Raw genomic sequence first — 55,733 nt, forward strand, 5'->3', positions numbered from 1 at the left:
TGAATGACCCGCTGGTCTGGAACGAGAACCACATCCTGACCTCCACCGCCGAGCGTGGCGCGCTGAACAAGCTGCTGCAGCTGGGCCTGCACGACGCCTTCCGCCTGCACAGCGAGGAAGAAGGCATTTTCAGCTGGTGGGACTACCGCGCCGCCGGTTTCCGCCGCAACCTGGGCCTGCGCATCGACCTCACCCTGGTCTCGGATGCGCTCAAGGCCCGCGCCATCGCCTCGGGCATCGACCGTGAGCCACGCACCTGGGACCGCCCCAGCGACCACGCGCCGGCCTGGGTGCAGCTGGGGTGACAGAAACGACAAGGCCCGGCAATGCCGGGCCCTGTCCTTGACTCCATCGCGCGTTGGTCAGCGGATGCTCTTGCGCGTAAACAGGTTCACGATGGCCAGCAGGATCACTGCGCCGATCAACGAGAACAGGAACGTGCGGATGGTGATCGCTTCGTTGATGCCACCGCCGAACAGGAAACCGGCGATCAGTGCACCGACGATGCCGACCACGATGTTGAGGATGATGCCTTGCTGCGCGTCGCGTCGCATGATGATGCTGGCAAGCCAGCCCACGATGCCACCAACGATCAACCAGATGATGATGCCCATAGTCTTGACTCCCAGGTGGTGTGAACGACGGCACCAGTTGACGGCAGCGCCCGTGAAATCACCGTGCAGCCGTCCTCACCGCGCGCACGCATGAGCACCGATAGCGGCCTCGGCGGTCCCTGGCGGTTCGGCCCGGTCACGGTCTGGTGCCTGCCGCACGTCAACGGCACCCGCGGCGAGCCGCAGGCGCGGGTGCTGCTGGCGGGGCAGCTCGGCACCGACCCGGACACCCTGCCGCTGCAGCGCGACCCGCGTGGCCGCCCGGAGCTGCACGCTGCGTTTGCGCACCTGGGCACCGGCTGGAGCCACAGCCACGGCCGGTTGCTGGTCGCGCTGGGCGAGGGCGTGCGCCTGGGCGTGGACCTGGAGCCGCTGCGGCCGCGGCCGCGCATGCGCGAGATCATCGAGCGTTTCTTCCACCCTGGTGAGGTCGACTGGCTGCTTGGGCTGGACGAAGACGCCCGCCAGCGCTGGTTCTTCCGGGTCTGGTGCGCCAAGGAGGCCATCCTCAAGGCACAGGGGCAGGGCATTTCCTTCGGCCTGCACCGCCTGCAGTTGGCGCCAGCCCCCGACGCCGCCCTGCACCTGGCCTGGTGCGACCCCGAGCTGGGCGACGCCGCGCGCTGGCACCTGCACGAATGGGCCGCGGCCGATGATTTCCGCGCCGCGTTGGCCTGGCACGCCGTCTGAGCGAAAGGCCTGCCGTGCGATGGCCTGCTGAAGGCGCCGATCATTGCCGCGCTGCGCGCGGCCAGCCGAGCGTGGCTTGGCTCTACCAAGGCCAGCCGAGCGTGGCTTGGCTCTACCTAAGGCCAGCCGAGCGTGGCTTGGCTCTACCAAGGCCAGCCGAGCGTGGCTTGGCTCTACCTAAGGCCAGCCGAGCGTGGCCTGGCTCTACCTAAGGCCAGCCGAGCATGGCTCGGCTCTACCGAGGCCAGCCGAGCGTGGCTTGGCTCTACCAAGGCCAGCCGAGCATGGCTCGGCTCTACCCGTGGGCGGGATCGACGCCCGCCCTCCGTGGGGGAATCCGTGTGCCGCCCTTGCCCTTGCCCCGCTGTCGACCTGCGATAATCGCCCCATGACCGAACACACACTCCCGGCCGGCGTGGCCGCAGCGCTTGAGCGTGGCCTGGCCGCGATGGACCTGGATGCCGCCCTGGCGCCGCCGTTGCTGACCTACCTGGCCCTGCTCGACCGCTGGAACCGCACCTACAACCTCACCGCCATCCGCGATCCGATGGAGATGGTCACCCGCCACCTGCTCGACTCGCTGGCGATGCAGCCGTTCCTGGAGAGCGGCACCTTGGCCGACCTCGGCACCGGCCCCGGGCTGCCCGGCATCCCGCTGGCGATCGCCCGCCCGCAGCTGCAGGTCACCCTGGTGGAAAGCAATGGCAAGAAGGCCCGCTTCATGCGCGAGGCCGTCCGCCAGCTGGGTTTGGGCAATGCCCGCGTCGCCGAATCACGCGCCGAGGCCCTGGCCGAACCCGGCGCCTACGACCACCTGACCGCGCGCGCCATGGATACCCTGGCCGGGATCATCCAGGTCGGCGGCCACCTGCTGCGGCCCGGCGGCCGCCTGCTGGCGATGAAGGGCGTGCACCCGCACGATGAAATCGCCCAGCTGCCCAGCGGCTGGCAGGTCGAGCAGGTACTGCCGCTGCACGTGCCCGGGCTCACCGGCGAGCGCCATCTGGTGGTCGTGGCCGGTCCTTGAGGCCACCGCCTGCGTGCCAGCGCCCTTGCCGGCACGCGGGCGGATATCGGCGGCAGCGCCCGTCACAGCAGCCGTTGCGCTGTCCACCGGGCGCATCCCTTGCGTCCCCGGCCGGTCGCGGGCGCGGCCCGGCGCGCATCTCACAGTGCATGACACGCCCCATATACGCATAATGACCAGTCCCACTCCCTGCCGATGAGGCTCACCCGCATGGCCCGCATCATCGCCATCGCCAACCAGAAAGGTGGCGTCGGCAAGACCACGACCGCCGTCAATCTGGCCGCCTCCCTGGCTGCTGCACCCAAGCGCGTGCTCCTTGTCGACCTCGATTCCCAGGGCAATGCGACCATGGGCAGCGGCGTGGACAAGCGTGAAGTGGCCGCCTCCACCTGCGACCTGCTGCTCGGCGAAGCCACCGCGGTCGAAGTGCGCGTGACCACCCCGGAAGGCTTCGACCTGCTACCGGGCAACATCGACCTGACCGCCGCCGAGATCCAGCTGATGGACCAGGGCGAACGCGAGCAGCGCCTCAAGCGCGCCCTGGCCCCGGTCCGCGACGAATACGACTTCATCCTGATCGATTGCCCGCCGGCGCTGTCGCTGCTCACCCTCAACGCGTTGGCCGCCGCCGATTCGGTGATCGTGCCGATGCAGTGCGAGTACTACGCGCTGGAAGGCCTGAGCGCGCTGGTGGAAACCATCGAAGCGCTGCGCGCCAACCTCAATCCCAGCCTGGAGATCGAGGGCGTGCTGCGCACCATGTTCGACGTGCGCAACAACCTGGCCAACGCGGTGTCGGCCGAACTCACCGACCACTTCGGCGACCGCGTGTTCCGCACCATCGTGCCGCGCAACGTGCGCCTGGCCGAAGCGCCCAGCCACGGGCAGAGCATCGTCGGTTACGACCGCGCCTCGCGCGGTGGCGTCGCCTACCTCGGCCTGGCCGGGGAAATCATCCGCCGCCACCAACAACGCAATAAGGCCGACAAGGCCCTGGAGACCGCCTGATGAGCACCAAGCCCGCCCTCGGCAAGAAACGCGGCCTCGGCCGCGGCCTCGATGCGCTGCTGGGGCCCAAGGGCGCGGTGACTCAGGTGCAGGCTGCCGCCGTGGTCGAGCCGCTGCCCGGTGAAGTGCTGCGCAAGCTGCCGGTGGGCCACCTGCAGCCGGGCAAGTACCAGCCACGCCGCGACATGGACGAAACCAAGCTCGCCGAGCTGGCCGAGTCGATCAAGGCGCAGGGCGTGATCCAGCCGATCCTGGTCCGCCAGCTCGGCCCGGACAGCTTCGAGATCGTCGCCGGCGAACGCCGCTGGCGCGCCTCCCAGCTGGCCGGCCTGGACGAAGTGCCGGTGGTGGTGCGCGAACTGGAAGACCGCACCGTCATCGCGATGGCGCTGATCGAGAACATCCAGCGCGAAGACCTCAACCCGCTTGAAGAAGCCGAGGCCCTGCAGCGCCTGATCAGCGAATTCGCGCTCACCCACGCCGAGGCCGCCCAGGCCGTCGGCCGCTCGCGCGCGGCGGTGTCCAACCTGCTGCGCCTGCTGGAGCTGCCGATCGCCATCCGCCTGCTGCTGGAAACCCGCCGGCTGGAAATGGGCCACGCGCGTGCGTTGCTCACCCTGGCCCCGGAACTGGCCAGCAAGCTCGCCCAGGAAGCGGCCGACCAGGGCTGGTCGGTGCGCGAAGTGGAGCACCGCGCGCAGCAGTTCGCCGCCGGCAAGGTGCCGGGAGCACTGCGCAAGAAGCCTACCGCCAGCGCGCCGCAGGCCGATATCGCGTCGCTGGAGACCGAACTGTCCGAGTCGCTGGGCGCACGCGTGGCGATCAACCACGGCCGTGGCGGCAAGGGCAAGCTGATCATCCATTACACCGACCTGGACACGCTGGATGGCGTGCTCGAACGACTCCGCGTACAGAAGGGCTGAGTCCCCCGCCTGCGCAAGAGGATTACCCCACCGTAATGAACCCCACCAAGGTCGACCGCAACCATCTGTTGCGTCTGACCGACCTGCCGAATGTCGGGCCGGCCTGTGAGAAAGATCTGCGTCTGATCGGCATCCGCGTCCCCGCGCACCTGCGCGGTCGCGATGCCTATGACATGTATGCGCAGCTGTGCCTGCGTACTGGCGTGATGCACGACCCGTGCGTGATCGACGTGTTCCTGTCGATCCTGCGCTTCATGCAGGGCGAAGCGCCGCGCCCCTGGTGGGATTTCAGCAAGGAACGCAAGGCCACGCTGGCCAAGGATGCACCGCTCACCTTGCGGTGATGCGTCCCTGGCAGGCGCTGGCCACCAACAAGGAGCCGTGCATGAGCACTCCCTACGATGACGTAAGCCCGGGCGGTAGTCCGATGCTGATGCACACCCGACCCAGCGACTTCGCGCCGGCTGCCGGTGATGCATGCATCGAACAGATCAGCGCGCATATCGAGCAGCATCTCGGCCCGATCGCCCACGTATTCCATGAAATCGTGTCCGACACCGTGCACATCGACGTGCATGTGGTGCCGGCCACGGAGGATTTCCCGCACCTGCGGCTGGTGACGTCGGGCATGAGCGATCTGCCGATGACCCTGTCGGCTGGCGCGGAAGGTTCGCCGCAGTACATGGAGTTGATGGTGACGCTGCCGGCCGACTGGCCGTTGCAGCAGGCCGACTTCGAGGACGAGCGCCACTACTGGCCGATCCGCCTGCTCAAGGTGCTGGCGCGCCTGCCGCACAAGTTCGATACCTGGCTGGGCTTCGGCCACACCGTGCCCAACGGCCACCCGGCCGAACCCTATGCGCCGGGCGTGGGCTTCGACGGCGCGATCGTGCTGCCGCCGGTCACCGCCCCCGAGGCGTTCGGCCATCTGGTCATCAACGATGAAAAAACCATCGTGTTCATGTCCATCGTGCCGCTGTATCCGGAAGAATTGGCCCTGAAACTGAAGAAGGGCAGCGACGCCCTGCTGGACCGCTTCGACGCCAAGGGCATCAGCGACATCATCGAACCTGGCCGGGTGAACGCCGCCAGGAAGCGCTTCGGGCTGTTCTGAGCCCGGCGCATCGGCGATATCCTGTCCACAGGAATTTCCAGGACCTCTGCCATGCCCCTTCTCGTCACCGGCGCTGCCGGCTTCATCGGCGCCAACACCGTCCGTGCCCTGCTCGACGCGGGTGAAACGGTGGTCGGGCTGGACAACTACAACGACTATTACGACCCGCAGATCAAGCGCGACCGCGTCGCCGCGCTGTGCCCGGACGCGGACATCCGCGTGCTCGACCTGACCGACCGCGACGGCCTGGCCGCGCTGTTCGACGAGGTAAAGCCGACCCGGGTGATCCACCTGGCCGCGCAGGCCGGGGTGCGCTACTCGCTGGAAAACCCGCACGCCTACGTGGACAGCAACCTGGTCGGCTTCGTCAACATGCTCGAACTGTGCCGGCACCGCGGCGTGGCCCACCTGGTCTATGCCTCCAGCAGCTCGGTGTATGGCGACTCGGCCACCCCGCCGTTCTCCGAAGACCAACGCATCGACAAGCCGCGCTCGCTGTATGCCGCCACCAAGGCCGCCAACGAGCTGATGGCGTATACCTACGCGCAGTTGTATGGTCTGCATGCCACCGGCCTGCGCTTTTTCACCGTGTACGGTCCCTGGGGCCGCCCGGACATGGCCCCGCTGCTGTTTTCGCGCGCGGTGCTGGCCGGCCGCCCGATCGACGTGTTCAACGACGGCAAAATGCAGCGCGACTTCACACATGTTTCCGACATCGTGGCCGGTATCCTCGGCGCGCTGGCGCATCCGTCCGGCGAGGACGTGCCGCACCGTGTGTTCAACCTCGGCAACCACACCCCGATCGAGCTGGAGCATTTCATCGGGGTCATCGAAGCCGCCGCCGGACGCCCGGCACGCAAGGTCTACAAGCCGATGCAGCCCGGCGACATGGTCCGCACCATGGCCGATACCACGCGCGCCCATGACGCCTTCGGCTACGATCCGGCCACGCCGATCGAGCGCGGCCTGCCGCCGGTGGTGGCCTGGTGCCGGGACTATTTCGGCGATCACGCCTGACACACGGCTCCGCATTCATCTTTGGATAACCCCGGGTGCGGACAATGCGCGCTCGTTTTCGATACTGGCCATTCGCAGAGCCCGACCATGAGCCACCCCCTGTTGTCGGTCGTCGTCCCGGTCTTCAATGAACGCGACAACGTCAAACCCCTGATCGACGAGATCACCGCGGCCCTGCGTGGCCAGCTCGCCTTCGAGATCGTCTACATCGACGACCACTCCCGCGACGACACCCTGGCCGTGCTGCAGGGGCTCAAGGCCGCCAACCCGGAGCTGCGGGTGCTGCACCACGTCAGCCAGAGCGGGCAGAGCACCGCCGTGCGTACCGGGGTCCGGCACGCACGCGCGCCCTGGATCGCCACCCTCGACGGGGACGGGCAGAACGATCCGGCCGACATCCCCAAGCTGCTGGCCGCGCGCGCGGCCGCCGCACCGGAGGTCAAGCTGTTCGCCGGCTGGCGGGTCAACCGCCAGGACTCGGGCAGCAAGCGCTGGGCCAGCAAGTGGGCCAACGCCATCCGCGCGCGCATGCTGCGCGATGACACCCCCGACACCGGCTGCGGCATCAAGCTGTTCGAGCGGGAGGCCTTCCTGGACCTGCCGTACTTCGACCACATGCACCGCTACCTGCCGGCGTTGATGCAGCGCGCCGGCTGGAAGACGGTCAGCGTGCCGGTCAACCACCGCCACCGCACCGCCGGGGTATCCAAGTACAACAACCTGGGCCGTGCCCTGGTCGGCATCCGCGACCTGCGCGGGGTGGCCTGGCTGATCACGCGCAGCAAGCGCACCGCCGTGGAAGAACGCTGATGGAGCTGCACTGGCTCGACCAACCGTTGACCTGGCTGTACTGGACCGGCCTGCACGTGACCGGCTGGAAGCTGATCGGCTATACCGGCGCGCTGATGTTCGGCGGCCGCTGGCTGGTGCAGTTCGTCGCCTCCAAGCGCGCCGGCAAGCCGGTGATCCCGCGCCTGTTCTGGTACATGAGCGTGGTCGGCAGCCTGATGACGCTGAGCTACTTCCTGTTCTCGGCCAAGCAGGACTCGGTCGGCGTGCTGCAGAACCTGTTCCCGGCGTTCACCGCGCTGTACAGCCTGAAGCTGGACATCCAGCACCGTGGGTGGAAGCGGGACAAGGCGTCGCATTAGGCAGGGGCATCCACGCATGGCGTGGATCTACGCGCGCCTGCGGCGCTTGGGTCCCGGCCGTTGGCCGGTCGCCGATCCTGCCCGCGTGGCGGGCAGGACCTTTGATCCATGCACAGGGCCTGCATCGGGTGCCATGATCGGGGTTTGCCGTCCCACGGGAACCCCTGATCGTGAAATCACCGCTCGTTGCTGCGTTGCTGCTCGCCCTGGCCCTTCCTGCCGGCGCTGCCTTGGCCGCCGCGCCGGCTGCCGCCCCGGCCAGCCTGGCCGCCGAAAGCCCCGCCGATGCGCAGTTCCGCGCGATCTACGAGAAGGAGTGGACGTGGCGCCAGGACGGCGGTGGTGCGGCCAGCGAGGACGACGACGGCCCGGCCAATGCCACCCGCATGCCCGACGTGGGCCCGGCTGCCCAGCAGGCGCGGCTGAAGGTCTGGGACGACGTGCTGGTCCAGCTCGACAAGGTCGACCGCACGGCGCTGTCGCCGGACAACCAGGTCAACTACGCCATCTACCGCGACCAGGTGTTCAACCTGGCCGCCGAGGTGCGCCTGGGCGGCTATGAAATGCCGTTCAACGCGGACTCCTCGTTCTGGTCGAACCTGTCCTTCATGGCCCGCCGCGAGATGAAGACCGCGCAGGACTATCGCAACTACATCGCCCGCCTCAACGATGTGCCGCGCTACTTCGACCAGCAGACCGGGAACATGCGTGCCGGGCTCAAGCGCGGTTTCAGCGTGCCGCGCGCGGTGCTGGACGGCCGCGAGGTCTCCATCGCCACCGTGTCCGAGCTGAAGGACCCGACCGCCTCTCCGCTATACGCACCGTTCAAGACGCTGCCGTCCAGCATCCCCGCCGCCGACCAGGCGCAGCTGCAGGCGCAGGCGCGGCAGGCCATCAGCGGCAGCGTGGTGCCGGCCTTCGCCAAACTGCGCACCTTCTTCGTGAGCGAGTACGTGCCGCAGGCGCGCACCACGCTGGCCGCCGAGGCGATGCCTGGTGGCGAGGCGTACTACAAGCAGCAGATCCACCAATACACCACGCTGGACCTCACCCCGCAGCAGATCCACGAGATCGGCCTGAAGGAAGTGGCGCGCATCCAGAAGGAAATGGACGCGGTCATCAAGCAGGTCGAGTTCAAGGGCAGCTTCGCGCAGTTCCTCACCTTCCTGCGCACCGACCCGCAGTTCTACGCCAAGACCCCGGACGAGCTGCTGCATCGCGCCGCGTGGATCTCCAAGCGGGTGGACGGGGTGATCGGCAAGTACATGACCCTGCCGCGCGCGCGCTTCACCATCGTGCCGGTGCCGCCGGACATCGCCCCGTTCTGGACCGCCGGCCGTGGCGGCATGGGCACCTACTGGCTCAACACCTACAACCTGCCGGCGCGCCCGCTGTACAACCTGCCGGCGCTGACCCTGCACGAGTCCGACCCGGGCCACGCGCTGCAGGGTGCCCTGGCCGCCGAGCAGGGCCAGCTGCCGGAGTTCCGCCGCAATGCCTACATCTCCGCCTACGGCGAGGGCTGGGGCCTGTACTGCGAGAAGCTCGGCGTGGAGATGGGCATCTACGAAACCCCGTACGAGGATTTCGGCCGCCTCACCTACGAGATGTGGCGCGCCGCGCGCCTGGTCATCGACACCGGCGTGCACCACAAGGGCTGGACCCGCGAACAGGCCATCGCCTACCTGCGCGACCACACCGCGTTGAGCGAGCATGAAGTGACCACCGAGGTGGACCGCTACATCTCCTGGCCGGGCCAGGCGTTGAGCTACAAGCTGGGTGAGATCGCGATCGTGCGCCTGCGCGCGCAGGCGGAAAAGGCGCTGGGCGACCGCTTCGACGTGAAGGGCTTCCACGACGCCGTGCTCAAGCAGGGCTCGGTGCCGCTGCCGGTGCTGGAGCAGCAGATCCAGGCCTACATCGCCCAGCGCAAGGCCGCGGGCTGATCCATGCGGGATCGGTCGCCGCATGGCCGATCCCGCCTTCGTGAACCGCGGCCCGCGCCTGCGATTGTGTAACGGGCGAGCCGCCGGCTACCCTGCCGGCATGCTCCGCCATGCCCGCCCGCGTCCGTCCCTGCTGCTGCGCCTGCTGATGCTGGTCGCGGTCGGCCTGGGCGTATTCGGCACGGCCACCGCGTCGGCGCTGGCCGACATCCACATCAGCCTGCATGCCGATGCCGCGCATGGGGCCGATGACGTCGCCGGCGAAGCGCCCGACGCCGACCCCGATGCTGGCGACCTGCTGCACACCCTGGTGCATTGCGGCCATTGCCATGGCCACGGCGGCGTGCTGCCGATGGCGTCGTTGCCCTGGGTGCTGCCGGCAGCCCCCGCGCATGCGGTACCGACCAGCCTGGCCGCGCAACTGCGTACCCAGCCGCCCGAGAGCCTGCTGCGCCCCCCGATAGCGTCCTGATGCCACGCGGCCGCGCGCCGCCGTTGTCCATCTGAACCGTTATCTGGAGATTCCCCATGTGGATGCGCCTGGCAGCCTTGGCTGTCGTCGCGTTCGTGCCGTGCGTGCATGCGCAGGGTACGAAGACGCCTGACCCGTTGACCCTCGACGACGCCATCGCGCGCGTCGCCCAGTACCACCCCGGCCTGCGCCTGGCCGATGCGCAGCGCCCGATCTGGGACGCCCGCCGCGATGCGGCAGCGCTGGCGCCGCCGCTCACCGTCGGCGTGGAGCTTGAAAACGCGCTCGGCACCGGCGATGCCAGCGGCTTCCGCAGCGCCGAGCTGACCGTCACCCTGGCCGGCGTGCTGGAACGCGGCGGCAAGCTGGACGCGCGCCGTGCCGTGGCCCAGGCCAACATCGACAGCCTGGCCCCGCAGCGCGAAACCGCCCGCCTGGATCTGCTGGCCGAGGTCGCCCGCCGCTATCTCGCCATCACCGAGGCGCGCCAGCGACTGGGCATCGCCAGCACCGACATCGAGCAGCGCAGGCGCGCGGTCGCCGCCGCGCGGCTGCGCCTGCAGGCCGGCGCCTCGCCCGAATCGGTGCTGCTGACCGCGCAGGCGATGCTGGCCCAGGCCGAACTGGACCGGGATCGCGCGCGCCAGGCCGACCAGTCCGCGCGCGCCGCGTTGTCCGCGCTCTGGCGGCAGCGTGATCCGGGCTTCGACGTGGTCACCGGTGACCCCCTGCAACTGCCCGCGCTGCAGGACTTTGCGGTGTTGGCCGAGGAACTGCAGCGCACCCCGGAACTGGCCCTGCTCGCCGGTGAGCGCCGTATCCGCGAGGCGCAGGTGCAACTGGCGCGCACCGCCGCGCGACCCGATCTCAGTTGGCAGGTCGGCGTCCGCAACAACCGCGACAGCCGCGACACCGCCTTCGTGGCCGGTTTCAGCCTGCCGCTTGGCAGCGTCGCCCGCGCCGCGCCGGAGATCCGTGCCGCCGAGGCCGAGCTGGCGCTCAACAGCGTCGAACGCGACGCGCGCGCGCTGCAGCTGTACGCCACGCTGGCCGAGGCGCACGGGCGCTACCTGACCGCGCAGCTGGAGGTCACGCGCATGGCGCGCGATGTGCTGCCGCAGCTCAAGCGCGCCGAGAACGCCGCCGAGAAGGCCTGGCGTGCCGGTGCCATCAGCTACATGGAATGGGCGCAGCTGCAGGCCATGCGCATCGACGCGCGCCAACGCCAGCTCGATGCCGCCATCGCCGCACAGACCGCATTGATCGAAATCCAGCGCCTGACCGGCCAAAGCATGGTCGCCGCCAGCGACACCCCCACGCCCCACGTGTCCACGGAGGACCGCCGATGAACCGTTCCGCACATCGCATCGCGCTGGCCGCCACGCTGCTGCTCGCCGCACTGGCCTTGACCGGCTGCGGCAAGGACGCCCCCGCCACGGCCCCCGCCGACACCGACCAGGGCCATGGCGACGCCGGCCACACCGACGGCGACGACGACCACGACGCGCCGGAGCGCACCACCATCGCCGCGGCCATGGCCGAACAGGCGGGCATCCGCGTCGCCCCGGTCGTTGCCGGCACCATCGCCGACGAACACGACGTGCAGGGCCTGCTGACCCCGGTCGATGGCCGCGTCGCCCAGGTGATGGCGCGCTTCCCCGGCCCGATCCGCTCGCTGCGTGCCAACGTCGGCGACAGCGTCCGCGCCGGCCAGGTGCTGGCCAGCATCGAGAGCAACCTCAGCCTCACCACCTACACCGTCAGCGCACCGATCGGCGGCGTGGTCCTGGCGCGCCAGGGCCAGGTCGGCGGCGTGGCGGGCGAGGGTGCACCGCTGTTCGAGATCGGCGACCTGTCCACGCTGTGGGTGGACCTGCACATCTTCGGCAACGATACCCAGCACATCACCGCCGGCGTCCCGGTCACCGTGTCGCGCATGACCGACGGCGTCAGCCAGACCACCACGCTGGAACGCGTGCTGCCCGGCACCGCCACCGCCAGCCAGAGCACCGTGGCCCGCGCCACGCTGCGCAACGACGATGGCCTCTGGCGGCCCGGTGCGGCGGTCAAGGCACGCATCGTGGTGGCCACCCAGCCGGCCGCGCTGGTGGTGCCGCTGGCTGCGGTGCAGAGCATGGACGGCAAGGACGTGGTGTTCGTGCGCGTCGACGATACCTACACCGCGCGTGCCGTCACCCTTGGCGCGCGCGATGCCGGCCAGGTCGAAGTGACCGAGGGGCTGAAGGCGGGCGAAGACGTCGTGGTCGAGCAGAGCTACGTGGTCAAGGCCGACATCGGCAAGGCGGGGGCATCGCATGAACATTGATCGCGTGCCGCGCGCGGCGCAGCGCGGAGGATGCCCGCATGCTTGAGCGCATCATTGGCGCCTCCATCGCCCATCGCTGGTTGATGATGACCCTCACCGCCGTGCTGGTCGCGGTCGGCGTCTGGAGCTTCACCCAGCTGCCCATCGACGCCACCCCGGACATCACCAACGTCCAGGTGCAGATCAACACCGCCGCGCCCGGCTACTCGCCGCTGGAGACCGAACAACGCATCACCTACCCGGTGGAAACGGTGATGGCCGGGCTGCCGCGCATGGAGCAGGCGCGCTCGCTGTCGCGCTACGGGCTGTCGCAGGTCACGGTCGTGTTCGAGGACGGCACCGACATCTACTTCGCCCGCCAGCAGGTGGCCGAACGCCTGCAGCAGGTGAAGTCGCAGATTCCCGACGGCCTGGACCCGCAGCTGGGCCCGATCTCCACCGGCCTGGGCGAGATCTTCATGTACACCATCGACGCCGATCCCAAGGCACGCAAGGCCGATGGCACGCCGTACACCGCCACCGACCTGCGCACCCTGCAGGACTGGGTGATCCGGCCGCAGCTGCGCAACGTGCCGGGCGTGACCGAGGTCAACACGATTGGCGGTTTCCAGCGCCAGGTGCACATCACCCCGGACCCGGCGCGGCTGCGTGCGCTCGGTTTCACCCTGGAAGACGTCGCGCAGGCGGTGGAGGCCAACAACCAGAACGTCGGCGCCGGCTACATCGAGCGCAACGGCCAGCAGTTCCTGGTGCGCATCCCCGGCCAGGTGGCCAACCTGGAGGAGATCGGCAACATCGTGCTGGCCCGGCGCGAAGGCGTGCCGATCCACGTGCACGACGTGGCCGAGGTCAAGGATGGGCCGGAACTGCGCAGCGGCGCGGCCACCCAGAACGGCCACGAGGTGGTGATGGGCACCGTGGTGATGCTGATCGGCGCCAACAGCCGCGAGGTCGCCCAGGCCGCAGCTGCGCGGCTGCAGCAGGCGCAGGCGAGCCTGCCCGAGGGCGTCACCGTCACCGCCAGCTACGACCGCACCGCGCTGGTGGACCGCACCATCGCGACCGTGGCCAGGAACCTGGTCGAAGGTGCGCTGCTGGTGATCGTGGTGCTGTTCCTGCTGCTCGGCAACTTCCGCGCCGCGCTGATCACCGCGGCGGTGATTCCGTTGGCGATGCTGTTCACGCTGACCGGCATGGCCCGCGGTGGCGTGTCGGCCAACCTGATGAGCCTGGGTGCGCTCGACTTCGGCCTGATCGTCGATGGCGCGGTGATCATCATCGAGAACTGCCTGCGCCGCTTCGGCGAACGCCAGCACGCCCTCGGCCGTGACATGACCCGCGCCGAACGCTTCGCCGAAACCGCCCGTGCGACAGCCGAAGTGATCCGCCCCAGCCTGTTCGGCCTGGGCATCATCACCGCGGTCTACCTGCCGATCTTCGCGCTCACCGGCGTGGAAGGGAAAATGTTCCACCCGATGGCGATCACCGTGGTGCTGGCGCTGACCGGTGCGATGGTGCTGGCGCTGAGCTTCGTCCCGGCGGCGATCGCGTTGTTCCTCGGCGGCCACGTGCAGGAGAAGGAAAACCGCCTGATGGCATGGGTGCGCCGGCGCTATGAACCGCTGCTGGCGTTCTCGCTGCGTCGTGGCCGCTGGATGGTGGCCGGTGCGCTGGTGCTGGTGGTCGGTTGCGGCCTGCTGGCCACGCGGCTGGGCAGCGAGTTCGTGCCCAACCTGGACGAGGGCGACGTCGCCATGCACGCCATGCGCATCCCCGGCACCAGCCTGACCCAGTCGATCCAGATGCAGAAGCAGATCGAAAACCGGCTGGTGCAGTTCGCCGAAGTGGACAAGGTGTTCTCCAAGATCGGCACGCCCGAGGTGGCCTCCGACCCGATGCCACCCTCGGTGGCCGACACCTTCATCATGATGAAGCCGCGCAAGGACTGGCCGGACCCGCGCAAGTCGCGCGCGGCACTGCTGGGTGAACTGGAAGAGGCCGTGGAGCAGCTGCCGGGCAACAACTACGAGTTCACCCAGCCGATCCAGATGCGCACCAACGAGCTGATCTCCGGTGTGCGGGCGGACGTGGCGGTGATGTTGTTCGGCGATGACCTGGACACGCTGCTGGCGGTGGGCAAGCGGATTGCGGCAGTGGCGGGCAAGGTGCCCGGTGCGGCCGACGTGCGGGTGGAGGAAACCAGCGGCCTGCCACTGCTCACCGTCACCCCCAACCGCGCCGCGCTGGCCGGCTACGGACTCAACCCGGGGCAGGTGCAATCGACCGTGGCCACCGCCGTCGGCGGCCAGGTGGCCGGCCAGCTGTTCGAAGGCGACCGCCGCTTCGACATCGTCGTGCGCCTGCCCGAAGCGCTGCGCCAGGACCCGGCCGCGCTGGCCGACCTGCCGGTCTCGCTGGAGACCGCGCTGGCCGACGATGCCGACGAATCCAGTCGCGCCGGCAGCTGGCGCAGTGGCAGCGCACGCACCGTGCCGCTGCGCGAGCTGGCCACGCTGGGCAACACCGAGGGGCCCAACCAGATCAACCGCGAGAACGGCAAGCGCCGCATCGTCGTCACCGCCAACGTGCGCGACCGTGATCTGGGCGGTTTCGTCACCGAGCTGCAGCAGCGTATCGGTCGCGACGTGCAGGTCCCCAACGGCTACTGGATCGAGTACGGCGGCAGTTTCGAACAGCTGATCTCGGCCAGCCAGCGCCTGGCGATCGTGGTGCCGGTGACGTTGGCGATCATCTTCGCGCTGTTGTTCTGGGCATTTGGTTCGGTCAAGGATGCCGCGATCGTGTTCAGCGGCGTGCCGCTGGCGCTCACCGGCGGCGTGCTTGCCCTGGCCGCACGCGGGATCCCGCTGTCGATTTCCGCGGGCGTGGGGTTCATCGCGCTGTCCGGCGTGGCGGTGCTCAACGGCCTGGTGATGATCAGCTTCGTGCGCAGCCTGCGCGATGGCGGCTTGCCCTTGGCCGATGCAGTGCGCGACGGCGCGCTCGGCCGCCTGCGTCCGGTGCTGATGACCGCACTGGTGGCGTCGCTGGGCTTCGTGCCGATGGCCTTCAACGTCGGCGCCGGCTCGGAGGTGCAGCGCCCCCTGGCCACGGTGGTGATAGGCGGCATTGTGTCGTCCACGTTGCTGACATTGCTGGTGCTGCCGGTGTTGTACCGCTGGTTGCATCGGAAGGAGGCTGGCCCGGTTGTCGGGTAGCACCTGGCCACTGGTCGAATGAACCGTGACGCAGCAGGCACGCGACAACGTGCCTGCTGCGCGGCAGATCTGTATTGCCGTCAGCGTGCTGTTCGACGTGTGGCATGCGTCGCGTTAATGGCTCGACCATCGCCGCTAACATCAACCGCTCAGCCAGCAGGCCGGCGCAAGGAGAGCGGCAGTGTCGTATCGGCAATTCCAGATCGGCACACAGATCTACGACCTGACGCATCTGGATCCTTTCACTGTCTCGGTGATGGTGTACGGAACGCGGGTCGAGGTGGATGTGATGTTCAGCTTCCACCTTTTCACCGACCAGAAGGGCAAGGGCCCTCGATTCGAGCATCACATTGAAGAGCGCTACTTCTGCGTGGATCGCTATCGGTTGAGTCACGACGTCGCACGCTACATGCGCGGTCCGTTTTTCGAAGCGTCAGTTCGCCGGCACGTGCACCAGGTTCGCGGGCAGGCGCGCGAACAGTACTTTTGCACCGATATGGGCCATGGCGACATCATCTGGACCCGGATCACGCGGCGCGCCGAGCAGAACCGGGCGCACGTTTGGGTGGCCAGCGCCTACAACCGCGATTGGCAGGGCCAAGTACTCCCGCATGGGCATGGTTTGTTTCGTGTGGTCAAAGTACTTGCCGCCAAGCTGGGCATCCATCGCCCCTGAACGAAAAAAGCGCCCCATCGCTGGGGCGCTTTCAAATTTCGTTCTCGGTGATTCTCTATCGCGTCGGCTTTCGCTTATCCCGCCAAAGGCTGAGGAAAGTACAGGGCATGCCCGACTCCGCGGCACTACCTTCCTGTTGCCAGGTCCCGATCAGCAGTGCTTGGGGAGAATGATCGCATGCGGTTGGAGCCATGTAAAACCGGATGGGGCGCCCCGTTAATGTTCATTTCAAGGCCCTCTTGCCAGTTCACGTGCCGGGATGATGCCCAACCAGCGTTCGATCTGGGCGACAGCGTTGGCCACCCCATCTTCGACCGTCATCGCCCGGCCAAGCGAGTTGGCACGCGATCGGGTGTCAGCCCGCTCTGCAACAGCGATGGCACTGGCCAGCCGGGCCGCATCCAGCCGCTTGGGCGACAACGCTGCCGGCGCGACCCCCAACTGCTGCAACCGATCCGCCCAGAAGAACTGGTCGGCGGCGAACGGCATCACCAGCGAGGGCACGCCGGCGCGGCAGGCCGAATGCGTGGTGCCGCTGCCGCCGTGGTGGATCACCAGCGCACAGCGCGGGAACAGCGCCTCGTGCGGGGTGGGGCCGACCACGAACACCTGCGGGGGCAGGGTGCCGCTGGGCACGCCGGCCCAGCCGGGAAACAGCAGCACCCGGCGCGGTGCCAGCGCCTGCAGCAGGGCGGGCAGCACGTGGTCGCGATCGAAGCCGGTCATGCTGCCAAAGCCCAGGTACACCGGCGCCGGCCCGGCGTCGAGGAAGGCCTGCAGGTCCGCCGGCGGGTGCCAGGCCAGGTCCGGGGCGCGCCACTGGCCGCAGATACGGTGGTCGGCGGGCCAGTCCGGGGGCGGCGGCAGCAGGGTGGGCGAAATGCCGTACAGCATCGGCAGGTCGCGCCATAGCGTGCGGCGCGGGGGCATGCCCAACGCGTGCCGGGCGTGGTTGATCGGCTGGCGGAAGGTCCGCCAGACGGCCTGGTTGACCAGCGTGTAGCTGAGCCGGTTGAGCGCGCCGGGCAGGCGCAGCCGGGGCAGGAACGGGGACAGGAACGCGCGCGTGGGGGTCAGCGGGATCATGCCGGCGCCGATCACCGGCAGGCCGTGGCGTTCGGCCACGCACATGCCCACGAACGCGGCCAGTCCACCGGTCAGCACCGCATCGCAGCCGGCCGCGGCCGCGTCGGCCTGGCGCATCCACGCCGGCACGTGCTGGCGGGCCATCCGCGCCAGCCCGCGCGAAGCGGCCAGGGTGTCGTTGCCGCGCGATACCAGCGCCACCACGTCGTCATGGATGTCCCCTTCCAGCGCCGCATGCGGTACGCCCAGGGCGCGCGCGCTGCCCAGGGTGCCGCCTTCGGCCAGCAGCATCACCTCGTGGCCGGCGGCGATCAGGCCGTGGCACAGCATCACCAGGGGGCGGGTGTCGCCTTCGGTGCCATAGGTCACGACGAGCAGCCGCATGGGGGGGATCCGGTGGGGGGGGGCCAGTATTGCCGCCCCGCTGCAGTGGCGGCGCGAACAGGCGGCGTAGCCAGACCGCCGCCGCCCTGTGGACAACTTGCGCCGGCCCGGGGGCTGCGGCATAATGCGCGGCTCGCTGTGTCCAAAAACCTTTGGATCGGCGGCCGGGAACACGTCATCCGGCCCGCCCTCGACAGCGTAACCCTTTGATTCTCATGACGTGTGGCGGGAAACCGCCGAGGCCGCCGTCGCCCGGGCTATGGGCTGACAATTACTTTCATCGAGGTGCGCAATGTCCCGCGTATGCCAAGTTTCCGGCAAGCGAGTGCAGACGGGTAACAACGTCTCGCACGCCAACAACAAGACCCGTCGTCGTTTCCTGCCCAACCTGCACGAGCGCCGCTTCTGGGTTGCCAGCGAGAACCGCTGGGTCAAGCTTCGTGTTTCCGCGCATGCCCTGCGCACCATCGACAAGAACGGTATCGATTCCGTTCTGGCTGAGCTGCGTGCGCGCGGCGAAAAGGTCTGAGGAGTAACTAATCATGGCAGGCAAGCGCGACAAGATCCGTCTGATTTCGACGGCCAACACTGGCCACTTCTACACGACGGACAAGAACAAGAAGAACACCCCCGGGAAGATGGAATTCCTGAAGTACGATCCGGTCGTGCGCAAGCACGTCCTGTACAAGGAAGGCAAGATCAAGTAATCCGCAAGGATGCTTGCGCTTCCCCGAAAAAAGACCCGCCCTCGTGGCGGGTTTTTTTTTGGTTCTTCTTTCATCTGCGTGGCAAGCACGAAGCGCGCTGTGAATCTTTTTTAGCGCAGCGGTCGGTGGGTCGGGCCCAGCGCCCAACCCACCGACGGCCCTCAGAAGCCAGCTTTCCCGCTCGTTTCCGCAAGCCGAGCGCCGCAGCGGCCGGTAGGCTCCTGGGCAAAATAAAGGAGGAGGCCGCCAGGCCGGGGGACACTACGCCAGGGGCCTACCGGCTGCTGCGGGGCCCTCACGCTCGCGACAGAACCGAACGAAGACACCGCCATCCATACGGCCCCCGCGCTACCCGGCTACACGCATATCGCCGCATTCAATCTGCGACGTCCCTTCGAACGAGACGCTCCCCTCCATGGGAGAAGTCTTTTCATCGCGGCATCGAATGCGCCTTAGACCGAACGACAAGGAACCGGCCAGCAGCCGGCACTACCGGGTGCATACACCGCCCATGTCAGAATGCCTGCATACCTCCCGACGGGCGACGCGATGCTGTTCGAGTGGCTGCTGGGCTCCTGGTTGTTGATGCTGGATTGGCTGATCCGGCTGGCCGCGCTGTTCTGGATCCCCACCCGCACCACGCCGGGCGCCGCGCGCAGCTGGCTGCTGCTGGTCGGCTTCGTGCCGCTGCTGGGCCTGCCGCTGTACCTGCTCTTCGGCCACCCATGGCTGTCGCGTCAGCGCGTACAGCGCCAGGCCGAGGCGTCCCAGGTCATCCGCGAGGAACAGGCGCTGCAGCCGCCGCTGCGCTGGACCCCCTTGCCCGACACCGCCACCGCCGAAATCGTCCCGCTGATCGAGCGCCAGGGCGATTTCATGCCCATCCACGGCAACGCGGTCGAACTGCTCGTCGACTATGACGCCTCGCTGCAGGCCCTGATCGAGGATATCGACCAGGCCCGCGACCGCGTCCACCTGCTGTACTACCTGATGCTCGACGACGCGGTCGGCGAGGCGATCGTGCAGGCCCTGCAGCGCGCCGCCGCTCGCGGCGTGCATTGCCGCCTGCTGCTGGACGCAGTGGGTGCCAAGCGCGGCCTGCGCCATTACCGGCATCGGCTGCAGGCCCTGGGCGTGGACGTGCGCGCGATGCTGCCTGGCGGCCTGCGCTGGCGCCGCAGTGGCCGCATGGACCTGCGCAACCACCGCAAGATCGCCGTCATCGACAACCGCGTCGGCTACATCGGCTCGCAGAACCTGGCCCAGCCACAGTTCGTGCCGGGGTTCCCCAACAAGGAACTGGTCGCGCGCGTGCGCGGCCCCGGCGTGGCCCACCTGGAGGCGGTGTTCGCCAGCGACTGGTACATGGAGACCGGCCAGCGCCTGGACGTCATGACCGCGGTACCGGTGTGCTCGGCCGACGTGGCCACCCAGCTGCTGCCCAGCGGCCCCGCCTACCCCTTCAGCAACGCGCGTGATGCGGTCAATGCCCTGATCCACCTCGCACGCCGGCGGATCGTGCTGGTCACCCCGTACTTCGTGCCCGACGAGGCCACCCTCAGCGCACTGCGCATCGCCGCACTGTCCGGCGTGCAGGTGCAGCTGATCCTGTCGGCCAGCAACAACCAGCGCCTCACCGCGTGGGCGCAGGAGGCCTATTACGACGAGCTGCTGCGCGCGGGCGTGCGCATCGCGCTGTACGAACCGTGCTTCCTGCATGCCAAGCACCTCACCGTGGACGAAGACATCGCGCTGGTCGGCTCGATCAACCTGGACATCCGCTCGTTCGCGCTCAACGCCGAGATCGGCATGCTCTGCTACGACACCGGCATCGTCGCCCAGCTGCTGCAGATCGAAAGCGACTACCTGCTGCAGTCCCGCCACCTCACGCTGGACACCTGGCGCCAGCGTGCGGCGTGGCGACGCAGCCGCGAAGGCATCGCGCGATTGGCGGACGCGCTGATGTGAGCGCGTTGCCAGCGCACGCGCAGGCATCGCCTACAATGCTGGCCATGAGCGCATCCGATATCTCCCGCCAGTGCGACCTGGCCATCGTCGGCGGCGGTGCGGCCGGCGTGCTGGTCGCGTTGCAGGCCCTGCGCAGCGCCTCCCGTGCGCTGCACATCGCCCTGTTCGAACCGGCCTCGGCGCTGGCCCAGGGCATCGCCTACGGCACGCCATGGCCCGAACACCTGCTCAACGTGCCGGTGCGCAAGATGAGCGCGTTGCCGGACGCGCCGGATGATTTCCTGGCCTACCTGCTGCAGGTCGACGCGTTCCCGGGCCGGTCGCGCGACGCGCTCGCCGCCGACTATGCGCCGCGGCGCCTTTACGCCGACTACCTGCAGGCACGCCTGGAACAGGCAGGCGCGGCCAGTGCGGCACGCCTGGAGGTGGTGCACGCGGCGGTACTCGGCCTGCAGCCGGGCCCGCAGTCCCAGCAGCTGACGTTGGCCAGCGGCGAACAGTGGCAGGCGCGCCAGGTGGTGCTGGCCTGCGGCAACAGCATGCGGCCCCTGCCGGTGCCGGGCGCCGAGGCCCTGCCACCGGGCAAGGTCGTGGATGCCTGGGATTACGACGGCGTACGCCTGCTGGCCGGCGATGGCGACCTGGCCATCATCGGCTCGGGCCTGAGCATGGCCGACAGCGTGGTGGCGCTGGCCAACGCCGGGCATCGCGGCCGCATCCACGTGCTGTCGCGTCACGCGCTGCTGCCGTTGGCGCACGCGCACGGCGGCGCGGCCACATTCGATCCGCAACCCCTGCTGGCCATGCCACTGCGACAGAAACTGCGCGTCCTGCGCGGCCACGCACGCGACGCTGCCGCACAGGGCCTGCCGTGGCAGGCGGTAATGGACAGGATCCGTCCGCTTGGCCAGGCGCTGTGGCGGGGCCTGGACGCGGCCGACCAGCGCCGTTTCCTGCGCCACGTCGTGCGCTACTGGGACGTGCACCGTCACCGCATCGCCGAACAGGTGCACGCGCAGGTGGACGCGCTGGAGCGTTCCGGCCAGCTGCAGCGCCACCGCGCCCGCCTCGATACGGTGCTGGTGCTGGACGGTACCCTGCAGGTGCACGCGCATGGCGCCAATGGCAGCCTCGCGCCCTTGCAGGTGAGCGCATTGATCAACGCCACCGGCGTGGAAACCCGCGCCACCGCGATGCGCAATCCGCTGGTGCAGCAGTTGCTGGCCGACGGCCACGCGCGCCCGGGTCCGCATGGGCTTGGACTGGATACCTCGGTCGAGCACGGCCAGCTGCTGGATGCCAATGGCCAGCCGCATCCGGCGGTGCAGGTGGTCGGCAGCCTGCGCATCGGCACGCTGTGGGAAAGCCTGGCCATCCCCGAGCTGCGCGGGCAGGCGCAGCAGGCCGCGCGCGCTGCCGTGGCCTGAACCCGGCAGGCGCGATGGGCGGGGTTCGCTGAATCGGTTGGGCGCCAGGCCGGTCGGATCGCCCCGCACGGGGTAAAATGCGCCGATGGATGTCTCCCATTTGCTCGACGGGCTCAACCCCGCCCAGCGCGAAGCTGTGTCCGCCCCGCCCGGCCACCATCTGGTGCTTGCCGGTGCCGGTTCCGGCAAGACCCGCGTGCTTATCCACCGCATCGCCTGGCTGAATGAAGTCTGCGGCGTGCCCACCCATGGCATTTTTGCGGTCACCTTCACCAACAAGGCCGCCGGCGAGATGCGCCACCGCATCGACCTGCAGCTGCCGCAGGGCAGCCGCGGCGCGTGGATCGGCACCTTCCACGGCCTGGCCCACCGCCTGCTGCGCCTGCACTACCAGGATGCCAAGCTGCCCGACAGCTTCCAGGTGCTCGACTCGGACGACCAGCTGCGCCTGGTCAAGCGCGTGGTGCAGCAGCTGGAGATCGACGACAGCAAGCACCCGCCCAAGCAGATCGCCTGGTGGATCAACGAGCAGAAGGACGAAGGCCGCCGTCCCCAGCACATCCAGCCCGAGCCGCATGATGATGCGTGGCTGGAAACCATGCGCCAGGCCTACATCGCCTACCAGGAGCGCTGCGACCGCGCCGGCTTGGTGGACTTCGCCGAGTTGCTGCTGCGCGCGCATGAACTGCTGCGCGACAACCCGGCGCTGCTGGCGCACTACCGCTCGCGTTTCCGCGAGATCCTGGTGGACGAGTTCCAGGACACCAACGCCATCCAGTACGCCTTCGTGCGCGTGCTGGCCGGCGACAGCGGCCACGTGTTCGTGGTCGGCGATGACGACCAGGCCATCTACGGCTGGCGCGGCGCCAAGGTCGAGAACGTACAGCGCTTCTTGAAGGATTTCCCCGGCGCGCAGACCGTGCGCCTGGAGCAGAATTATCGCTCCAGCGCCAACATCCTCGGCGCGGCCAACGCGGTGATCGCGCACAACCCGGACCGCATCGGCAAGGAGCTGTGGACCGACAGCGGCGACGGCGACCCGATCGACCTGTACGCGGCCTACAACGAAATGGACGAGGCGCGTTACGTGGTCGAGCGCGCGCGCCAGTGGGTGCGCGATGGCGGCAGCTATGGCGATGCCGCGGTGCTCTACCGCAGCAACGCACAGTCGCGCGCCTTTGAAGAAGCGCTGATCTCCGAGCAGGTGCCGTACCGCGTGTATGGCGGCATGCGCTTCTTCGAGCGGGCGGAAATCAAGGACGCGCTGGCCTACCTGCGGTTGATGACCAACCGCAACGATGACGCCGCCTTCGAGCGCGCGGTCAACACGCCCACGCGTGGCATCGGCGACCGTACCCTGGACGAAGTGCGCCGGCTGGCCCGTACCCACGCGATCTCGCTGTGGGAGGCCACCATGCTGACCACCCAGGGCAATGAACTGGCCGCGCGTGCGCGCAATGCGCTGGCCGGGTTCCTGACCCTGGTCAACCAGCTGCACGGCGAAGCCGGCGAGATGACCCTGGCCGAGCGCATCGACCACGTGCTGCTGCGCTCGGGCCTGCGCGAACACTGGTCCAAGGAAAGCCGCAACGCGCTGGATTCGGAGTCGCGCGCGGACAACCTGGACGAGCTGGTCTCGGTGGCCTCGCGCTTCGTGCGCCGTGAGGACGACGTCGAAGAGACCGGTGAAACCATGAGCGAGCTGGTCGCGTTCCTGTCCTACGCGTCGCTGGAGGCCGGTGAAGGCCAGGCCCAGGCGGGCGAGGAAGGCGTGCAGTTGATGACGCTGCACTCGGCCAAGGGCCTGGAATTCCCCATCGTGTTCCTGGCCGGCATGGAAGACGGCCTGTTCCCGAGCGCACGCTCGCTGGAAGAGAGCGGCCGGCTGGAAGAGGAGCGCCGCCTGGCCTACGTGGGCATCACCCGCGCGCGCCAGAAGCTGGTGCTCAGCTACGCCGAATCGCGGCGCATCCACGGCCAGGAAAACTACAACGTGCCCTCGCGCTTCCTGCGCGAGATCCCGCGCGAGCTGCTCAACGAAGTGCGCCCCAAGGTGCAGGTCTCGCGCACCGCCTCGCTCGGCGCCAACCGGGTGATGGGCCACGCCGCGCTGGAAGCACCGCCGCTGAAGCTGGGCGCGATGGTCAACCATCCCAAGTTCGGCGAAGGCATGGTCACCGACTACGAGGGCAACGGGCAGCACGCCCGCGTGCAGGTCGAGTTCGCCGATGCCGGCAGCAAGTGGCTGGTGATGGCGTACGCCAACCTGACCGTGATCTGACGCTGGCGCGCCACGGACGACGCGCCACGCCCACCCGCGGTAGAGCCGAGCCATGCTCGGCTACACAACAGGAAGCGCAGCCCGAACGTACCGATGGCACCCCGCAAGGTAGAGCCGAGCCATGCTCGGCTGCGTAACATTGAGCGCAGCCCCGAACGTGCCGATCGCAGCGCGCACAGCAGCCGAGCATGGCTCGGCTCTACAATGGTCGGTATTCCGCTAGCGCAGACCGCCCCATGACCGATTCGCCGCTGCACATCACCGTCAAGTTGAACGCGAAACTCCAGCCGGAGCACCGCCACGAGCTGTTCGAGGACCCGCTCGACGCCTTGCTGGAAAGCGCCGCGCTGGGCCAGCTTACCGGCGGCGGCACCGCGCTGTCCGACGACGGTGAAGTGGAGTACGGCGACATCGAGATCGCGCTCAACGACGCGGCCTCGCTGCCGGCGGTGGTCGAACTGCTGGAACAACTGGGCGCGCCGAAGGGATCGCTGATCCAGCGCGCAGGCGAGCCCGACCAGGCGTTCGGCGTCACCGAAGGCCTGGCGCTGTACCTCAACGGCACCGACCTGCCCGATGAGGTCTACGAGCAGTGCGACTCGAATTATGTGTTCGAGCAGATCGTCGAGCGCATCGACGGCGTGGGCGAAATCTGCAGCTGGTGGCAGGGGCCGACTGAAACCGCGCTGTACCTGTACGGCGTGTCGTTCGAGACCCTGCGCGAGCGTATTGCCGACCTGGTGGCTACCTATCCGCTGTGCCAGGGCGCGCGCGTGGTGAAGGTCGCCTGATCGGCGTGCAGCCGACCAACGGTCGGCTCTACGGTGGGCGGGGTGTGCGTGCAGCCGACCGACGTTCGGCTCTACGGTGGGCGTGTGTGCGTGCAGCCGACCAACGGTCGGCTCTACGGTGGGGCGGGTGTGCGTGCAGCCGACCGACGGTCGGCTCTACGGTGGGCCGGATCCGCGTAGAGCCGACCGTTGGTCGGCTGCCGTCCGAAGCCCGCAACGCTCACGCCGTATCGACCGCCCGCGCCGCCCCACGCACCTGTTCCCAGTCCAGCCCGAACTTCGCCAGGTACTTGCGCAGCCGGTCGGCATCATTGGTGCTGGCCCGCTGCGCGCGCGACACCGCGAACAGTTCGCGCCCGGCCGCCGACAGCGACGCCGAGCGGGCGCACACACGCACCACGTCCTCCAGCTGCACCCGGTCAAAGCGGTCCAGCCCGTTGACGGCCTCGCCCAGCAGCGCATCCAGCGGCGAGGCGGTCGTGCCGTCGTGCCACTGCGCGCGCAGCCGGGTGATTTCCTCTTCCACGCCCTCGATCTGGATGCGGCCGGCCGTGGCCAGCGTCGCCAGCCGCATCAGTGATGCGCCCAGGTCGCGGAAGTTGCCGCGCCAGGTCGCTTCGGCGCTGGTGGCGAAGGCCAGGTAGCGCGTCCTGGCCTCGACGTTGAAGCGCACGCGTTCGTGCTGTTCGCGCGACCATCGCTCCAGCTCGAACTCCAGGTTCGGCTCGATGTCCTCGCTGCGCTGGGCCAGGCCGGGCAACGCGTAGGTCCACAGGTTGAGCCGGGCCAGCAGGTCCTCGCGGAAGCGCCCCTGGCGCACCGCCGCCTGCAGGTCGCGATTGGTGCCGGCGATCAGCTGGAAATCGCTCTCCACCTCGCGGTCGCTGCCCACCGGCAGGAAACGCTTCTCTTCCAGTGCACGCAGCAGCATGGCCTGCTCGTCCTGCCCGAGCTCGCCGATTTCATCCAGGAACAGCAGGCCCTTGTCGGCCGAGCGCAGCAGCCCGGCGCGGTCGGCCGAGGCTCCGGTGTAGGCGCCCTTGGTATGCCCGAACAGCGTACTCATCGCCCCATCGCCGCGCAGGGTGGCGCAGTTCACCTCGACAAAGCGGCCCGGCAACTGGTGCTTGAGCTTCTTCAGCGCGAAGACGCGCTTGGCCAGCTGGCTCTTGCCGGCGCCGGTGGGACCCATCAGCAGCATCGGCGCGCGCGAACGGGTGGCCACGGTCTCGATCTGCTCGATCATCCGGTTGAACGCACCATTGCGGGTGGCGATGCCGCCCTTCAACAGGTCGCGGTCCAGCAGCTGTTGCCGGGCGAAGCGCTGGGCGATGTGGTCGTAGCGCGACAGGTCCAGGTCGATCACCGCGTACGTGCCTGCTGCCCCCGCATTCTGTTTGCGCGGGGGCGAGGTCTGCAGCAGCCGGCCGGGGAAATGCCGGCTCTCGGCCAGCAGGAACCAGCAGATCTGGCTGACATGGGTGCCGGTGGTGATGTGGATGTAATAGTCCTCCTCGTCCGGCTGGAACGGATAGCCGGCCAGGAAGTCATGCAGGCACGCATACACCCCCTCGAACTCCCAGGGATCGGCCATGTAGGTGTCGTGCACGTGCACGGCCATCTCCGGCGCGGTCAGTGCCAGGTCCTCACGCACCTGCGCGGCCAGCTTGCCGAAGCGACGCTCGTCCAGCAGCAGTTCGACCCGGTCGGGTACGAAGTCTTCGTGCATGCCCAGCGCCACCGTCGGCCGCCATTTCTGCCAGCGGCCTGGGCCGCTGCCCGCGTCGAGCTGGGTGCCGAGCATGCCGAACACCACCTGTCGCTTTGCCATATCCATTCCTATAAAAGGCGCGCTTTAAATATATATAAAACCGAGCACAAGCGGGCAGGTGCCTGCCGGTGAATGAAGATAATCATTACTAAATCAATGACATGGAGCCAGCAGCAATAAGTTGGCACGCCGATTGCTCTACCCCCTGCAGGACGCGACGAAGGCCCCCACGGCCGGGTCGCTGCAGACGGTGCAGCCGCAGGGATGCGGCACGCGGCACTGCCCGGCTGGCAATGGGGCCAGCCGGGCCGGACCGGGCGTTGCACGCACTGCTTCCCCAGGACATCGCACAAGGAATACGGACATGAGCAACAACTACGACGTCATCCAGCAGCCGGGCGCGGCCCCGATCAAGCTGTGGACCCGTGGCGTGGCGTTGGAAGACGCCGCCCGCGCGCAGCTGCAGAACATCGCGCAGCTGCCCTTCATCCACCGCTGGATCGCGGTCATGCCCGACGTCCACCTCGGCAAGGGCGCGACCATCGGCTCGGTGGTGCCGACCATCGGTGCGATCATCCCGGCCGCGGTTGGCGTGGATATCGGCTGCGGCATGATCGCCACCCGCACCACGCTCACTGCCAGCGACCTGCCCGACAACCTCTCGGCAGTGCGCAGCGCGATCGAGCGCGCCGTGCCGCACGGGCGCACTGTCGGCCGTGGCCGCGACAAGGGCAGCTGGGAGACGCCGCCGGAACTGGCCGTCGAGGGCTGGACCCAGCTGGTGGAGGACTTCGCGCTGATCTGCGAGCGCCACCCCAAGCTGAAGAACACCAACAATCTCAAGCACCTCGGCACGCTCGGCACCGGCAACCACTTCGTGGAGATCTGCCTGGACCAGGAGCAGCGCGTGTGGTTCATGCTGCACTCCGGTTCGCGTGGCGTGGGCAATGCGATCGGCACGTACTTCATCGAGCTGGCCAAGCAGGAGATGCGTCGCTGGATGATCAACCTGCCCGACCAGGACCTGGCCTACCTGCCCGAAGGCAGCACGCATTACGGCGACTACGTGTTCGCGGTCGACTGGGCGCAGCGCTTCGCGCGGATGAACCGCGAGATCATGATGCGCAACGTCGTGGCCGCGGTGCGCACGGTCATCAGCAAGCCGTTCGAGGCGCAGGCCGAGGCGGTCAACTGCCACCACAACTATGTCAGCCGCGAGCACCACTACGGCAAGGACGTCATGGTCACCCGCAAGGGCGCGGTGAGCGCACGCAAGGGCGAGCTGGGTATCATCCCCGGCAGCATGGGGGCCAAGAGCTTCATCGTGCGCGGGCTCGGCAACGAGGAGAGCTTCAACAGCTGCAGCCACGGCGCCGGCCGCGTGATGAGCCGTACCCAGGCGCGCAAGCTGATCAGCGTGGACGACCACGCCAAGGCCACGGCGCACGTCGAATGCCGCAAGGACGTGGAGGTGGTCGACGAGTCGCCGGCCGCCTACAAGCCGATCGAGGCGGTGATGGCGGCACAGCGCGACCTGGTGGAGATCATGCACACGCTGCGCCAGGTGGTATGCGTCAAGGGCTAGGGCAATCGAGCGCGGCGTACACTGCGCCGCGCGCAGGAGGAACACACACATGGACATGATCGAGATCGACGGCAGCCAGGGCGGCGGCCAGCTGCTGCGCTCGGCGCTGACGCTGAGCCTGTGCACCGGCATCGGCTTCACCATCCAGGACATCCGCGCCAGGCGCCGTCGTCCCGGCCTGATGCGCCAGCACCTCACCGCGGTCAACGCGGCCGCGCGGGTGGGCAGCGCCTGCACGCACGGTGCGGAGCTCGGTGCCACCGCACTGCGCTTCGAGCCGGGCCCGGTGTGCGCGGGCGAGTACCAGTTCGCTACCGGCAGCGCCGGCTCGGCCACGCTGGTGCTGCAGACCGTGCTCCCGGCACTGTGGCAGGCCGATGCGCCGTCGCGGCTGCGGCTGGAAGGCGGCACCCACAACCCCCTGGCACCCAGCGCGGATTTCATCGCCGACGCCTACCTGCCGGCCTTGGCGAAGATGGGCGTGCAGGCGTCGCTGCAGCTGCAGCAGCATGGCTTCCACCCGGCCGGCGGCGGCGTCATGCAGGTCGAGGTGGCGCCGTGCGCGGCGCTGCAGCCGCGTGTGTTCGACGCGCGCGGCGCGCTGGCTTCGATGGAGGCCAAGGTGCTGATGTCCGGGCTGCCCGGCGACATCGGCCTGCGCGAGCTGCAGGTGCTGGCCGAAAAACTCGGCGTGGACCCGCATCCGCGCCACGTGCACGCGGTGCGCCCGGCATTGGGCCCGGGCAACGTGGCGCTGGTGCATGTGCGCCATGCCGAGCATGTGGAGGTCTTCAGCGGCCACGGCGAGCGCGGCGTGTCGGCCGAGCAGGTCGGCGCGCGCCTGGCCGGGCAGGTGCGTCAGTACCTGCAGGGCAGCGGCTGCGTCGGTGAGTACCTGTCCGACCAGCTGCTGTTGCCGATGGCGCTGGCCGGCGCCGGCGCCTTCACCACCCGGGCGATCAGCGCGCACCTGGCCAGCAACGCACACCTGATCGAAAAATTCCTGCCGGTCGAGTTCGACTGGCAGCCGCACGACGGCGGGTGGCGGGTGACGGTCAGTCGTTGACCGCGCGCGCCACCTCCCTGCGCGGCCATCGCCACGCCACCACCACGGTGGCCAGCGACAGCGCAATCTCGATCACCCCCAGGGTGAGGTAGAACCACCATGCGCCGGGCATCGTCACCAGCATGATGCCCGCGTACACCAGGCCGAAGCCGATGTTGAGCCAGCGCGCCAGCGACGCCGGCGCCACCAGCGACAGCAGCACCATCAGCGCCGGGATCGCCAGCATGACGGCCGTGCCCACCAGCGTGCCTTCGCTGACCGGTCCGACCGGGCCGGTGCCGTTGATCATGCCCTGCAACTTGCCTGGCACGTACAGGCCGAAGTAGTCGCCGTAGATGTAGCAGAACATCAGCGCGGTCCACAGCGCCGACAGCTTGAAACGCACGTGGACCGGTATGTCATGCAACGCGGATGGGCTCATGGCCGTTCTCGTCGGGAAAGTGGGATGCGGGCGGCGGCGGGCCGGCCATGCTGGCCCGCGCCCCGAACAGGGCCAGCCACAGGCCGCTGCCGATCTCGCCGAGCGAGGCCGGCAGCGTGGCGTAGTCGGAGAGCACCGTCGCGGCATAGCCGGGGATCAGCAGCTCGCCAAACACATTGAGCAGGTAGCCGACGCCGCCGAGCATCAGCAGCACGCCGAGCGCGCGCGGGATGGCGCGCGTACGCCACACCAGCCAGCCGAACGGCAGCAGCCACAGGCCCCAGAACATACTGGCCAGGAAGATGTGGCTGCTCCAGCTTTTCAATGCGGCCATCGCCAGCATCTGCAGCTGCCCCGCCGCCAGCACCCGCGCCAGCGCCGGGTCGGTGAGCAGATTCACCGCGTCCAGGCGATGGGCAAGCGCGGCCAGCGCGATCGGTACACCCGTGACCGCCAGTGCCACCATCAGCGTGGCGGCCGGCCGATGCGCGGCGGCGAACACGCGGTACAGCAGCAGCGGCAACAACAGGAAGGCGATCTGCTCCAGGGCGAAGGCGGCGATGCCGGCGCGGAACAGGCCGGCCTGCGCGGTCACGTTGGCCAGGGTGGCGGCGGGATCGTCGCCGACGCTGATCCGGGAGGGCACGTAGGCCAGGCTGAAGGTGCCGGTGGCGATCACCACCAGATACACCGCGCCGGCCAGGCGGCCGGTCCGCTGCTGCATTGCCATCGCGCCGCTCCGGGTACCGGTGGGAAGGACCGGTTGCCGCCACCGTACGGGGCCGGTCAGGCGGCGGTGACTGCCGGAAGTCACGCGCCGACGGACGGTAGGACAGCGCATCGCCGGTGCCGGCGGCCGCCACCGCCGCGACTCGTCGGCTCCGGCCCGGCACTCATCCCGGATTTGCCGGGATTCGTCGCGTGCCGCTTGTGGGGCCGCGGCCCGGCGCCCAGAGTCTGGCGCTGTCCGCTGGGAGCGCGCAAATGAACAAGGGAATTCCGTACCTGCTGGCTGTTCTTGTCGCGCTGACGCTGTCGGCGGGCTGGGCGGCGCCGGTGCTGGCCCTGTTCGAGCATGCGTACAGCTGCCTGCAGGGCGGTGGCGGGCTGGACCTGGTGCGGCTGCGCTGCGAACCCCGCCCCGACGGCCTGGGCGCACTGCTGGGGTCCTGGCCGTTCTGGGCGACCGCCGCGGGACTGGCGGCATCGGCACTGGCTGCCACGCGTCTGCCGCGGTGGCCCCGGTCACTACGCTGAACGCGCGTCGCGGGGCGCACCCCGCGCGGGCCGAACACGGCATTATCAGCAGCCCGAAGCAAGGATCGACCATGGCGCTGAGCGAAAAGGAAAAGATGCTGTCCGGCCAGCCGTACCGGCCGGGCGACCCGGAACTGCAGGCCGCGATGGCCGCGGCCAAGCACTGGATGGTGCGTTACAACGCCGCCCTGGCCGAATCGCCGACGGTGCGCCGCGAGCTGCTGCGCGAGCGACTGGGCGAGGTCGGCGATGGCGCGGTGATCCGCCCGCCGTTCCATTGCGACTACGGCAGCCACATCCGCCTGGGCGCCGGCGTCTTCCTCAACTACAACTGCGTGATCCTCGACGTGGCCGAGGTCAGCATCGGCGAGGGCACCCAGATCGGCCCGGCCGTGCAGATCTACGCGGCCGACCATCCCCGTGACCCGCAGGCCCGGGCGAGCGGGCTGGAACTGGCCCGGCCGGTGCGGATCGGCTGCAATGTCTGGATCGGCGGCGGTGCCATCGTGCTGCCCGGGGTCAGCATCGGCGACGGGGCGGTGGTCGGCGCCGGCAGCGTGGTCACCCGCGACGTGCCGGCTGGCGCGACGGTGGTCGGCAACCCGGCCCGGGTCGTACCGCCGCGCGATTGATCCGGCTCAAGGCGTGGCGTCCACAGGGGGTGTGCAATGGTAGCCATCCCCTTTCCCCTGGATGGAGCCGTGCCATGTACAAGCGAATCCTGATTGCCACCGACGGGTCGGAGCTGTCCGAAAAAGGGCTGCTCAAGGGGCTTGAACTGGCCAGGGACCTGGATGCCGAGGTCGATATCGTGACGGTGTCCGAGCCGTGGGCGGTGGGCATGTACGACGCGATGGGCTGGAGCGTGGGCTACATGAACAGCCCCGAGTACAAGGCCGACCGCGAAGAGACCGCGCAGAAGCTGCTGGCGCCGGCCAAGGCCACCGCCGAGGCCCAGGGTCTTCGCGCCAACGTCGTCCACGTGCTGGACCGCTACGCCGCCGACGGCATCATCGATACCGCCACCGAGCGCAGCAGCGACCTCATCGTGATGACCTCGCACGGCCGACGTGGCGTGACCCGCGTATTGCTGGGCAGCCAGACCGCCGAGGTGCTGGCCCGCAGCACCGTGCCGGTGCTGGTGATCCGCTGACGACCGGCACTGCCTGGCGCGGGGCCGCCTCGACGGCGGCGCGTTCGGTTCAGTCGCGCAGCTTCAGCGTCTGCGACTCATCCAGGCTGCCGTCGGGCTGCAGCACCACGTAGCGTTCGCCGGCGCGGTCGAACAGCACCGGGATCGGGTCGCGGAACAGCGGGCGGCGCACGAAGCGCAGCTGCCAGCCAAAATGTTCCAGCGTCTCCACCGCCTGGCGTTGCTCGGCGGTGAGTCCGGCCCGCAGCTGGACGGGATCGGGGGGCTGGCGGCGTTCGGGTGTATTCATCCGGTACAACGAAGCGGCAGGGGAGACAGCTGCGCCTGCAAGCGGCGTTCCAGCACCGCAGGCAGGGGCAGCGCGGCGGCGGCGGTCACCAGCTGTAGAGCTTCCAGTACACCGGCGAGACGCCGTCCTTGTCGCTGTCCATTCGGCCATCGCCGTTGCGGTCGTACATGTAGTACGGCGCACCCTGCGCCGGGGTCACCTTGACCATGCGCAGCTGGCCACCGACCCGGTATTCGTCGATCGTATCGCCATTGGCCAGGGTCTTGTTCGTGACATCGGCGCCGCTGACATCCACCGGGGGCATGCCGCCGGAGGTGGCGCAACCGGCCAGTGCGAGCAGGCCAACCAGCAACAGGGTTCTCATGGGCCGAGGTCCTAGGGCGAGGGGAGCCCGATTATGCCCCACGTACCGTGAGCCGCGTGCCTAGGGCGCGCCGGGCCGGGCGCGTAGAATCGTCGCATGAGCCGATTAGTCCTGATTGACGGGTCCAGTTACCTGTACCGCGCGTTCCACGCGCTTCCGCCGCTGACCAATGCCCACGGTGAACCCACCGGCGCGTTGTTCGGCGTGGTCAACATGCTGCGCGCCACCCTGAAGGAGCGCCCGGAATACGTGGCGTTCGTGGTCGATGCGCCCGGCAAGACCTTCCGCGACGACCTGTATGCCGATTACAAGGCCAACCGCCCGCCGATGCCCGACGACCTGCGCCCGCAGATCGAGCCGATGTGCCGCATCGTCGAGGCGCTTGGCCTGAGCATCCTGCGCATTCCCGGCGTGGAAGCCGATGATGTGATCGGCACGCTGGCGCTGCAGGGCCACCAGGACGGCCTGCACGTCACCATCTCCACCGGCGACAAGGACTTCGCGCAGCTGGTGCGCCCGGGCATCGAACTGGTCAACACCATGAGCGGCAGCCGGATGGATTCGGATGCGGCGGTGATGGACAAGTTCGGCGTGCGCGCCGACCAGATCGTCGACCTGCTGGCGCTGATGGGCGATGCGGTGGACAACGTGCCCGGCGTGGAGAAGTGCGGGCCCAAGACGGCCGCCAAGTGGCTGGCCGAGTACCAGCACCTGGACGGGGTGATGGCCGCCGCGCCCGGCATGAAGGGCAAGATCGGCGAGAACCTGCGCGCCGCGCTGGAGCGCCTGCCGCTCAACCGCGAGCTGGTGACCATCCGCACCGACGTGCCGCTGGACGCCAGCCCGCGCACGCTGGCCCTGCGCGACCCCGACGTGCCCGTGCTGGGCGAGCTGTACCTGCGCTACGGCTTCACCCAGGCGCTGAAGGAGCTGGGTGGCCCGGCAGCGGCGGCGGTGGCTGCCAGCGACGCCACGGTGAGCCTGCGTGGCACCGCGGCCGGCTACGCCCGCAGCGCCCCGGCCGAGGCCCCGGCGCCGCTCGATCCGGCACTCTCCGCGCCGGGTGACTACGAGATCGTGCTGACCACCGAGCAGCTGTCGGCCTGGGTGGAGCGCGCCGAAGCGGCCGAGCTGATCGCCTTCGACACCGAAACCGATGCGCTGGACGCGATGCGCGCCAACCTGGTGGGCATCAGCCTGGCGGTCGAGCCGGGCAGGGCGGCCTATATCCCGGTCGGCCACGACTATCCCGGCGCGCCGGCGCAGCTCCCGCGCGCGCAGGTGCTGGACGCGCTGCGCCCGGTGCTGGAGAACCCGGCCAGGAAGAAGCTCGGCCAGCACGGCAAGTACGACCTGCACGTGCTGCGCCGGCATGGCGTGGACGTGCAGGGCTACCACGACGACACCATGCTCGAGAGCTTCGTGCTCAACTCCACCGCCACCCGCCACGACATGGATTCGCTGGCGATGCGCTACCTGGGGTACACCACGATCAAGTTCGAGGACGTGGCTGGCAAGGGCGCCAAGCAGATCCCGTTCTCGCAGGTGGGCCTGGACGAGGCGGCCCGCTACGCCGCCGAAGATGCCGACATCACCTTGCGCCTGCACCGGGTGCTGCAGCCGCAGCTGCTGGCGATCCCGGCGCTGGATGGCGTATACCGCGGCATCGAGATGCCGCTGGTGCCGGTGCTGGCCCGGATCGAGGCCAACGGCGTGCACATCGACATGGCCGAGCTGCGCCGGCAGAGCCAGGACCTGAGCGTGCGCATGCTGGCGGCCCAGCAGAAGGCCACCGAGCTGGCCGGGCACACCTTCAACCTGGATTCGCCCAAGCAGTTGCAGGCGGTGCTGTTCGACGAGCTGAAACTGCCGGCGCTGGTGAAGACCCCCAAGGGCCAGCCCAGCACGAATGAAGAGGCGCTGGAGGCGATTGCCGAGCAGCACGAGCTGCCGCGGGTGATCCTGGAGTACCGCGGCCTGGCCAAGCTGCGCAGCACCTACACCGACAAGCTGCCGGAGATGGTCAACCCGGACACCGGCCGGGTCCACACCAGCTACCACCAGTCCGGCGCGGCCACCGGCCGGCTGTCCTCCTCCGACCCGAACCTGCAGAACATCCCGATCCGCACCGAGGACGGCCGCCGCATCCGCCGCGCCTTCGTGGCCCCGCCGGGCCGCAAGATCCTGGCCTGCGACTACTCGCAGATCGAGCTGCGGATCATGGCCCACCTGTCCGAGGACCCGGGCCTGGTACGTGCCTTCGAGCAGGGCGTGGACGTGCACCGCGCCACCGCCGCCGAGGTATTCGGGCGGGCACTGGACGAGGTCACCCCCAACGAACGTCGTGCCGCCAAGGCGATCAACTTCGGCCTGATGTACGGCATGAGCGCGTTCGGCCTGGCCCGCAACCTGGGCATCGACCGCGGCCAGGCCCAGGACTACGTGGCGTTGTACTTCAGCCGCTACCCGGGTGTGCGCGATTTCATGGAGCGCATGCGCCAGCAGGCGCGCGACCAGGGCTATGTGGAGACCCTGGAGGGCCGCCGGCTGTACCTGAACGACATTCACGCCCGCAACCAGGGCCTGCGGGCCGGGGCGGAGCGCGCCGCGATCAACGCCCCGATGCAGGGCACCGCGGCGGACATCATCAAGCGCGCCATGGTCAAGGTGGACGACTGGCTGCAGGGCCAGGCCGGGCAGGCCCGGATGATCCTGCAGGTGCACGATGAACTGGTGTTTGAAACCGAAAGCGAGTTTCTCGATACCTTGCGTTTGAATGTGGTCGAGCTGATGTCGTCATCGGTCCAGTTGCGGGTGCCGCTGGTGGTCGATGCGGGCGTTGGCGACAACTGGGATGAAGCGCATTGAGACGGAAATCACGGGGAAATGGCTGAATTGGTTCATTGGCGGTCGATTAACTGACTGTCGGATGAATGTTTCCCCTGTGGCGCTTTCATTAATTGGGCCCCTTCACGAAGTGTCAATGTTCGAGGTGCTTTTATAGACCTCGACAGGCGCAACGCCTGTTGTGGATCTCTCCCATCCCCTGGAGCAGATCTCGGAACGGGGGCTCCTCCCCAAGCGCCCGTTCCCCGGCCCCGCTGACCTCCCCCTGGTCGGCGGGGCTTTTTATTTGCGCCGTCGCAACCCCTGCGCGCCGCCCCGGATCAGAGCGCGCCGTGCCGATTGCCGTGGACCCTGGGGGCGGCCCATGCTGTGGGCTTGACCGGGGAGAGTCGCATGAGCGATCTGTTTGCATTGGCCATGCCATGGTGGGAATTCATCCTGCGCGCGGTGGTGGTGTACGTGCTGGTACTGGGCATGGTGCGGTTGTCGGGCAAGCGCGCGCTGGGCCAGATCACGCCCTTCGACGTGCTGTTGATCGTGCTGCTGGGCAACGCGGTGCAGAACGCCCTGCTGGGCAAGGACACCTCGTTGGGCGGTGGCCTGCTGCTGGCGGCCACGCTGATCCTGCTCAACTACGGCGTGGGCTGGCTGAGCACGCGCAGCCGGCGCGTGGAAACGCTGGTCGAAGGCGAGCCGGTGCTGATCGCGCGCGATGGCAAGGTGCTCGACTCGGTGCTCCGGCGCGAAATGGTGACCCAGTCCGACCTCGACGCCGCGCTGCGCCAGCAGGGCTGCCTGTCGATCGACGACGTCGCCCTGGCGGTGCTGGAAATCAACGGCCACATCACCATCGTGCCGAAGAAGGCGTAGATCCGCAGAAGGCGTAGATCCACGCCGTGCGTGGATGCCATCGTTCGGGACCGCAGCCACCCACGGGGGGTTCTACCCGCCGGGGCAACCATCGGCCGTATGCGCGTCCCACATCGCTAACGCTGCGGCCGCTGAGGTGCCGCGTTCGGTTACACCCAGTCGCGCGGCACCAGGTAATCGGCCAGGCGGGCCTCGTCGCTGCCGGCCTCCGGCTGGAAGCCATACTCCCAGCGCACCCGCGGCGGCAGGCTCATCAGGATGCTCTCGCTGCGCCCGCCGCTCTGCAGGCCGAACAGCGTGCCACGGTCGTAGACCAGGTTGAATTCCACGTAGCGGCCACGGCGGTACAACTGGAACTCGCGTTCGCGCTCGCCGTACGGGGTGTCCTTGCGCCGTGCCACGATCGGCAGGTACGCGTCCAGGAAACCCTCGCCGACCGCGCGCAGGTAGGCGAAATTACGTTCGAAGTCGCCGTGCAGGTCGTCGAAGAACAGCCCGCCCACGCCGCGCGTCTCGTTGCGATGGCGCAGGAAGAAGTACTCGTCGCACCAGCGCTTGTGCTCGGCATACCGCTCCTGGCCAAACGGCGCGCAGAGGTCACGCGCCACGCCATGCCAGTGCTGCACGTCTTCGTCGAACGGGTAGAACGGGGTCAGGTCGAAACCGCCGCCGAACCACGAGGCCACTTCCACCCCGTCGCGCTCGGCACGGAAGTAGCGCACGTTGGCGTGCGTGGTGGGCAGGTAGGGATTGGCCGGGTGGAACACCAGCGAGACTCCGGTGGCACGCCACGAGGCCCCCGCCAGTTCCGGCCGGTTGGCCGATGCCGACGGCGGCAGGCGGGTCCCGGCCACGTCGGAGAAGCCGATCCCGGCCTGCTCGAACACCGCGCCATCGCGCAGGATGCGGGTGCGCCCACCACCGCCTTCGGCGCGCTGCCAGACATCCTCGGCAAAGCGGGCGCGGCCGTCGGCCGCCTCCACGGCCGCACAGATGCGGTCCTGCAGGTCGGTCAGATAACTGCGCACGCGCTCGAATTCATTCATGGCGCTACTTTACCGCAGGCCGCAGACGCGCACGGTTAGCGTGGCCGCCGCGGGCGTCACTCGCGGCGTGCAGCGTCTTCAGCGATCGCGCGCACCATCGCGCGAAGCGCCGGCCAGTCGCGCGTAGCGTCTACGTCACAGGCGGTATGGGCCACGCCGCCGGCGACGCAGATGGCCTTCAAGGCCGCCGGCACGGCCTCGTCACCGGTGTGTTCGAAGACCTCGGCAAGGCCCACGCAGCCTGCGCGCACGCCTGCGCTGCACAGCGCCGCGTAGTACGGCTGCGCGCCGCGCCAGTCGTCCGCGCGGACACGCGTGGTGGCGGCGATCCTGCAGCCCAGCAGCTGGCCGGCCTTGCAGCAGGCCTCCGCGCCGCCCGCGCGGTCCAGCGTGGGGCAGTCCAACGGCTGGACGATCTCCAGGAACGCCCGCGGTCCACTGCTGCAGGCGTCGGTGGCGCCGGGCCGGCGCGTGTAATGGGCAAAGCGGGTGCTGCCGTCCATGCCCACCAGGCTGCCGTCCTCGGTGGCCTGCAGCACGAAATCGTCGCCGATGTCGCGTCGCAGGTGGATCCGCTCGTCCTGCACGCTCGCGCGCAGGCGGGTGGCGTAGCCGATCACCTGCACCACGCCGTCGTCACCGAAGCGAAGGCCCGACGGCAAGCCGGTTTCGGCCTGGTAGGTGCCACAGGGCAGGGTGGTGGTGGGCTGCGGCGACAACGCCGCCACCGACAGCCCGCGCAACGGCGCGACCAGGCTGCAGGCCTGGGCCTGCGGCCGCTCGCTGCAGGCATGCTGCAGGGCCTGGCGTGCGTCCAGCAGCCGGCCGGCGTCCCACAGCGCCTGGGCCACGCTCTGGCAGAATTCCTCGCGCGGGTGCTGCCGGCACAGGTCCGCCAGCTCGACCAGCTGTGCAGCGGGCAGCGTGGCCTGCGGGGCGCGGCTCAGCCCGGTGAGCGCCTTGCCCATGATCTCGCCGGCCACCGTCTCAAGCAGGCGCATGCAGACCTCGGCATCGAAGACCTTGGCGGTCTCATCGCATTGCGCCGGTTTCTCGAAGGGCGGCGCCTGCTCCGGCGCGGCCTCGTTGGCCTGGCGCTCGTACAGCTCGATCAGGCGCTTGCAGGCCACCGGCACGTCCTCGCGACACCACTGCCGCAGCTGCGCGGGCTCGGCCTCCAGGAAGTCTTCCAGGCAGGCGACGGGATCGGCGCGACAGCTGCCCTCTTCAACCGCGTAGAAGGGCTTGCAGGCGGCGGGCGTGTCGCGCACGAAGTCGTGGTAACCGCCGGTCAGCGTGCGGTCGCCTTCGCCGAAGGACCAGTTTTCCATGTCTCCGGTGGCCAGGTTGACCATGCCCAGCACGTCTTCGCTGCGGGCCAGGCGCAGTTCCTCGGTGGGCGCATGGGGCGAGGTCAGGAAGCCATGCCCCTCGCTCTCGATGATGAGCACGGCATTGCCGTCGTCCCGGGTGTAGCTGCCGCAGGCCATCGACTGGGCGGCGGCGGGAAGGCTGGCAGCGGCCAGGACGAGGACGGCCAGGGCGCGCCAGCCGGCAAAACGGCGGCGCGAGAAAACAGCAGGAGTCACGACAGCATCCTTGAACGGAAAACGAGACGTGCCGGCCTCAGGCAGAGGCGCGGCCACGAACGCACGGGTGGCTCAGCGCTGGAACCACGCCGTCACGTCGGCGCGCAGCAGGCGCACCACCAGCCAGCCATGCAGGCCGGCGAAGGCGATCGACGAGGTGACCGTGGTCACCAGGAAGGTCATGCGCTGGATCAGCAGTTCGTTGCGCAGGTCGCGCATCTCCGCGCCGGCTGTCTCGCTGCCCAGATAGTCCAGCAGGTGGCGGAAGCCGTCATCGAGCACCCAGCTGCAGGCGAAGTTGAACAGCGCGGTCACGACCAGCAGCACGATGAACAGCCACAGCGCCCAGCGCTGGCGGTACAGCATGCCCCAGCAGGCCACCACGCCGGCCACGGAGACCAGCAGCATGGCCACGCAGAAGGCCACCGCGTTGGCACCCAGCCAGCGCAGCGACGGCGCCAGCCAGGACAGGTCCTGGTCGTGCATGAGCTCCTGCAGCCAGCTCGCGCTGGACAGCGGTGCGGCGACCAGGGCGGCAGCCACCCAGCACACCGCCGAGACCACGCACAGGGCCAGCACCGACTTGGTCATCGGCGAGAGGAATTTCGGGGGTGCCAACGGATCGACCGCAGCGCGGGCGTTGGGCAGGGGCGGGGGAAGCAGCGATGACATCCGGTGTCCTGGTCGAGTCGGCGACAGGCGTCAGCCTGCCACCACCGCACGTGCGGCCGCGGGCAGGATATGGTCTTGGCTCAATGCTGCCAAGCGTCGTCCATGCGGCGGCTGCACGGGCACCCAGGCCAGTTCGGCGATTTCCGCGCGTGCCTGCGGCATGCCGTCGACCTGCACCAGCCACGCCTGGGCCCGCACCCGACGGCCTGTTTCGTGCACCGCCCAGGCCTCGAAACGCCCCAGCGGCACGGCGCTGGCCGCCTCCAGCCGCACGCCCAGTTCCTCGTCCAGTTCGCGGGCCAGAGCCTGCAGCGGTGCTTCGCCCGGTTCGGGCTTGCCCCCGGGCTGGATGAAGGTATCCGAGCCCTGCTTGCGCACCACCAGCACACGGCCGGTGGCGTCGCGGATGACCGCGGCGACGATCTCGATCGGCGCCGCGGCCTGGCTCACTTCAGGTTCTCGTTGAACAGCTTGAGGATGCGCTTGTACTGGTCCAGCCACGAGTCCGGACGCACGTAGCCGTGGCGTTCCAGCGGGTAGGGCGCGATGGACCAGTTGTCCTTGTGCAGCTCGATCAGCTTCTGGGTGAGGTTGACCGAGTCCTGGAAGAACACGTTGTCATCCATCATCCCGTGCGCGATCAGCAGGTGGTCCTGCAGGCCCTCGGCGTACTCGATCGGCGAGGAGGTGCGGTAGGCCTCGGGGTCGATGTCCGGGGTGTTGAGAATGTTGGCGGTGTAGCCGTGGTTGTACTGGTGCCAGTCCACCACCGGGCGCAGCGCGGCGCCGGCCTTGAACGTGCCCGGCGAGCGGAACAGCGCCATGAAGGTCATGAAGCCGCCGTAGGAACCGCCGTAGATGCCGGCGTGGGCACGGTCGCCCTGCCGGGTGTCCACCAGCCAGTCCAGGCCGTCCTTGTAATCCTCCAGCTCCGGGTGGCCCATGTTGCGGTAGATCGCCGTGCGCCAGTCGCGGCCGTAGCCCTCGCTGCCGCGGTAATCCATGTCCAGCACGATGTAGCCCTGCTGGACCAGCAGGTTGTGGAACATCTGCTCGCGGAAGTAGGCCGGGTAGCGCTGGTGCACGTTCTGCAGGTAGCCGGCGCCGTGCACGAACATGGCGATCGGGTACTGCTTGCCCGGTTCGGGGGTTTCCGGGCCGTAATACTTGGCCCAGACCACGCCGGCGCCATGCTTGGACGGCACCTGCACCAGCTTGGGCTGGATCCACTCGCGGGCCTTGAAGGCGGCGGTACGGGTATCGGTGAGGATCCTGGCCTGGCCGCCGCCGGTGGGCACCACCGCCAGCTGCGCCGGCAGGTAGGCGCCGGAGTAGCGGACCAGCAGCTGCTGGCCATCCGGCGACAGCGAGAAGTCTTCCACGCCGTTGAGCGAGGTCAGCTCACGCACCTGCCTGCTGGCGTTGTCGACCGCGCACACTTCGTAGTCGCCCGGGCTCTGCTGGTTGCACAGGAAGTAGAAACCGCGGCCGTCGGCGCTGGGCACCGGCATCGAGGTTTCCCACTTGCCGCCGGTCAGCGCCTGCGGCTTGGCCGTGCCCTGCTGGGTGTACAGGTGCGAGTAGCCCGATTCCTCCGACAGCAGCCACAGCGTGCGGTTGTCGTTGGACCAGCCGAAATCGTTGAAGCTCCAGTTGATCCAGGCCGCATCGGTGAGGCGGTGGCGGTTCTCCAGCCTGGCATTGGCCGGGCTGACGCTGGCGATCCAGCGGTCCTTGTTGTCGTTGGCGCGCAGCATGATCGCCGCCTGCTGGCCGTCGGCGCTCCAGCGGATCCCGGGCGCGCCGGGGCCGCCGAGCACTTCCACGGTGCGGTTGCCCTTCAGCGCGTCCTTGCCGGCGGCCTTGCGCAGCGACGCCAGCGGGTCGGTGGCGATGCCCGGCAGGCCGTCCAGCGACAGCGGCTTGACCGTGCCGCTCACCGCATCCACCAGCCACAGCGCGTGCGGCTCGGGGTCATTGCGGCCGACACGGGTGCGGGTGTCCTCGAATTCTTCGTAACCGGATTCGGTCACGTACTTGGGCATCTTGCCGCCGCGGCCTTCATCGAAGCTCTTGGGCTTGGTGACCACGATCAGGCTGCGGGTATCCGGGGACAGCACGCTGTCGACGATCTCCACCTCGGCGCCCAGGTACACCGGGCCTGGCGCACGGGTGCCGTCGGCGCGGCGCCAGCTGGCTTCCTGCGCCTTGAGCGCCTCGCGCTGGGCGCGGTCGTTGCGCAGGGTGGCCAGGGTGCGCAGCTGCTGGTCGCGCAGTACGTCGGCCTTGGGCGCGTCATCGGGGTTCTTCTCGGCCTTCAGGCTGGCCACCTGCTGCACGCCACCGTTGGCAGTCCAGTGGAACCAGTTCTGGCCAGTGCGCCAGATCACCCCGCCGTCGCGGGCGAAATTGACGGCGCTGGATTTCTCCGAGCTGCGGGTCAGCTGGGTCAGCGCGCCGCTGCGCAGGTCGCGCACGAACACATCGCCATTGCGGACGAACACCGCACGCTGGCGCGCGCTGTCGTAGACCGGACTGTCCACGTCGAGGGTGCCGCGCTGGTCATCGGCCACCTGCGCGGCCACGCCGCCGCTGAGCGGCTGGCGGAAGGTGTCACGGACCGGGCTGCCGGTGCGCTTGAGCTGGTACTCGACCTGCTGGCTGTTCCAGGACCACCACGCGCTCTCGACCGGCGGACCGATCCAGTCCGGGTCGGCCATGGCCTGCTCGATGGTGATCGGCGTCGGCGCCGCGTGGGCCGTACCGCCGAGGGCGGCGAGCAGCAGCAGGGACAAGGGCAGCGTTCTGGGCATTGCGGGCGGCACCGTAGTAGAAAACCCTGCAAGCGTAGCAGCCGCAAGGGCCGCGGGAAGGGGCCACAGGTCATGGGCGTGCGTTGGTGATCTGCGAGAGGCAAACGCGGCAGTCGGTGGGTCGGGCGCCGGGACCCCCTACCCTTCCCGGCGACGCCCCCGGTGTCGGCCTGCGGCCGCCCCCTCCTCCTTTATTTCGCCTCCAAGGGTAGGGGGCCCCAGCGCCCGACCCACCGACAGGCCCCGAAAAGCCCGGCGTCCACTTGCTTACCGCAAGCCGAGCCCCGTAGCGGCCGGTAGGCTCCTGGGCAAAATAAAGGAGGAGGCCGCCCCGCGGCCGGGGGACATTTGCACCAGGGGCCTACCGGCCACTGCGGGGCCCTCACGCTCGCGGTAACCCTGGGCGAAGGGCCTTGCCCTCTGAATCACCCGCCAACCCAAGACCGGGCTCCCCCTGCGACAAAGTGAAGCAGCGCGTCACCGGGTCGCATGTGCCTTTCACGGATACCGGCCCAGACTGGTGCGGATTTCCAGAAACCCGTCGGAGGCGTCACGTGGACGCGTTGTTGTTGTCGCGGATCCAATTCGGGTTCGTCATCAGTTTCCATGTGCTGTTCCCGGCCTTCACCATCGGCACCGCCAGTTGGCTGGCATTCGTGGAGTCGCGCTGGCTGCGCACCGGCAACCCCGTCTGGCGCGAGCTGTATTTCTTCTGGCAGAAGATCTTCGCGGTGTCCTTCGGCATGGGCGTGGTCAGCGGCATCGTCATGGCCTTCCAGTTCGGTACCAACTGGCCGCGGCTGAGCGAAGTGGCCGGCAGCGTGATCGGCCCGCTGCTCACCTATGAAGTGCTCACAGCGTTCTTCCTGGAAGCCAGCTTCCTCGGCGTGATGATGTTCGGTTGGGGCAAGGTGTCGCCGCGCCTGCACTTCCTGTCCACCTGCATGGTGGCGCTGGGCACGCTGTTTTCCACGTTCTGGATCCTGTCGTCCAACAGCTGGCTGCATACCCCGGCCGGCTACGCGATGATCGACGGCATCGTGCACCCGCAGGACTGGTGGCAGGTGGTGTTCAACCCCTCCTTCCCGTACCGCCTGGCGCACATGGCGCTGGGCTCGTTCATCACCACCTGCTTTGTGATCGGCGGCGTCGGCGCGTGGTACCTGCGCAAGGGCACCCACGTGGAGGCCGGGCGCACCATGCTGCTGGCGGCCGTCGCGTTCGCGGCGCTGACCGTGCCGGTGCAGATCTTCGTCGGCGACATGCACGGGTTGAACACGCTCAAGCACCAGCCGATGAAGATCGCCGCGGTGGAAGCGCACTGGCATGCGGAAGGCGAGGGCGAGGGCGTACCGCTGGTGGTGTTCGCGCTGCCCAATGAAAAGGCCGAGCGCAACGACTATGAAATCGCGATTCCGCGGCTGGGCAGTCTGATCCTCACCCATTCGCTGGAGGGCACCTTCGACCCGCTGACCTCCGTGCCGGCCAGCGAGCGGCCGCCGGTGGTGCCGGTGTTCTTCGCCTTCCGCATCATGGTCGGGCTGGGCACGCTGATGCTGCTGCTGGCCTGGGTGTCGGCGTTCCAGTGGTGGCGCGGCAAGCTGCTGCAGTCGCGCTGGCTGGTGCGCGGCTGGAACTGGATGCTGCCCAGCGGCTTCATCGCGCTGATATCCGGCTGGTTCGTCACCGAGATGGGGCGGCAGCCGTGGGTGGTCTATGGCGTGCTGCGCACCGCCGACGCGGTCGGCCCGCAGAGTGCGTGGATGACCGCGCTGTCGCTGGGCGTGTACGTGGTCGGTTACGCGTTCGTATTCGGCTGGGGTGTCTGGTACCTGGTCAAGATCATCCGCACCGGGCCCAAACCGCATGCGCCGGCACCGGCCCTGGAAGCCGGCAGCCATACCCCGGCGCGGCCGCTGTCCGGTGCCGACGAACCGCTGGAGGAGCGCTGAGATGGAGATGACAACCTGGCTGCCGGTGGCGTGGTTTGCGGTGATCGGCTTCGGCGTGCTGATGTACGTGGTGCTGGATGGGTTCGTGCTGGGCATCGGCATCCTCGCGCCGATGGCCGAGGACGAGGAACAGCTGGACATCATGATGAACACCGCCGCGCCGATCTGGGACGGCAACGAGACCTGGCTGGTACTGGGTGGCGCGGGCCTGATGGCGGCGTTTCCCAAGGCGTATGCGGCGTTGCTGTCGGCGCTGTACCTGCCGGTACTGCTGCTGGTGGTGGCGCTGGTGTTCCGCGGCGTGGCGTTCGAGTTCCGGTTCAAGGCGCACCGCTCGCGGCGGTTGTGGAGCGTGGCCTTCGGGCTGGGCTCGCTGCTGGCCGCGTTCGCACAGGGCGTGATCCTGGGCGCGCTGGTGCAGGGCCTGCAGGTGGTGGATGGCCGGTATGTGGGCGGGGCGTTCAGCTGGTTCAGCCCGTTCTCGATGCTGACCGGCGCGGCGGTGGTGTTCGGCTACGCGCTGCTGGGCAGCACCTGGCTGATCCTGAAGACCGAGGGCCGCGAGCAGACGTTCGCGCGCACGTTGACCCGGCCGCTGGTGGTGGCGGTGATCGTGTTCATGGGCCTAGTGAGCACCTGGCTGCCGTTCCTGGATTCGCGGCTGATGGCGCGCTGGTTCAGCGACGGCAACTTCTGGTGGCTGTCGCCGGTGCCGTTGCTGACCCTGGGCGTGGCGGTGGCGTTGTGGCGCAGCGCGATGCACCCCAGGCGCGACCTGCCGCCGTTCCTGCTGACCCTGGCGTTGTTCATCCTGGGCTTCATCGGGTTGGTGCTGGGCATGTGGCCGTACCTGCTGCCGCCGAGCATGACCCTGTGGCAGGCGGCCGCGCCGGCGTCGTCGCTGGGCTTCAGCCTGGTCGGGCTGGTGGTGTTGCTGCCGGTGATCCTGGGCTACACGGCCTGGTCCTACCGGGTGTTCCGCGGCAAGGTGCGGGCGGACGCGGGGTATCACTGAGGGGCGGGCGCTGGCCGTGGAAGGGGTCCAGAGCAGCCGACCAACGGTCGGCTCTACCGGGCGGGGCCGGGTTTGAGACATGCAGCCGACCAACGGTCGGCTCTACCGGGCGGGGCCGTGTTTGAGACATGCAGCCGACCAACGGTCGGCTCTACCGGGCGGGGCCGGGTTTGAGACATGCAGCCGACCAACGGTCGGCTCTACGGTTGGCCGGTGCGTGCCGGGCAGGACGCGGTCGGGCGCGGCTCAGCCGTGCAGGCCTTCGATCTCGACCAGCAGTTCGGCGCGGCAGACCTCGGCGTGCAGGACCACGAAGGCCGGGGCGCCCGGCAGGGCGGCCATCTGCGCGGCCACCGCCGGCATGTCCCCGGCCCGGCGCACATAGACTTTCAGCACCGAATCGGCGCCCAGCGTCGGTGACAACGTCGGCCGTTGCCGGCGGGCTGCGTCCACCAGACTCTGCAGATTGGTCAGCGTCTCGCGCAACTGCTCGTCCACCGCACCGGTGTGCTGCGACACATGGCCCACGATCGCCGCCGTCCCCGACTGCAGCAAGGGCAGCCCGGTCGCCTCCGGCGCCAGCAGCGCCCGCGAGAAACTCGGCGACTGTGGCCCGTACTGGCGCGGGTAGCGGAAGGCGCTGACCTGGCGTGGGTTCTCCAGCGGCAGCCCGGCCTCGCGCGCGGCCAGCCAGTACACCTGCAGCCGTCGGTCACCGTCGAAACGCCCGATGCACGTCGCCGCGGGCAGCGCCGCCTCGTCCAGTTCGCGCAGCCCGCGCACCCGGCCCACGCAGAAACGGCGGTAGCGCTCCTGGTCGCCGTCGCCCTCGGTCACCGCATCCAGGTAGTTCCACGTCCGCAGCAGGTGCGGAAATCCGCAACTGGCCAGGAAGCTGCTCATCCTCGCGTAGGCATCCGCCGCGGCCGACTCGATATCGCCGTCGACCTCCGCGATCTCCAGCACCCCGAACAGCACCGCCTCGTTGTGCGACCACCGGACCCCGTCGGTCACCCCGCAGCGCACCGGCGTCGGCGAACGCCATACCTCCACCTGCGCCGCACCGTGCTCGGCCAGCGGCACCTGCAGCCAGCGCGGGTCCCCGTCCAGCCGCGCATCGCGGTCACCGAAGCCGAACACCGCCAGGGTGCACGGGTCGGCCAACGCCGCCTCGCGCCGCGCGGCAGGCCGATAGGCGATGCTGAACAGCGCGGCTGCGGTGGGAGGGGAGGCCAGCGCCGGGGCCGATGCGTGCGGGAGGGTGCTGCTCATTTCAGATTGTGAATGCTGCCAGTGCCAAGGGTGTCATGATAGCGTGCGCTCCTTTTTACGGCGGTGCGCTGCGATGTCCCAGCCGCGCCACCGGGATCATCGCGTCGCTTCGCGCCTGCTGCCCACTGCACACACGGGGAAGTGTCTGCGGGTCGGGCAGGCTCCGTCCAAGGCCCCGGCGCGCCCCCTTCAAGCACTGCGCCCCGGGTGCCCATCAACATGTTGGCGTGAATGATCGAGTTTTCAGTGGTGGATTGGTCGGCCTGGGCACCGGGCCTGGCGTCGAAGCAGGACTGGCAGGCATGGGCGCAGGCCCCCGCGTTGCCGCACGGCGAGGACACCCCTGCGCTGTCCGAAGTGCCGGCCATGCAGCGGCGCCGGATCGAGCGCCTGGGCCGCATGGCCATCCAGGCGGCCTGCTGGTGCGAACAGCCCGATGACGACGGCCAGGTCCCGCTGGTGTTCGCCTCACGGCACGGCGACGTGGCCCGCTCGATGGAATTGCTGGACAGCCTGCGTACCGACAACAGCATGTCCCCGACCGCGTTCGGCCTGTCCGTGCACAACGCGGTGGCCGCGCTGTACTCCATCGCCCGCGGCCACCGCGGCAACTACCTGGCCCTGGCCGCCGGCCGCGCCACGGTCGAGGCCGCCTGCATCGAGGCTTATGGCCTGTTGGCCGACGGTGCCGAGGAAGTCCGCGTGGTGATCTACGAATCGCCGCTGCCCCCGGTGTACGCCGGCTTTGCCGACGAGCCCGACCCTTATTACGCCTGGTGCTGGCGGCTGGCCCGGGCCGATCGCCCCGGCATCCGGCTGTCGCTGGGCTGGGGTGCGGCCACCGCCGACAGCCCGGCGGCCGCGCTGCCGCACGGGCTGGATGCCATGCGCTTCCTGCTCGCCGGCGACAGTCGCCTGCAGATGGCCGCCGACGGCCAACAATGGACCTGGCAGCGCCATGGCTGAGCGCTGGCCGGCCCGTCTGAACCATGCCTGGCGGGTGTTCGGCACCGGCCTGAGCTTTGCCGTGTTCGGACTCGGCGGCCTGCTGCTGGGCGGCCTGCTGTTCCCGCTGCTGTTCCTGGTGCGTCACCCGGCCAGGCGCCGCAGCCTCGCCCGGCGCCTGGTGCAATTCAGCTTCGCCAGCCATGTCGGGCTGATGCGCCGGCTGGGGGTGATGACCTATGAGATCCGTGGCGCCGAGCGCCTGCAGCGCAACGGCCTGCTGATCCTGGCCAACCATCCCACCCTGATCGACGTGGTCCTGCTGATCGCCCAGCTGCCCAATGCCGACTGTGTGGTCAAGCAGGCCGTGGCCTGCAACCCGTTCATGCGTGGCCCGGTGCGCGCGGCTGGCTATGTCTCCAACGACGACGGGGCCGGGCTGATCGACGACTGCATCGCCGCGGTGCAGGCCGGCGGCAACCTGGTCATCTTCCCCGAGGGCACCCGGACCGTGCCCGGCCAGCCACTGCGCCTGCAGCGCGGGGCGGCCAACATCGCCGTGCGCGGACGGCTGGACATAACCCCGGTCAGGATCACCTGCACCCCGCCTACCCTGACCAAGGGCCAGAAATGGTATCGTGTGCCATCACGGCGTTTTCACGTTCAGCTGGAAGTCGGGGAAGATCTCCCGATCGCCCCCTTCCTGGCAGTAGCCGGTGACACGCCCAGGGGGGATGCCTTGGCGGCGCGGCGCGTGACCGATCATCTTGCCCATTACTTTGACTTCGCTGGAGAACCGAGCCGTGCAGGCACTTGAGCACGAGATCAAGGAATTGATCATTTCATCGCTTTCACTGGAAGACATCACTCCCGAAGACATCGATCCTGCGGCCCCTCTGTTCGTGGAGGGACTGGGCCTGGATTCGATCGACGCGCTTGAACTTGGTTTGGCCCTGCAGAAAAAGTACGGTGTCAGCCTGTCCGCGGATTCGGAAGAGACCCGTCGCCATTTCTCCAGCGTGCGTGCCCTGAGCGAGTTTGTCGCCGCACGCCAGCCGTCGTAACGGCGCGTCAGGATTTGCCATGACCAAGAACGAACTTTTCGATCGCATCGTCAAGATCCTCAAGGACAGCTTTGAGATCGAGCCGGCGCGCATCACGCCCCAAGCCCGCCTGTACGACGACCTGGACATCGACAGCATCGACGCGGTCGACCTGATCGTGCAGCTCAAGCCGCTGCTCGGCCGCAACCTGCAGCCGGAGGCATTCAAGGCAGTGCGTACCGTGCAGGACATCGTCGACGTGGTGCACGGGCTGCTGCCCGGTCAAGCAGCCGCCTGACGGCTGCCGCAGGACACTGACCATGGTCCGGGTGCGCGTCGCGGCGTTTGCGTTGCTGTCGCTGGCATACCCGCTGGTGGTGTACCTGTCGCTGGGCCGCTTCGAGCCGCGCTGGCTGTCGCTGCTGCTGTTCAGCCTGGCTGCGCTGCGCGCGCTCACCACCCGTCAGCCGGTGTGGTGGGTGGCTGCGCTGGGCACCGGGGTGCTGGCGCTGGTGGCCACCGCGTTCAACCAGGCGCTGCCGCTGAAGCTGTACCCGGCGCTGGTCAATGCGGTGATGCTGGTGATCTTCGCCACCAGCCTGCGCTTCCCGCCCAGCGCGGTGGAACGCCTGGCGCGCCTGAGCGAGCCGGACCTGCCGCCGTTCGCGGTGGTCTATACCCGCCGTGTCACCTGGGTGTGGTGCGGCTTCTTTGTCTTCAACGGGGGTCTGGCCCTGATCACGGCGCTGTGGGCGTCCAATCAGGTCTGGGCGCTGTACAACGGATTGTTGGCGTACGTGATGATGGGTGCTCTGTTTGGTGGGGAATGGCTGGTGCGGCGACGGGTCAAGGCAGCGCACGCGCATGGCTGAATGGATCGCACTGGATCGCCTGGCCGTGTCCGCGCGGCCGGGCCGGATCGTGGGCCACGCGCCGGACGGGGTGGTCGACCACCCGCGTTTCAGGCAGCAGGTGCTGTGCTGGCAGCAGGCGTTCGCGCGCGCGCCCGGCAGCGACTGGGCGCTGTACTTCGATGACACGCTGGTGTTCGCCGCCGCCCTGCTGGGGGCCTGGCATGCCGGCAAGCGGGTCTTCCTCGGCGGCGACAACCTGCCGGCCACGCTGGACGGGCTGAGCCCGCGGGTGGCCGGGTTCGCCGGTGACGTGCCGGCCCGCTACGCACCGCTGCCCCCTGATCGCGAAGCGCTGGCCGATGTACCGCTGCTGCCGCTGGACGAAGACCGGCTGGAGCTGGTGGTGTTCACCTCCGGCAGCACCGGCGCGCCGAGCGCGATCGTCAAGCGCATGCACCAGCTGACCCGCGAGGTGGATGCGCTGCAGGCCGCTTTCGGCGAGCAGCTGGAGGGTGCGCAGGTGCATGGCACCGTCTCCCACCAGCACATCTATGGCTTGCTGTTCCGCGTGCTGTGGCCGCTGGCGGCCGGGCGCGCGATCCAGCCGCGGCGCTTCTTCCACGAAGACCTGGTCAGCGCCTTGGCGCAGGGGCCGTCGGTGCTGGTGGCCACGCCGGCCCACCTCAAGCGCCTGCCCGGGCAGCTGGACTGGTCTTCGCTGCGGGGCCGCCTGCGCGCGGTGTTCTCCTCCGGCGGGCCGTTGCCGGAAGAGGCCGCGCTGCAGGCCGGCGCACTGCTGGGGGTGGCGCCGACCGAAGTGTTCGGCAGCAGCGAGACCGGCGGCATCGCCTGGCGCCGCTGGAGTGCCGAGCAGCCGCAGTGGCACCCGCTGCCCGGCGTGGCCTGGCGGATCGAGGGCGGCTGCCTGTCGGTGTCCTCGCCGCACCTGCAGGACCGTGCGTGGTGGCAGACCCAGGACAGGGTCGAAGCCGATGCCGGGCGCAGCTTCCGCCTGCTCGGCCGGGCCGACCGCATCGTCAAGATCGAAGAGCGCCGGGTCTCGCTGGACGCGCTGGAACACCAGCTGCGCACCCAACCGGACGTGCAGGACGTGCGCGTGCTGGTGCTGCCGGGCGCGCGCGAGCAGCTGGCCGCCGTGGTCGTGCCGCAGCCGGCCGGGGTGGCCGGCTGGGATGACGCGCAGCGCCGCCGCCAGGCACAGGCGCTCGGCGCGCACCTGGCCAGCAGCCATGATGCCGTGACCCGCCCGCGGCGCTGGCGCTTCGTCGACGAACTGCCGATCAATGCCCAGGGCAAGGTGACCGCCGCGGCGCTGGCGGCATTGTTCCGGCCGGTGTTGCCGACGGTGCAGTGGCAGCAGCGCGAGGCCGACGCGGCGGTGCTCCACCTGCCGCTGGAGGCGGACCTGATCGCCTTCGACGGGCACTTCCCGCAGGCGAAGATCCTGCCCGGCGTGGTCCAGCTGGATTGGGCGATCCACTATGCACGCCAGGTGTTCCGCATGCCGCCGCGCTTCGAACGGATGGATGCGCTGAAGTTCCAGCATGTGGCGCGCCCGGGCGACTGCCTGCAGCTCAGCCTGGGCTGGGATGCCGCCAAATCGGTGCTGACCTTCCGCTACGTGTCCGACCATGGCGTGCATGCCAGTGGCCGTGTGGTGTTCGGCGATGCATGAAACGCCGTCCCGTGCGATGCCGGCGGCGCCCTTCGCCCCGCTGGTGGTGATCCCGGTGTACGACCACGAACACGCCATCGGCGCGGTGGTGCGCGGCGTACTCGCCAGCGGACTGCCCTGCCTGCTGGTGGATGACGGCTCCCACCCGGGCTGCGCGCAGGTGCTGGATGCCCTCGCCGCGGCGCATGCGCCGCAGGTGGCGCTGCTGCGCCTGCCGCACAACCAGGGCAAGGGCGGGGCGATGCTGGCCGGGTTCGCCGAGGCCGCGCGGCGCGGGCACAGCCACGTGCTGCAGATCGATGCCGATGGCCAGCACGATCCGGGCGATATCCCGCGCTTCGTCGCGCTGGCCCGACAGCACCCGGACGCGGTGATCTGCGGTATCCCTGCCTACGATGCCAGCGTGCCCAAGGCACGCCTGTATGGCCGCTATGCGACCCACATCTGGGTGTGGATCAACACGCTGTCGCTGCACATCCGCGACTCGATGTGCGGCTTCCGGCTGTATCCGCTGGCGCCGGTGACGCGGCTGGTGGGCGAGGAAACCATCGGCCGGCGCATGGACTTCGACAGTGAGATCCTGGTGCGGCTGTTCTGGCGCGACGTGCAGGTGATCAGCCTGCCGACCAGGGTCACGTATCCCAGCGATGGCGTGTCGCACTTCGATGTGTGGCGCGACAACGTGCGCATCAGCCGCATGCATACCCGCCTGTTCTTCGGCATGCTGCCCCGCGCGCCACGGTTGCTGTGGCGCCGCCTGCGCGGTGCCGCGCCGGCGGGAGCGCCACCGGCATGACCGCGCCGGCACCGGCCACCGCCCCGCATTGGGCCGACCTGGGCGAGACCACCTCGGCCGCCGGGGTGCTGTTCCTGTGCTGGGTGCACCGCTGGTTCGGGCGCTGGCCGTTCCGCCTGTGCGTGTACCCGGTGGTGCTGTGCCACTGGCTTGGCAACCGGGTGGCACGGCAGTCCTCGCAGCAGTACCTGCGCCGGCTGCAGGCGCATACCGGCGTGCTCGGCCACGTGCCGGGGCGCTGGACCAGCCTGAAACACTTCGCGCTGTTCGCCGACACCCTGCTGGACAAGCTGCTCGGCCTGGGCGGCCGCTATCCGCCCAGCCATATCCGCCTGCAGCGCGACCTGATGCTGGAGAAGATCGCGCGCCGCGAGGGCGGGTTGATCCTCACCGCGCACATCGGCTGCCTGGAACTGTGCCAGGTGCTGGCCGAACAGGTGCCCGGCTTCCGCATCACCGTGCTGGTGCATACCGCGCACGCACAGCGCTTCAATCGGCTGATGCAGCGGCTGGACCCGCTGGCCTCGGTCGAACTGATGCAGGTCACCGACATGGGCCCGGCCACGGCGGTGGAGCTGCAGCGCCGCGTGGCCGACGGCGGCTTCGTGGCCATCGTCGGCGACCGCGTGCCGCTGCGCGGCGGGCGCACCGTGCCGGCCCCGTTCCTCGGCCATGTCGCGCAGTTTCCGATCGGCGCCTACGTGCTGGCGTCCGCGCTGGCCTGCCCGGTCTACACGATGGCCTGCCTGCACGAAGGCGACGGCTACCGCGTGCGCTTCGAGCACTTCAGCGACCGCATCGTGCTGCCGCGCGGCTCGCGCGATGCCGCGCTGACCGCGCAGGCCGAACAATTCGCCCGGTGGCTGGAAGTTCAGGTCACCCAGGCACCCTTGGACTGGTTCAATTTCTTCCCCTTCTGGGATCAGGCATCTCATGGCAAGTAATCCCCCCGACATCCGCTTCGGCGATGCGCCGCTGACCATCGAAGACGTGGTCGCGCTCTCGCAGCGCCAGGCCCAGGCCGTGGTCAGCGACGATCCGGCCTTCCAGGCACGCATCCAGAAGGGGGCCGATTTCCTCGACCGCCTGCTGCGCGAAGACGGCGTCATCTATGGGGTGACCACCGGCTACGGCGACTCGTGCACGGTCAACATCCCGCCGGCGCTGGTCGCCGAGCTGCCGCACCACCTGTTCACCTACCATGGCTGCGGCCTGGGCCGTTTCCTGGACGAGAACGAGACGCGCGCGGTGATCGCCGCGCGGCTGGCCTCGCTGGTGCGCGGCATGTCCGGGGTGAGCCATCCGCTGCTGCAGGGCCTGGCCACCTTGCTGCGCCACGACGTGCTGCCGCTGATCCCGGCCGAAGGCTCGGTCGGCGCCAGTGGCGACCTCACCCCGCTGTCCTACGTGGCCGCGGTGCTGTGTGGCGAGCGCGAGGTGATGTACCAGGGCGCGCGCCGCCCGGCCGCCGAGGTCCTGGCCGAGATCGGCATGACCCCGCTGCGGCTGCGCCCCAAGGAAGGCCTGGCGATCATGAACGGCACCGCGGTGATGACCGCGCTGGCCTGCCTGGCGTACGACCGCGCCGATTACCTGACCCGGCTGGCCACGCGCCTGACCGCGTTCAACGTGCTGGCCAGCGACGGCAACGCGCACCATTTCGATGAGATGCTGTTTGCCGCCAAGCCGCACCCGGGCCAGATGCAGATCGCCGCGCGGTTGCGCCAGGACCTGCACAGCGACCGTCCGCCGCGCAACGAACAGCGCCTGCAGGACCGCTATTCGCTGCGCTGCGCCCCGCACGTGATCGGCGTGGTGCAGGACGCGCTGCCGTTCTTCCGCCAGCTGATCGAAACCGAGCTCAACAGCGCCAACGACAACCCGCTGATCGACGCCGACGGCGAGCGCATCCTGCACGGCGGGCATTTCTACGGTGGCCACATCGCCTTTGCGATGGATGCGCTGAAGAACGCCATCGCCAACCTGGCCGATCTGCTCGACCGGCAGATGGCGCTGGTGGTGGACGCGCGCTACAACCATGGCCTGCCGGCCAACCTGTCCGGCGCCAGCGGCCCGCGCGCGGCGATCAACCATGGCCTGAAGGCGCTGCAGATCAGCGTGTCGGCATGGACCGCCGAGGCACTCAAGCAGACCATGCCGGCCTCGGTGTTTTCGCGGTCCACCGAATGCCACAACCAGGACAAGGTCAGCATGGGCACCATCGCCGCGCGCGACTGCCTGCGCGTGATCGAGCTGACCGAGCAGGTGGTTGCCGCGCTGCTGATCACCGCCCGCCAGGGCGTGGCGCTGCGCCAGCGGGTGGGCATGAACGCCACCCTGCATGGCGAACTGGATGCGATGTACCAGGACCTGTGCGCACGTATCGCGCTGGTCGATGAAGACCGTGCCCTGGATCGCGAACTGCGGGCGCTGCTCGAGGACATCCGTGGCCAGCGCTGGAGCCTGTATGACCAGGCCTGACCTCAGTGGGGAGGTGGCGCTGTCGCCCACCTTCCATGACTGCGACCCGATGCACGTCGTGTGGCACGGCAACTACTTCAAGTACTTCGAGATCGCGCGCTGCGCCTTGTTGCAGCGCTATGACTACGACTACCCGCAGATGCGCGAGTCCGGCTACCTCTGGCCGGTGGTGGATGCGCGGGTGAAGTACATCCGGCCATTGCTGTACGGGCAGGCGCTGCGCGTGCGCGCGACCATCACCGAATGGGAAAACCGGCTGAAGATCGCCTACGAGATCCTCGATGCCGACAGCGGCGCGGTGCTGACCCGCGCCCACACCATCCAAGTGGCCGTGGACGCGGTCACCAACGAAATGCTGTACCTGTGCCCGTCCGTGCTGTGGGACCGTCTGGGAGTTGAAGTGCAATGAACGCTCTGCTGCGCACGCTGGTCGTGCTGTTGTCGTTGCTGGTGGCCGTGCCCGCGTTGGCCGCGCCGGCGCTCGCCGATGTCGATCTGGTCAAGCAGCGCGTGGCCAAGGTCGGCGTGCTGCGCGGTGAATTCACCCAGGAGAAACAGGTGGCCGGCTTCAAGAACCCGCTGCGCTCGCAGGGCAGCTTCGTGCTGGCCCAGGACCACGGCGTGATCTGGACCACGCTCAAGCCGTTCCCGTCCGAAGTGGTGGTGACCCGTGACCGCATCCTCAGCCGCCAGCGCGACGGCAGCAGCCGGGTCGAACTGGACGGCCGCCAGCAGCCGGCGATGCGGTCGGTCAACGCGATCATGTTCGCGCTGATGAGCGGCGATGCGCAGGCGCTGTCGGCGCAGTTCACGGTCAAGGTGGAGGCGTTGCCCAACAACGGCTGGACGATGCAGCTGAGCCCGCGCTCGGCGATGCTGGCCAAGGTGTTCACCGGGCTGGCGCTGAGTGGCGACCGCTACGTGCGCGAGGTGCAGATCACCGAAGCCAACCAGGACGTCACCCGCATCCACTTCGCCGGCATGCGCGAGACCCCGGCGCAGCTGAGCGCGGACGAGGGACGCAAGTTTGAATGAGTCCCTGCACGCGGGGCAGGGCAACGCCCTGGCCCCGAACGGACGGCTGCAGCGCGTGTGGCGCTGGCTGGCCAT

The 55,733-nt window shown here is 68.9% G+C and carries 56 protein-coding genes (2 of these 56 cut by a window edge); 43 read left to right on the forward strand and 13 right to left on the reverse strand.

Annotation, left to right across the window (positions count from 1 at the left end; genetic code table 11):
* Positions 1-305, forward strand: partial view of an exodeoxyribonuclease III gene (xth, locus tag AC06FD_RS14145; RefSeq protein WP_478078157.1) — the final stretch only. It extends 463 nt beyond the left edge of the window; only the last 305 of its 768 coding nucleotides appear in the window; its start codon lies beyond the left edge, outside the window; the stop codon is at positions 303-305.
* 57 nt (positions 306-362) lie between these two features.
* Here the strand turns inward: xth and AC06FD_RS14150 are convergent, their stop codons facing one another.
* A complete protein-coding gene (locus tag AC06FD_RS14150; protein ID WP_259209379.1) occupies positions 363-614 on the reverse strand; it encodes a GlsB/YeaQ/YmgE family stress response membrane protein in 252 nt (83 codons plus the stop codon).
* A gap of 90 nt (positions 615-704) precedes the next feature.
* On the opposite strand from AC06FD_RS14150, the gene AC06FD_RS14155 reads away from it, so the two are divergent.
* From AC06FD_RS14155 to AC06FD_RS14225, 15 genes are all read left to right on the forward strand, one after another.
* Positions 705-1,304: a 4'-phosphopantetheinyl transferase family protein gene (locus AC06FD_RS14155; RefSeq protein ID WP_394163085.1), complete on the forward strand. Its 600-nt coding sequence runs from the start codon at positions 705-707 to the stop codon at positions 1,302-1,304.
* Positions 1,305-1,692: 388 nt separating this feature from the next.
* Positions 1,693-2,331, forward strand: coding sequence for a 16S rRNA (guanine(527)-N(7))-methyltransferase RsmG (gene rsmG / locus AC06FD_RS14160; RefSeq protein WP_478078158.1), 639 nt, complete (start codon positions 1,693-1,695; stop codon positions 2,329-2,331).
* Positions 2,332-2,541: 210 nt separating this feature from the next.
* Positions 2,542-3,339 carry a ParA family protein gene (locus tag AC06FD_RS14165; RefSeq protein WP_259209386.1) on the forward strand — a complete coding sequence of 266 codons (798 nt, stop codon included), beginning with the start codon at positions 2,542-2,544 and terminating at the stop codon, positions 3,337-3,339.
* Positions 3,339-4,262, forward strand: coding sequence for a ParB/RepB/Spo0J family partition protein (locus AC06FD_RS14170; protein WP_259209388.1), 924 nt, complete (start codon positions 3,339-3,341; stop codon positions 4,260-4,262). Before AC06FD_RS14165 ends, AC06FD_RS14170 begins: the two co-directional genes overlap by 1 nt.
* 35 nt (positions 4,263-4,297) lie before the next feature.
* Entirely contained in the window at positions 4,298-4,606 is a 309-nt protein-coding gene (locus AC06FD_RS14175) for a helix-hairpin-helix domain-containing protein (protein ID WP_478078159.1), read from the forward strand.
* 41 nt (positions 4,607-4,647) lie between these two features.
* Complete coding sequence (locus tag AC06FD_RS14180) at positions 4,648-5,376, forward strand: suppressor of fused domain protein (protein WP_259209392.1); 729 nt, start codon at positions 4,648-4,650, stop codon at positions 5,374-5,376.
* A 51-nt stretch (positions 5,377-5,427) separates the two neighbouring features.
* Positions 5,428-6,393, forward strand: coding sequence for an NAD-dependent epimerase/dehydratase family protein (locus tag AC06FD_RS14185; RefSeq protein ID WP_478078160.1), 966 nt, complete (start codon positions 5,428-5,430; stop codon positions 6,391-6,393).
* 87 nt (positions 6,394-6,480) lie between these two features.
* Complete coding sequence (locus AC06FD_RS14190) at positions 6,481-7,203, forward strand: glycosyltransferase family 2 protein (protein WP_259209397.1); 723 nt, start codon at positions 6,481-6,483, stop codon at positions 7,201-7,203.
* Positions 7,203-7,544, forward strand: coding sequence for a lipid-A-disaccharide synthase N-terminal domain-containing protein (locus AC06FD_RS14195; RefSeq protein ID WP_259209398.1), 342 nt, complete (start codon positions 7,203-7,205; stop codon positions 7,542-7,544). Before AC06FD_RS14190 ends, AC06FD_RS14195 begins: the two co-directional genes overlap by 1 nt.
* A gap of 170 nt (positions 7,545-7,714) precedes the next feature.
* Positions 7,715-9,490, forward strand: a complete 1,776-nt coding sequence (locus AC06FD_RS14200) for a DUF885 domain-containing protein (RefSeq protein WP_478078161.1) — start codon at positions 7,715-7,717, stop codon at positions 9,488-9,490.
* A gap of 100 nt (positions 9,491-9,590) precedes the next feature.
* Positions 9,591-9,962 (forward strand): DUF2946 family protein, encoded by a 372-nt coding sequence (locus AC06FD_RS14205; RefSeq protein WP_394163097.1) that lies wholly within the window; start codon positions 9,591-9,593, stop codon positions 9,960-9,962.
* Between the two features lie 56 nt (positions 9,963-10,018).
* Positions 10,019-11,311: a TolC family protein gene (locus tag AC06FD_RS14210; RefSeq protein WP_478078162.1), complete on the forward strand. Its 1,293-nt coding sequence runs from the start codon at positions 10,019-10,021 to the stop codon at positions 11,309-11,311.
* The gene (locus tag AC06FD_RS14215; RefSeq protein ID WP_478078163.1) at positions 11,308-12,288 is read left to right on the forward strand and encodes an efflux RND transporter periplasmic adaptor subunit; all 981 of its coding nucleotides are present in this window, start codon (positions 11,308-11,310) and stop codon (positions 12,286-12,288) included. The genes AC06FD_RS14210 and AC06FD_RS14215 overlap by 4 nt, the downstream gene beginning before the upstream one ends.
* Before the next feature lie 38 nt (positions 12,289-12,326).
* Complete coding sequence (locus AC06FD_RS14220) at positions 12,327-15,506, forward strand: efflux RND transporter permease subunit (RefSeq protein ID WP_478078164.1); 3,180 nt, start codon at positions 12,327-12,329, stop codon at positions 15,504-15,506.
* 181 nt (positions 15,507-15,687) lie between these two features.
* Positions 15,688-16,182 (forward strand): hypothetical protein, encoded by a 495-nt coding sequence (locus AC06FD_RS14225; RefSeq protein ID WP_259209410.1) that lies wholly within the window; start codon positions 15,688-15,690, stop codon positions 16,180-16,182.
* Between the two features lie 228 nt (positions 16,183-16,410).
* Here AC06FD_RS14225 and AC06FD_RS14230 read toward each other — a convergent pair whose 3' ends face one another.
* Positions 16,411-17,652, reverse strand: a complete 1,242-nt coding sequence (locus AC06FD_RS14230; RefSeq protein ID WP_478078165.1) for a glycosyltransferase — start codon at positions 17,650-17,652, stop codon at positions 16,411-16,413.
* Positions 17,653-17,944: 292 nt separating this feature from the next.
* On the opposite strand from AC06FD_RS14230, the gene rpmB reads away from it, so the two are divergent.
* The 6 genes from rpmB (at position 17,945) to AC06FD_RS14260 (ending at position 24,826) form a co-directional block, all read left to right on the forward strand.
* Positions 17,945-18,181, forward strand: coding sequence for a 50S ribosomal protein L28 (gene rpmB, locus AC06FD_RS14235; RefSeq protein ID WP_005411638.1), 237 nt, complete (start codon positions 17,945-17,947; stop codon positions 18,179-18,181).
* Between the two features lie 10 nt (positions 18,182-18,191).
* The gene (rpmG, locus tag AC06FD_RS14240; RefSeq protein ID WP_172407465.1) at positions 18,192-18,359 is read left to right on the forward strand and encodes a 50S ribosomal protein L33; all 168 of its coding nucleotides are present in this window, start codon (positions 18,192-18,194) and stop codon (positions 18,357-18,359) included.
* A gap of 549 nt (positions 18,360-18,908) precedes the next feature.
* Entirely contained in the window at positions 18,909-20,327 is a 1,419-nt protein-coding gene (gene cls / locus AC06FD_RS14245) for a cardiolipin synthase (protein ID WP_259209425.1), read from the forward strand.
* 44 nt (positions 20,328-20,371) lie between these two features.
* A complete protein-coding gene (locus tag AC06FD_RS14250) occupies positions 20,372-21,754 on the forward strand; it encodes an FAD/NAD(P)-binding protein (RefSeq protein WP_478078166.1) in 1,383 nt (460 codons plus the stop codon).
* Between the two features lie 85 nt (positions 21,755-21,839).
* A complete protein-coding gene (gene uvrD, locus AC06FD_RS14255) occupies positions 21,840-24,035 on the forward strand; it encodes a DNA helicase II (protein ID WP_478078167.1) in 2,196 nt (731 codons plus the stop codon).
* 236 nt (positions 24,036-24,271) lie between these two features.
* Complete coding sequence (locus tag AC06FD_RS14260) at positions 24,272-24,826, forward strand: hypothetical protein (protein ID WP_478048219.1); 555 nt, start codon at positions 24,272-24,274, stop codon at positions 24,824-24,826.
* A gap of 220 nt (positions 24,827-25,046) precedes the next feature.
* Here AC06FD_RS14260 and rtcR read toward each other — a convergent pair whose 3' ends face one another.
* A complete protein-coding gene (gene rtcR, locus AC06FD_RS14265) occupies positions 25,047-26,657 on the reverse strand; it encodes an RNA repair transcriptional activator RtcR (RefSeq protein ID WP_394163115.1) in 1,611 nt (536 codons plus the stop codon).
* A gap of 304 nt (positions 26,658-26,961) precedes the next feature.
* On the opposite strand from rtcR, the gene AC06FD_RS14270 reads away from it, so the two are divergent.
* On the forward strand, positions 26,962-28,182 hold the full coding sequence (locus tag AC06FD_RS14270; RefSeq protein ID WP_259209435.1) for an RtcB family protein: 1,221 nt from the start codon (positions 26,962-26,964) through the stop codon (positions 28,180-28,182).
* A 49-nt stretch (positions 28,183-28,231) separates the two neighbouring features.
* On the forward strand, positions 28,232-29,248 hold the full coding sequence (gene rtcA, locus AC06FD_RS14275; protein ID WP_478078168.1) for an RNA 3'-terminal phosphate cyclase: 1,017 nt from the start codon (positions 28,232-28,234) through the stop codon (positions 29,246-29,248).
* Here the strand turns inward: rtcA and AC06FD_RS14280 are convergent.
* Both AC06FD_RS14280 and AC06FD_RS14285 read right to left on the reverse strand, forming a co-directional pair.
* Positions 29,238-29,669 carry a DUF6326 family protein gene (locus tag AC06FD_RS14280; protein WP_478078169.1) on the reverse strand — a complete coding sequence of 144 codons (432 nt, stop codon included), beginning with the start codon at positions 29,667-29,669 and terminating at the stop codon, positions 29,238-29,240. The genes rtcA and AC06FD_RS14280 overlap by 11 nt on opposite strands.
* Positions 29,647-30,399 carry a DUF4386 domain-containing protein gene (locus tag AC06FD_RS14285; RefSeq protein WP_478078170.1) on the reverse strand — a complete coding sequence of 251 codons (753 nt, stop codon included), beginning with the start codon at positions 30,397-30,399 and terminating at the stop codon, positions 29,647-29,649. Before AC06FD_RS14285 ends, AC06FD_RS14280 begins: the two co-directional genes overlap by 23 nt.
* A gap of 254 nt (positions 30,400-30,653) precedes the next feature.
* Here AC06FD_RS14285 and AC06FD_RS14290 point away from each other — a divergent pair, with 254 nt between their 5' ends.
* From AC06FD_RS14290 to AC06FD_RS14300, 3 genes are all read left to right on the forward strand, one after another.
* Positions 30,654-30,926: a hypothetical protein gene (locus AC06FD_RS14290; RefSeq protein WP_259209451.1), complete on the forward strand. Its 273-nt coding sequence runs from the start codon at positions 30,654-30,656 to the stop codon at positions 30,924-30,926.
* 71 nt (positions 30,927-30,997) lie between these two features.
* Positions 30,998-31,558, forward strand: a complete 561-nt coding sequence (locus AC06FD_RS14295; RefSeq protein ID WP_449334704.1) for a sugar O-acetyltransferase — start codon at positions 30,998-31,000, stop codon at positions 31,556-31,558.
* A gap of 74 nt (positions 31,559-31,632) precedes the next feature.
* Positions 31,633-32,079, forward strand: a complete 447-nt coding sequence (locus AC06FD_RS14300; protein ID WP_259209455.1) for a universal stress protein — start codon at positions 31,633-31,635, stop codon at positions 32,077-32,079.
* A gap of 49 nt (positions 32,080-32,128) precedes the next feature.
* On the opposite strand, the gene AC06FD_RS14305 is transcribed toward AC06FD_RS14300, so the two are convergent.
* Together AC06FD_RS14305 and AC06FD_RS14310 are read right to left on the reverse strand one after the other, a co-directional pair.
* Positions 32,129-32,368 carry a hypothetical protein gene (locus AC06FD_RS14305; RefSeq protein ID WP_259209456.1) on the reverse strand — a complete coding sequence of 80 codons (240 nt, stop codon included), beginning with the start codon at positions 32,366-32,368 and terminating at the stop codon, positions 32,129-32,131.
* A gap of 85 nt (positions 32,369-32,453) precedes the next feature.
* On the reverse strand, positions 32,454-32,732 hold the full coding sequence (locus AC06FD_RS14310; RefSeq protein WP_259209459.1) for a DUF2782 domain-containing protein: 279 nt from the start codon (positions 32,730-32,732) through the stop codon (positions 32,454-32,456).
* A gap of 96 nt (positions 32,733-32,828) precedes the next feature.
* On the opposite strand from AC06FD_RS14310, the gene polA reads away from it, so the two are divergent.
* The gene (gene polA / locus AC06FD_RS14315; RefSeq protein WP_478078171.1) at positions 32,829-35,600 is read left to right on the forward strand and encodes a DNA polymerase I; all 2,772 of its coding nucleotides are present in this window, start codon (positions 32,829-32,831) and stop codon (positions 35,598-35,600) included.
* Positions 35,601-35,972: 372 nt separating this feature from the next.
* Positions 35,973-36,449 carry a DUF421 domain-containing protein gene (locus AC06FD_RS14320; protein ID WP_259209462.1) on the forward strand — a complete coding sequence of 159 codons (477 nt, stop codon included), beginning with the start codon at positions 35,973-35,975 and terminating at the stop codon, positions 36,447-36,449.
* A 149-nt stretch (positions 36,450-36,598) separates the two neighbouring features.
* On the opposite strand, the gene hemF is transcribed toward AC06FD_RS14320, so the two are convergent.
* From hemF to AC06FD_RS14345, 5 genes are all read right to left on the reverse strand, one after another.
* Complete coding sequence (gene hemF, locus AC06FD_RS14325) at positions 36,599-37,495, reverse strand: oxygen-dependent coproporphyrinogen oxidase (protein WP_259209464.1); 897 nt, start codon at positions 37,493-37,495, stop codon at positions 36,599-36,601.
* 56 nt (positions 37,496-37,551) lie between these two features.
* A complete protein-coding gene (locus tag AC06FD_RS14330; RefSeq protein ID WP_478078172.1) occupies positions 37,552-39,084 on the reverse strand; it encodes a hypothetical protein in 1,533 nt (510 codons plus the stop codon).
* Between the two features lie 72 nt (positions 39,085-39,156).
* Positions 39,157-39,756: a hypothetical protein gene (locus tag AC06FD_RS14335; RefSeq protein WP_478078173.1), complete on the reverse strand. Its 600-nt coding sequence runs from the start codon at positions 39,754-39,756 to the stop codon at positions 39,157-39,159.
* A 30-nt stretch (positions 39,757-39,786) separates the two neighbouring features.
* Positions 39,787-40,206 (reverse strand): NUDIX hydrolase, encoded by a 420-nt coding sequence (locus AC06FD_RS14340; RefSeq protein WP_478048226.1) that lies wholly within the window; start codon positions 40,204-40,206, stop codon positions 39,787-39,789.
* Positions 40,203-42,569 (reverse strand): S9 family peptidase, encoded by a 2,367-nt coding sequence (locus AC06FD_RS14345; protein ID WP_478078174.1) that lies wholly within the window; start codon positions 42,567-42,569, stop codon positions 40,203-40,205. The genes AC06FD_RS14340 and AC06FD_RS14345 overlap by 4 nt, the downstream gene beginning before the upstream one ends.
* A gap of 554 nt (positions 42,570-43,123) precedes the next feature.
* Between AC06FD_RS14345 and AC06FD_RS14350 the strand changes: the two genes are divergently transcribed.
* Positions 43,124-44,521 (forward strand): cytochrome ubiquinol oxidase subunit I, encoded by a 1,398-nt coding sequence (locus AC06FD_RS14350; RefSeq protein WP_478078175.1) that lies wholly within the window; start codon positions 43,124-43,126, stop codon positions 44,519-44,521.
* A 1-nt stretch (position 44,522) separates the two neighbouring features.
* Positions 44,523-45,536, forward strand: coding sequence for a cytochrome d ubiquinol oxidase subunit II (gene cydB, locus AC06FD_RS14355; RefSeq protein WP_259209477.1), 1,014 nt, complete (start codon positions 44,523-44,525; stop codon positions 45,534-45,536).
* Between the two features lie 246 nt (positions 45,537-45,782).
* On the opposite strand, the gene AC06FD_RS14360 is transcribed toward cydB, so the two are convergent.
* The gene (locus AC06FD_RS14360) at positions 45,783-46,808 is read right to left on the reverse strand and encodes a chorismate transformation FkbO/Hyg5 family protein (protein ID WP_478078176.1); all 1,026 of its coding nucleotides are present in this window, start codon (positions 46,806-46,808) and stop codon (positions 45,783-45,785) included.
* 231 nt (positions 46,809-47,039) lie between these two features.
* Here AC06FD_RS14360 and AC06FD_RS14365 point away from each other — a divergent pair, with 231 nt between their 5' ends.
* The 12 genes in view from AC06FD_RS14365 to AC06FD_RS14420 are tightly spaced (at most 22 nt apart) and all read left to right on the forward strand, a layout consistent with a single transcriptional unit that may run on beyond the window.
* On the forward strand, positions 47,040-47,774 hold the full coding sequence (locus AC06FD_RS14365; protein ID WP_394163142.1) for a beta-ketoacyl synthase chain length factor: 735 nt from the start codon (positions 47,040-47,042) through the stop codon (positions 47,772-47,774).
* A complete protein-coding gene (locus AC06FD_RS14370) occupies positions 47,767-48,570 on the forward strand; it encodes a lysophospholipid acyltransferase family protein (protein ID WP_259209486.1) in 804 nt (267 codons plus the stop codon). Before AC06FD_RS14365 ends, AC06FD_RS14370 begins: the two co-directional genes overlap by 8 nt.
* Positions 48,557-48,817, forward strand: coding sequence for a phosphopantetheine-binding protein (locus tag AC06FD_RS14375; protein ID WP_228886160.1), 261 nt, complete (start codon positions 48,557-48,559; stop codon positions 48,815-48,817). The genes AC06FD_RS14370 and AC06FD_RS14375 overlap by 14 nt, the downstream gene beginning before the upstream one ends.
* Positions 48,818-48,836: 19 nt before the next feature.
* Positions 48,837-49,094 (forward strand): acyl carrier protein, encoded by a 258-nt coding sequence (locus AC06FD_RS14380; RefSeq protein WP_038685533.1) that lies wholly within the window; start codon positions 48,837-48,839, stop codon positions 49,092-49,094.
* A 22-nt stretch (positions 49,095-49,116) separates the two neighbouring features.
* A complete protein-coding gene (locus AC06FD_RS14385; RefSeq protein WP_259209491.1) occupies positions 49,117-49,668 on the forward strand; it encodes a COG4648 family protein in 552 nt (183 codons plus the stop codon).
* On the forward strand, positions 49,661-51,346 hold the full coding sequence (locus AC06FD_RS14390; protein ID WP_478078177.1) for an ApeI family dehydratase: 1,686 nt from the start codon (positions 49,661-49,663) through the stop codon (positions 51,344-51,346). The genes AC06FD_RS14385 and AC06FD_RS14390 overlap by 8 nt, the downstream gene beginning before the upstream one ends.
* Entirely contained in the window at positions 51,339-52,142 is an 804-nt protein-coding gene (locus tag AC06FD_RS14395) for a glycosyltransferase family 2 protein (protein WP_478078178.1), read from the forward strand. The genes AC06FD_RS14390 and AC06FD_RS14395 overlap by 8 nt, the downstream gene beginning before the upstream one ends.
* Entirely contained in the window at positions 52,139-53,086 is a 948-nt protein-coding gene (locus tag AC06FD_RS14400; RefSeq protein ID WP_394163148.1) for an LpxL/LpxP family acyltransferase, read from the forward strand. Before AC06FD_RS14395 ends, AC06FD_RS14400 begins: the two co-directional genes overlap by 4 nt.
* On the forward strand, positions 53,076-54,623 hold the full coding sequence (locus tag AC06FD_RS14405; RefSeq protein WP_394163150.1) for an HAL/PAL/TAL family ammonia-lyase: 1,548 nt from the start codon (positions 53,076-53,078) through the stop codon (positions 54,621-54,623). The genes AC06FD_RS14400 and AC06FD_RS14405 overlap by 11 nt, the downstream gene beginning before the upstream one ends.
* The gene (locus AC06FD_RS14410; protein WP_259209503.1) at positions 54,610-55,032 is read left to right on the forward strand and encodes an acyl-CoA thioesterase; all 423 of its coding nucleotides are present in this window, start codon (positions 54,610-54,612) and stop codon (positions 55,030-55,032) included. Before AC06FD_RS14405 ends, AC06FD_RS14410 begins: the two co-directional genes overlap by 14 nt.
* Positions 55,029-55,658, forward strand: coding sequence for an outer membrane lipoprotein carrier protein LolA (locus tag AC06FD_RS14415; protein WP_394163152.1), 630 nt, complete (start codon positions 55,029-55,031; stop codon positions 55,656-55,658). The genes AC06FD_RS14410 and AC06FD_RS14415 overlap by 4 nt, the downstream gene beginning before the upstream one ends.
* A protein-coding gene (locus tag AC06FD_RS14420) for an MMPL family transporter (RefSeq protein ID WP_478078180.1) crosses the window boundary here: on the forward strand, positions 55,651-55,733 show its 5' end (the start). Its footprint extends 2,287 nt past the window's final position; the window shows 83 of its 2,370 coding nt (coding positions 1-83); its start codon is at positions 55,651-55,653; the stop codon falls past the right edge of the window. Before AC06FD_RS14415 ends, AC06FD_RS14420 begins: the two co-directional genes overlap by 8 nt.

It is taken from the genome of Stenotrophomonas sp. Steno-Z1 (assembly GCF_056393175.1).

Coding starts and splice junctions, on each gene's coding strand:
- AC06FD_RS14305 (WP_259209456.1), bottom strand. CDS start 32,368: ATGAATACACCCGAACGCCGCCAGCCCCCCGATCCCGTCCAGCTGCGG.
- AC06FD_RS14280 (WP_478078169.1), bottom strand. CDS start 29,669: ATGAGCCCATCCGCGTTGCATGACATACCGGTCCACGTGCGTTTCAAG.
- cydB (WP_259209477.1), top strand. CDS start 44,523: ATGGAGATGACAACCTGGCTGCCGGTGGCGTGGTTTGCGGTGATCGGC.
- AC06FD_RS14345 (WP_478078174.1), bottom strand. CDS start 42,569: ATGCCCAGAACGCTGCCCTTGTCCCTGCTGCTGCTCGCCGCCCTCGGC.
- AC06FD_RS14370 (WP_259209486.1), top strand. CDS start 47,767: ATGGCTGAGCGCTGGCCGGCCCGTCTGAACCATGCCTGGCGGGTGTTC.
- rpmB (WP_005411638.1), top strand. CDS start 17,945: ATGTCCCGCGTATGCCAAGTTTCCGGCAAGCGAGTGCAGACGGGTAAC.
- rtcR (WP_394163115.1), bottom strand. CDS start 26,657: ATGGCAAAGCGACAGGTGGTGTTCGGCATGCTCGGCACCCAGCTCGAC.
- AC06FD_RS14395 (WP_478078178.1), top strand. CDS start 51,339: ATGCATGAAACGCCGTCCCGTGCGATGCCGGCGGCGCCCTTCGCCCCG.
- AC06FD_RS14300 (WP_259209455.1), top strand. CDS start 31,633: ATGTACAAGCGAATCCTGATTGCCACCGACGGGTCGGAGCTGTCCGAA.
- AC06FD_RS14320 (WP_259209462.1), top strand. CDS start 35,973: ATGAGCGATCTGTTTGCATTGGCCATGCCATGGTGGGAATTCATCCTG.
- AC06FD_RS14150 (WP_259209379.1), bottom strand. CDS start 614: ATGGGCATCATCATCTGGTTGATCGTTGGTGGCATCGTGGGCTGGCTT.
- hemF (WP_259209464.1), bottom strand. CDS start 37,495: ATGAATGAATTCGAGCGCGTGCGCAGTTATCTGACCGACCTGCAGGAC.
- AC06FD_RS14285 (WP_478078170.1), bottom strand. CDS start 30,399: ATGGCAATGCAGCAGCGGACCGGCCGCCTGGCCGGCGCGGTGTATCTG.
- AC06FD_RS14185 (WP_478078160.1), top strand. CDS start 5,428: ATGCCCCTTCTCGTCACCGGCGCTGCCGGCTTCATCGGCGCCAACACC.
- AC06FD_RS14360 (WP_478078176.1), bottom strand. CDS start 46,808: ATGAGCAGCACCCTCCCGCACGCATCGGCCCCGGCGCTGGCCTCCCCT.
- AC06FD_RS14270 (WP_259209435.1), top strand. CDS start 26,962: ATGAGCAACAACTACGACGTCATCCAGCAGCCGGGCGCGGCCCCGATC.
- cls (WP_259209425.1), top strand. CDS start 18,909: ATGCTGTTCGAGTGGCTGCTGGGCTCCTGGTTGTTGATGCTGGATTGG.
- AC06FD_RS14295 (WP_449334704.1), top strand. CDS start 30,998: ATGGCGCTGAGCGAAAAGGAAAAGATGCTGTCCGGCCAGCCGTACCGG.
- AC06FD_RS14155 (WP_394163085.1), top strand. CDS start 705: ATGAGCACCGATAGCGGCCTCGGCGGTCCCTGGCGGTTCGGCCCGGTC.
- AC06FD_RS14250 (WP_478078166.1), top strand. CDS start 20,372: ATGAGCGCATCCGATATCTCCCGCCAGTGCGACCTGGCCATCGTCGGC.
- rtcA (WP_478078168.1), top strand. CDS start 28,232: ATGGACATGATCGAGATCGACGGCAGCCAGGGCGGCGGCCAGCTGCTG.
- AC06FD_RS14335 (WP_478078173.1), bottom strand. CDS start 39,756: ATGTCATCGCTGCTTCCCCCGCCCCTGCCCAACGCCCGCGCTGCGGTC.
- AC06FD_RS14195 (WP_259209398.1), top strand. CDS start 7,203: ATGGAGCTGCACTGGCTCGACCAACCGTTGACCTGGCTGTACTGGACC.
- AC06FD_RS14415 (WP_394163152.1), top strand. CDS start 55,029: ATGAACGCTCTGCTGCGCACGCTGGTCGTGCTGTTGTCGTTGCTGGTG.
- AC06FD_RS14175 (WP_478078159.1), top strand. CDS start 4,298: ATGAACCCCACCAAGGTCGACCGCAACCATCTGTTGCGTCTGACCGAC.
- AC06FD_RS14290 (WP_259209451.1), top strand. CDS start 30,654: ATGAACAAGGGAATTCCGTACCTGCTGGCTGTTCTTGTCGCGCTGACG.
- polA (WP_478078171.1), top strand. CDS start 32,829: ATGAGCCGATTAGTCCTGATTGACGGGTCCAGTTACCTGTACCGCGCG.
- AC06FD_RS14215 (WP_478078163.1), top strand. CDS start 11,308: ATGAACCGTTCCGCACATCGCATCGCGCTGGCCGCCACGCTGCTGCTC.
- AC06FD_RS14405 (WP_394163150.1), top strand. CDS start 53,076: ATGGCAAGTAATCCCCCCGACATCCGCTTCGGCGATGCGCCGCTGACC.
- AC06FD_RS14400 (WP_394163148.1), top strand. CDS start 52,139: ATGACCGCGCCGGCACCGGCCACCGCCCCGCATTGGGCCGACCTGGGC.
- AC06FD_RS14190 (WP_259209397.1), top strand. CDS start 6,481: ATGAGCCACCCCCTGTTGTCGGTCGTCGTCCCGGTCTTCAATGAACGC.
- AC06FD_RS14260 (WP_478048219.1), top strand. CDS start 24,272: ATGACCGATTCGCCGCTGCACATCACCGTCAAGTTGAACGCGAAACTC.
- AC06FD_RS14210 (WP_478078162.1), top strand. CDS start 10,019: ATGTGGATGCGCCTGGCAGCCTTGGCTGTCGTCGCGTTCGTGCCGTGC.
- AC06FD_RS14365 (WP_394163142.1), top strand. CDS start 47,040: ATGATCGAGTTTTCAGTGGTGGATTGGTCGGCCTGGGCACCGGGCCTG.
- AC06FD_RS14180 (WP_259209392.1), top strand. CDS start 4,648: ATGAGCACTCCCTACGATGACGTAAGCCCGGGCGGTAGTCCGATGCTG.
- AC06FD_RS14380 (WP_038685533.1), top strand. CDS start 48,837: ATGACCAAGAACGAACTTTTCGATCGCATCGTCAAGATCCTCAAGGAC.
- AC06FD_RS14205 (WP_394163097.1), top strand. CDS start 9,591: ATGCTCCGCCATGCCCGCCCGCGTCCGTCCCTGCTGCTGCGCCTGCTG.
- AC06FD_RS14410 (WP_259209503.1), top strand. CDS start 54,610: ATGACCAGGCCTGACCTCAGTGGGGAGGTGGCGCTGTCGCCCACCTTC.
- AC06FD_RS14230 (WP_478078165.1), bottom strand. CDS start 17,652: ATGCGGCTGCTCGTCGTGACCTATGGCACCGAAGGCGACACCCGCCCC.
- AC06FD_RS14220 (WP_478078164.1), top strand. CDS start 12,327: ATGCTTGAGCGCATCATTGGCGCCTCCATCGCCCATCGCTGGTTGATG.
- uvrD (WP_478078167.1), top strand. CDS start 21,840: ATGGATGTCTCCCATTTGCTCGACGGGCTCAACCCCGCCCAGCGCGAA.
- AC06FD_RS14165 (WP_259209386.1), top strand. CDS start 2,542: ATGGCCCGCATCATCGCCATCGCCAACCAGAAAGGTGGCGTCGGCAAG.
- AC06FD_RS14170 (WP_259209388.1), top strand. CDS start 3,339: ATGAGCACCAAGCCCGCCCTCGGCAAGAAACGCGGCCTCGGCCGCGGC.
- AC06FD_RS14390 (WP_478078177.1), top strand. CDS start 49,661: ATGGCTGAATGGATCGCACTGGATCGCCTGGCCGTGTCCGCGCGGCCG.
- rsmG (WP_478078158.1), top strand. CDS start 1,693: ATGACCGAACACACACTCCCGGCCGGCGTGGCCGCAGCGCTTGAGCGT.
- AC06FD_RS14385 (WP_259209491.1), top strand. CDS start 49,117: ATGGTCCGGGTGCGCGTCGCGGCGTTTGCGTTGCTGTCGCTGGCATAC.
- AC06FD_RS14310 (WP_259209459.1), bottom strand. CDS start 32,732: ATGAGAACCCTGTTGCTGGTTGGCCTGCTCGCACTGGCCGGTTGCGCC.